Below are 57,671 nucleotides of genomic sequence, written 5' to 3' on the forward strand. Positions count from 1 at the left end.
GCATACAAAAAAGGCCGTGAAAACGGCCTTTTTTGTATGAAAAACTAGCAATTGCGTTTTTTGTACCAGAAGTGATCGAATTTCTTGTTTTTGCAAGATGGGAATTTATGTCCGCCACCTTTGCAATCGTTCCATTTCTTTCCATCGTCACACGAATCGTCGCAAGAGCCACCGTGTCCATTAGGGAAGAATTCGCATTTTTTACAGTAACATCGTTTTGTCCAGTAAAATTTCTTTTCAAAGCGTACACATTTTGTAACGAACGTACAATGCTTTCTGCGAGTGCGTTTTGTAACTAACACACATTCTTTTCTACGTGTTACTTTCGTAACGAACGTCCATTTTTGAACGCGAACACGCGTACATTTCGTAACAAATGTCCATTTTTTAACATGCGTACATTTTGTAACGAACGTACAATGTTTCACGCGAGTGCATTTTGTTGTAGGGCAGTTACAATCTTCGCTACAGTCTATTTTTGTAGTGCAATCATCATCACAATCAAACGTACTTGGATCTTGATGTAAGAAATCTTCCATCCCCGCACTTTTGATTTCCTCAACAGCTTTTCTAATATCACGTTTCATAGAAATCCTCCTTATCATGTATTCAGGTGAAAAGGTATTCTTTTTCATTAACAGGATATGTATATAGGTATCTTTCTGAACAGGACAAGAGTGTAATTTTATATAAATGGTTGATAGCGGATGTATGGACAAGGCAAAGTGCATACATTGAATGAAGAGAACTGAGAAGGGATGTGAAAATATGCTACCTTCATATGATTTTTTTATTCATCCAATGAACCTAGTGGAATTGAAAAAAGACATTTGGTCAGACAGTCCAGTGCCAGCAAAATTAACTTATGGAAAAAAGAAGTATGACATTGATATCGTATATCGGGGTGCTCATATTCGTGAATTTGAGAAGAAATCTTATCATGTTATGTTTTATAAACCGAAAAAATTTCAAGGTGCGAAAGAGTTTCATTTAAATTCTGAGTTTATGGATCCGTCTCTCATACGAAATAAATTATCTTTAGACTTTTTTCATGATATTGGTGTACTTTCACCGAAATCACAACATGTGTTTATAAAAATTAATGGGCAAATTCAAGGTGTATATTTACAGTTAGAATCAGTGGATGAAAATTTTTTGAAAAATAGAGGATTACCGAGTGGTTCTATTTATTATGCGATAGATGATGATGCGAATTTTTCTTTAATGAGTGAGAGAGATAAAGATGTTAAGACCGAGCTTTTTGCAGGTTATGAATTTAAATATTCGAATGAAAATAGTGAAGAACAGCTGAGTGAATTTGTATTTCAAGCGAACGCTTTGTCAAGGGAATCTTATGAAAAAGAAATTGGAAAGTTTTTGCATGTAGACAAATATTTAAGGTGGTTAGCTGGCGTCATTTTTACGCAAAACTTTGATGGTTTTGTTCATAACTATGCACTATATCATAACGATGAAACGAACTTATTTGAAGTGATACCGTGGGATTATGATGCGACTTGGGGGCGAGATGTACAAGGGAGACCACTTAATCATGAGTATATTCGTATTCAAGGTTATAACACATTAAGTGCAAGATTGTTAGATATACCTATATTTAGAAAACAATACCGAAGTATTTTAGAAGAAATATTAGCAGAACAATTTACCGTTTCATTTATGATGCCGAAAGTAGAAAGTTTGTGTGAATCGATCCGTCCTTATTTACTACAAGATCCATATATGAAAGAAAAATTAGAAACATTTGATCAAGAAGCTGATATGATTGAGGAATATATAAATAAAAGAAGAAAGTATATACAAGATCATTTACATGAATTGGATTAATTTTGAAAGAGATTGGAACATTATCAATCTCTTTTTTTGTATAATAAAGATGTATTGGTAGAATTGATGTAATATGTACTTAATACAGAATGGGGATGTGGAAACATGACAGTAAAATGGATTGAGTGGGCAAAACAAATACAATCTATAGCTCAAGCGGGTTTAACGTATTCTAAGGATGTGTATGATATAGAACGTTTCCAACAATTACGGGATATTTCCATTTCGATGATGTCACATTACACTAAGACAGATTGGGAAGTTGTAGAGAAGTTATTTGCAAGCGAGACAGGCTATCAAACACCTAAAGTTGATATAAGAGCAGTCGTTTTTCAAAATGAAAAGTTATTATTTGTGAAAGAAAAAAGTGATGGGAAATGGGCATTGCCAGGTGGATGGGCTGATATCGGTTATACGCCGACAGAAGTAGCAGCAAAAGAGGTTTTAGAGGAGACAGGGTATGAGGTAGATCATTTTAAGTTACTCGCTATATTTGATAAAGAAAAACATCAACCATCGCCTTCAGCAACGCATGTATATAAAATTTTTATTGGCTGTAAAATTATTGGTGGTGAAAAGAAAACTAGTATTGAAACAGATGATGTGGAGTTTTTTGGTGAGGATGAACTGCCTAATTTATCGATTGCTAGAAATACAGAAGAGCAAATTAAACAAATGTTTGCCTACATAAAAGAACCGCAGAAAGAAATAGTAATAGATTAATAATGCTTATGCCGATAATAATGTTGGAATGAAGATATTGGCAGAATGCAACCTTTATGTAATAATGGGATGGTATGTGAAGAAAAAAGGAGATAGAAAATAAAATGTTAGCAAGCATAATAGATCAGTTATTGCAGTTCTTTGCAAGCTTAGGTTATTTTGGGGTAGCGCTCGGTTTAATGATTGAAATTATCCCAAGTGAAATTGTACTTTCATATGCCGGTTTTTTAGTGGCAGAGGAGAAAATTAGTTTTGTTGGTGCAGTTATTGCTGGAACGATCGGTGGTACGCTAGCACAGATTTTTTTATACTGGCTTGGATACTACGGAGGACGTCCAGTTGTAGAGAAATATGGGAAATATCTGCTTATTAATAAACACCATTTAGACATAGCAGAAAATTGGTTTAAGCGTTACGGAGCAGGCGTAATCTTTTCGGCACGTTTTATCCCAGTCGTACGTCATGCAATTTCTATTCCAGCAGGATTAGCTAAGATGCCATTAAAACTATTCACACTGTATACAGTAGTTGCGATTATTCCGTGGTCAATACTATTTATATATTTAGGTGAAAAGCTTGGTGGAAATTGGCGACATATTAAAGAATATGCATCTGATTACACACATTACATAATTATAGGAGCGATTCTCTTTATTGCTCTATACTTCGGTTTAAAGTATTTCAAAAAGAAAAAAGCAGCGCGTTAAAGTCAATGATTTTTCATTGGCTTTTTTTACTTGTTTCGGTTCTAAAAAAAAAGAGTTGTCCATAATGTGTAATAATAAAGTGTAGCGGGGGAATGTGATGAAAGGGTCACCGTTTATACGTGGAACGATATTTTTAACAATGGCAACGATGATATCTAAAATGTTAGGGTTTATATATGTTATACCATTTACAGCTATGGTCGGTACGAGTGGGTATGTTTTATACACGTATGCTTATCGTCCATATACAATTATGCTCAGCATTGCGACGATGGGACTACCACTTGCAGTTTCAAAGATGGTATCAAAATATGATCAACTAAATGATTATCATACGGTTAAGAGAGTGCTGAAAAGTGGAATTGTTTTTATGTTTATAATGGGAATTATTTCGTGTTTTACGTTGTATATGCTAGCTCCGCATTTGGCTAAACTTGTAATCGATGGAAATGATCAAACCGGGAATAGTATAGCGGCGGTCACTACTAATATTCAAATTGTAAGTTTTGCGTTAATACTTGTACCAGTCATGAGTTTATTAAGGGGCTTTTTTCAAGGGTTCCAATCGATGGGGCCTTCTGCTCTAAGTGTAGTTGTAGAGCAATTTTTTCGGGTATTAACCATCTTGATAGGAAGCTTTGTCGTTATATATATTTTAAAAGCTTCTATCTCACTAGCTGTTGGTATTTCAACATTCGGTGCTTTTATGGGAGCGATAGGTGGACTAACTGTTTTAAGTGCGTATTACATAAGGAGGAGAAAGCACTTAAAGAAAAAAGAAATGGCAAGTATACCACAAACAACGAAATCTTTTTTCTCACTCTATAAGGAGCTCTTTACATATTCAATACCATTTGTTGTGGTTGGTTTAGCAATTCCGTTGTATCAGACGATTGACACATTTACAATTAATAAATTGCTTATACAAATGGGATATATGCAAGGAGAAGCAGAGAAGATTAATGCAATAATTGGACTTGTTCAGATGGTTGTACTTATCCCAGTTTCCGTTGCGACTGCTTTTAGTATGTCACTCGTACCTGAGATGACAAAAGCTTATACAGCAGGAAATGTGAAGTTGCTGTACAAACATTTTACGAGGACGAATCTATTAGTAGTAGGTATTACGGTACCAGCGGCGATTGGAATGATGATGTTAGCAAAACCGGTATATACTCTTTTATTCGGCGCCGGAAATGATCCAGAGATGGGAAGTATTATTTTACAGTATTACGCTCCTGCCTGTATACTATTTTCGCTTTTTACAGTAACAGCTGCGATGCTCCAAGGAATCAATCAGCAACAGAAAACGGTGCTAGGGTTAGTGATTGGCATTATTGTAAAGATAGTTTTAAATATTGTATTGCTTCCGTATTTCGATTATGTAAGTTTTATTATTTCAACATACGCTGGTTACACGATTTCAGTTGGCTTTAACTTGTGGATGCTTTCTAAATATGTTATAAAGGCAACATAAGCTTTTTAAGGCAGAGAGCGCTCTGTCTTTTTCTTTGTTTAAAATATTTTTCTTGTAAAAACGTTTTCAAAATAATTTTTCTATTGAAATTTAAACGTATGTTTCATATGCTGAGAATGGCGGTTCCAAAACTGTTATGTAAGAGAGGTAGATTCCTACATGTAAAAAGAATCGGGGTGATAGTATGTTAAATATTTATTTAACAGACCGAAACGGAAAACTACAAGAGATTGAGGAAATGCAAAAGGGTTGCTGGATTAATGTACTTCATCCAACGGAAGAAGAAATTCAATATCTAGTACAAACTTTAAATGTAGACTTAGATTTCATTAAAGACCCTTTAGATGACGAAGAACGTTCTCGTATTGAAAAGGAAGACAGTAATACTTTAATAATCGTGGATATTCCAACAGTTAGACATGATGAAGAAGGAAATTCGATTTATGACACGATTCCAATAGGTATGATTGTTATGCCAGATTGTTTTGTGACAATTTGTTTAGAGGAAAACCCAATATTTGAACGTTTTATTAATCAACGTATTAAAGAATTTTATACGTTTAAAAAGACACGATTTGCACTTCAGCTCTTATATACGATTTCTACTTATTATTTAAGATACTTAAAGCAAATTAACAGAAAAACAATTGATTTAGAGCATCAATTAAATCAGTCGATGAAAAATAAAGAGATTTTCACATTGCTAGGTCTTGAAAAAAGTTTAGTTTACTTTACCACATCATTAAAGGCGAATAAAATCGTAATTCAAAAGTTAATGCGTAACAGTACATTTTTAAAAATGTATGAAGACGATCAAGATTTATTAGAAGATGTATTAATTGAAAATAAACAGGCTATTGAAATGGCGGAAATATATAGTCACATTTTAAGTGGAATGATGAATACTTTTAGTTCCGTTATATCAAATAACTTAAATAGTGTTATGAAACTGTTAACGTCTATTACAATCATTTTATCGTTACCAACGATGGTTTCTAGTTTCTTTGGAATGAACGTAAAAGTTCCGTTTGAAGGGGAAGCGCACGGTTTTGTAATTGTACTTATAATATGTGTAACACTATCTTTCACATTAGCATTTGTTTTTTGGAAGAAACGTTACTTTTAACGATAAGAAAGCTGCTCTAGCATAGTTATATAACTGCGCTAGAGCAGCTTTTTTGCTATGAAATCGAAAGTTTTGAATAGAATATAGCTTATGAAATGTAATGTATATGATAGAGGGGAATTTCGTATAAGTCTTGTTCAATTAATGAAATAGGGTTAAAATTACATATTGTTAATGAAAAGTTGGAGGAAATACATCATGGAATTGTTTCAATTACCGAAAGCATTCCTGCAAATGAATACAATCTTTATCTCCATATTGATCGAAGCACTTCCTTTTGTGCTCATTGGTGTATTTATTTCAGGATTCATTCAAATGTTTGTTACAGAAGATATGGTAGCAAAATGGATGCCGAAAAACCGATTTCTGTCTGTTTTAATGGCTACTTTTTTAGGGATGATGTTTCCAGGCTGTGAATGTGGAATCGTTCCGATTGTAAGGCGATTAATCGGAAAAGGGGTTCCGCCATATGCCGGGATTGCATTTATGTTAACTGGACCAATCATTAATCCAGTCGTATTATTTGCAACATACGTTGCCTTTGGAAGTAGTATGCACATGGTATGGTATCGTTCTATTGTAGCGATTATCGTAGCAATTATCGTTGGAATTATATTATCATTTATGTTTAAAGAACATCAATTACGAGATGATCACTTCCCAGAAGTGAATCATAAGCGTCCATTACGTAAAAAAATGTGGGATGTATGTACGCATGCTGTTGAGGAATTTTTCTCGATGGGGAAATATTTAGTATTAGGTGCGTTAATTGCAGCAGCAGTTCAAACGTTCGTACAAACTTCAACACTTCTTGCTATAGGACAAGGGCCGTTTTCTTCACCAGCTGTTATGATGGGACTTGCTTACATTTTATCACTTTGTTCAGAAGCAGATGCATTTATTGCTTCGTCATTCCAAAGTACATTTTCAACAGCGTCACTTGTCGCGTTCCTCGTATATGGACCGATGGTGGATATTAAAAATATGTTTATGATGCTTGCGACATTTAAAACAAAATTTGTAATTGTCGTTACAGTTACAGTTACACTTGTTGTTTATGCAAGCTCACTACTCATTTATGCGATGGGGTGGTAGGTTATGTTTCGAGCATATATATTATTAGGTTTTACAATCTTAATCGCGCAGCTTCATATTTCAGGTAATATTACGAAGTATATTAATATGAAGTATGCCTACTTATCAAAAACAGCAGCTATTATATTAGGTTTTTTAACTGTTGTTCAAATTATAATCGTTTTCCAAAAAGAACATCAGAAAGAACAAGGAAAACAGGATTGTAGTTGTGATCATAGCCATTGCGGACATGACCATTCAAGAGATGAGAACACATGGTGGAAAAAAGCATTTTCATACACATTGTTTTGTTTTCCAATTGTCTCAGGATTGTTTTTCCCGATTGCAACGTTAGATTCAGATATTGTTAAGGCGAAAGGATTTCATTTTCCTGTTGCGCAAGCGGAAAGTACAGATCCATTTATGAGAAGGCAATTTTTAAGGCCTGACACGAGTATATATTACGGAAAAGAAGGATACCGTGGTGTAATGGAAAAAGGAAAGAAAGAGTTTGTAACGAAAGATAGTGTTACTTTAAATGATGAGAACTTCCTAAAAGGTATGGAAACAATTTATAATTACCCTGGCGAGTTTACTGGGAAGAAATTATCTTTTAAAGGGTTTGTTTTCAAAGATGATTCTTCTAAAAAAGAACAATATTTCTTATTCCGTTTCGGTATTATACATTGTGTAGCGGATTCTGGTGTATATGGTATGTTAGTGAAAAAGCCAGAAGGGGTAGAATGGACCAATGATGATTGGATTCAAGTTGAAGGAGAAATATCAACGGAATTTTATCAGCCATTCCATGCGAATATTCCTGTTTTAGAAGTAACGAAATGGAATAAAGTTGAACAACCGAAAGAGCAATATGTATTTAGAGGAGCCGATTGATAACATCGGTTCTTTTTTATGGACTAAGAGTTCTGAATGTTGTTAATATTAAACGTGTAGTTCATTTAGTATAGTGATTATTGAGATATTAGGGATACATCATTAAAGGGGTGATAACAATGACAGAAGTAAAGGGGAAAACAGCCAATGAATCAAGGGTGTTCAAAACGAGCCGAGTATTTCCAACAGATTTAAATGATCATAATACGTTATTTGGTGGAAAGATATTAGCCGAGATGGATATGGTTGCTTCTATTTCAGCGACGAGGCATGCAAGAAAAGAATGCGTCACAGCATCTATGGATTGGGTAGATTTTTTACATCCTGTTCGTTCTACCGATTGTGTGAGTTATGAATCCTTTGTAATTTGGACGGGTAGAACGTCTATGGAAGTATTTGTGAAGGTAGTAGCAGAAGATTTAATTTCAGGTGAGAAGCGCATCGCAGCAACGTCATTTGTTACTTTTGTTGCACTTAGTAAGGAGAACAATCCAGTTCCAGTTCCTCGAGTAATTCCTGAAACAGAAGAAGAGAAAGAATTACATCGCATTGCTGTATTGCGTGCAGAACAACGTCATATACGTAAGGCGGAGAGTAAGAAAGTAGCCACATTACTAACTTTTTAAGTTGAATATTAAGTCGTTAAAGGTATTATAACGGACTGAAATGTTTTTCATATGAAAAGCGGACACCTAACAATAGGTGTCCGCTTTTATAGTTTTTTCATCCACATATCATATGACTGTAACTACTTAGCAGAAGCAAGCAGCACCGACGATGATTAAGAGGATAAATAATACGACTAATAGCGCGAATCCATTACCATGTGCGAAGCCCATTGTTATTTCCTCCTTTTATTTTAAGATACAACATACAATATGCAAATGAGCTATCGTTTGATATGGACATATATCATGCAATGACATATTTTCTTGAATGATATTGTATTAAAAAAGGGAAGATATAGAAATAACAGTAAGTGGAGAAAGGAAAATATCCATGAAACACTTTTTCGTTGTAATCCTTTGTGTAATAGGTGTATTCATTTGGATGAACATCGATGTGGAAATGGGGAAAAAAATGGCTAGTGAATATGAAGTAGGACAAGTTCGATTAGGTGAATTTCAACTGTATACGAACGGTGAAGAGTTATATACGAATTTATTTGAGGATATACGTAATGCGGAGAAGTACATATATATCCATTTTTATATTGTAGGTAAAGATGAAATAAGCAAAGAGTTTTTACAGTTGCTCGAGAAAAAGGCATCTAGCGGAGTAGAAGTGAAATTGTCAGTCGATCGAATAGGTGGATATAAGCTGAAGAAAAAGACAATTCGTCAACTACAAAGCAACGGTGTCCAGTTTACGTTTAGTAAAAAACCTAAATTGAAACATTTATTCTATTCGTTGCATCAGCGAAACCATAGACGAATTGTTACGATAGACGGAAAAGCATCATATATCGGCGGCTTTAACATCGGAAAGGAATATCTTGGACAAGATCCGAAATTTGGCCCGTGGCGTGATTATCATGTGCGAGTCATTGGGAATGGTGCCACGGATATGGAAAGACAATTTGCTGCTGACTGGAAAGAAGATACAGGAGAAAAAATGCCTGTACATGAAAGTCTACCTGCAATTGGGAATGTAAAATATCAATATTTATTTTCAGATGGAAAAGGGTTATGGGAAAAATATGGAGCGCTTTTAAAGCAGGCTAAAAAGTCTTTAATTATTGCTACACCATATTTTGTACCAAGTAAAGAAATGATGAAAGAGTTAAAAGGTGCATTAAACCGCGGTGTCAATGTGAAAATTCTCGTACCATTTAAAAGTGATGCAGTATTGTTAAAACAAGCTGCCTACCCGTATTTGAGAGAGATGAACCATGCTGGAGCGGAGATTTATCAATATCGGAATGGTTTTTTTCACGGGAAAGTAACAATCATTGATGGAGAAATTGTTGATATAGGTACAGCGAATTTTGATAATAGAAGTTTTTATTTAAATTGTGAATCTAATTGTGTCGTATATGATAAAACAGTTGTTGCTGACGTATGGGATCGACTAAAAGAAGACTTCCATAAATCAAAAAGATTTTCGGAAGAAGATTTTGAGAAAATTAGTAAATGGGATTGGTTTTTAGCAAGAATAGCAAATGTTATAGCATCATATTTATAGCATATAGACAAAAAGTAGGGAGGCACTTTCATGGATTGTATGAAAGAATTGATGAGGTATAGTTATATGCTTATATATAAGGTTGGGGAGTATACAGGACAGGTAAGAGACGAAGAATTAAAGGAGCTATTACAGCATCATTTACCATATATGTTGCAAGCATATAATGAACAAGTGAATTTTCAAGAAGGAGAGAATGTACAGCATATAACTTGTGAACCAATTTCATTTCATTTTCATGAAATGGAAAAGGAAACTGATAGTAAATATACAGGTGATATTTATATTGCAACTTGTTATATTTCGCATTTGAAACGGTTAGCGTTAAAGTTTGCTCAAGTGGCAGTTGAAGTTGCAAATCCAGAATTTCGCTCGTTTTTAGAAAACTGCTTCCTGAAAATGAATCGTTATGCCTATAGTGTATGGCAATATGTCGTGAAGAAAGAGTATAAGATTAAACATGTATATGAAAAGGAGAAGTTTGCATAAGAAACTAAGGCGGAAAGATAGGCGCCTTAGTTTTTTACTTTTTGTGGAGAAAAAATGACTATATATATTATCAGAAAATTTACAAATATTTACCGTTTATTTACTATTTTTCAATCTTTCCTTTAAAAATAGAGAGTAATATGGGATTGTACATATTCTATCAAAAGGAGGAAACGCAAATGAAAAAATGGGTTAAATCATTAACTGCTATGGCACTTGCAAGTTCTTTATTAATGGTAGGTTGTAGTAAAGGTGAGGACAAGAAGAAAGAAGACGATACAACAACACAACAAGAGGATAAAAAGGATAAAGAAACAAGTGGAACTGAGAAGTCTACGGATTCTAAAGAAAAGAAATAATGTAATAATAGAGCTTCCTCTTTTATGTGAGGAAGCTTTTTTGTTGTAAATTGATTGAGATTATTGAAAAATAGAGAAAGAATGAAAGAGGGGGAAAACAAATGAAAGTGTGCATATTGGGAGCAACAGGGCGAGTAGGTTCAAACATAATGAAATTAGCATTAAAAGATTCAGCAGAAGTGACTGCATTAGCGCGTGATTCAAGTAGAGTAGAAATAAACCATGAAAGATTACGAGTTATAGAAGGTAATGTATTAAATGAAAATGATATAAAGAAAGCGATAGAAGGAAGCGATATAGTAATTAGTGCACTTGGAACGGATCAAAATGGGACGTTAGCGAAGAGTATGCCACAAATTATAAAGAAAATGGAAGAAGAAGGAGTTCGTAAAATCATTACAATAGGAACAGCCGGTATTTTACAAGCAAGAACAAATCTAAATTTATATCGTTTTCAATCAACGGAATCAAAGAGAAAGTCGACAACAGCAGCAGAAGATCATTTAGCTGCATATAAGATACTTAGTAGTAGTAATTTATGCTGGACGGTCGTTTGTCCGACGCATTTAATTGACGGTGATGTGACAGGTATATATCGAACTGAAAAAGATGTATTACCAGAAGGAGGAGCAAAAATAACAGTTGGTGATACAGCGCAATTTACGTGGAATCTATGTAGTAAAAACAAATATGAGAATAGCCGAGTAGGTATTTCCTATTAAAAAACCATCCCGCAATTGGGATGGTTAAAAGACGATATAACATACAAATATGATAATCATAATGATTTGGAGAATGGCTTTCGCTACTGTACTGCTTAAAAAACCAACTACAGTAGCAACTCCTACTAGAAAGGCGTCTTTTGGCGCTTTTTTATGCATGAGTTCTGTAATAAATACCGATAAGAACGGTATGATAATTAAACCGAATGGTGGGAAAAAGAAAGAGCCGACAATGATAGAAATCATACCGACACGTTCTCCCCATTTAGAACTTCCGTATTTTTTTAAGAAATATCCATTTGCAATAAAATCAGCAACGAAAATGAATAGTGTGAAAATGACTTGAATAATCCAAAAGGAAGTTGTTAGTTCTCCACCATTTATACTGAAATGGTAAATGAAATATCCAGCCCAGACAGCGAGTATGCCTGGAATGATAGGGTAAATAAAGGCAAGAAATGAAACAATAAAACAGGCAATGATACAGATTGTTAATAATACTGTCACTTTATAGCTCCTTCTTCGTGTCTAATTTATGTACCGCAATTTTTTTCACTTGATGTCCATCAAGTTCTAGTGCTTTAAACTGAAAACCGGCAAATTCAATGGAATAACCAGCCTCAATATTTAAGTCCACTGCTTGAGAGAGGAGCCAACCTCCAATTGTATCTAAATCACTATCATCAATATGTAGGCCAAACATATCATTCACTTCAGAAATGAGCACCTTACCGTCTAAAACAGTAAGCTTCGGCGTACGCTTTTCAATCATAGGTGATTCATCCACATCAAACTCATCTTGAATTTCTCCAATAATTTCTTCGAGAATATCTTCCATTGTTAAAAGTCCAGCCGTACCACCATATTCATCCATAACGATTGCCATCTGAACGCGATTCTTTTGTAGATGAACTAACGTTTTGCGAATTGGAACAGTTTCAAAGACAGTTAGTACTGGATGTATGTAAGATTCAAGTGGCTTATGAATGCCTTTCGTTTGATCATGAAATACTTCTTTCGTATTGATCATACCGATAATATCATCTTTATCTTTTTCGATGATAGGGTAGCGTGTATACTTTTCAGTTGCGACGATATCCATATTTTCTTCTAACGTATTTTCAGTAGATAAGCAAATCATTTCTGTACGAGGGACCATAATTTCTTTCGCAACTCGATCATCAAATTCAAAAATATTATTTACATATTTATATTCGGCTTGATTTATTTCGCCGCTTTTGAAACTTTCACCTAAAATGAGTCGTAGTTCCTCTTCAGAATGGGCCAGTTCATTTTCTTTCGCAGGTTCTAAACCGAGTAGTTTTGTGAAAAAGATAGCCGTACTATTAAGTAACCAAATGAACGGGTACATAATTTTATCAAATAAAATAAGTGGTCGTGCAAACTTAAGTGTGATTGCCTCTGCTTTTTGAATTGCAAAAGACTTTGGAACTAATTCACCTAATACAACATGGAAAAATGTAATCACGCTAAAAGCGATAATAAAGGATAAAGTATTTGCCATTGCTCCAGTAATATTAATCTTTTCAAAGAGCGGTCGTAGTAAATGTTCCACAGTCGGTTCACCAAGCCAACCAAGCCCTAAAGAAGTGATTGTAATCCCGAGCTGACAAGCTGATAAATAAACATCTAAATTAGATATGACACTTCTTGCAGCTAAAGCTTGTTTATTGCCTTCATTTGCAAGCTGGTCAATTCGACTTTTTCGTACTTTTACAACAGCGAATTCTGATGCAACGAAAAAGCCGGAAATAAGGATAAGTACAATGATGAGAAAAATATTTAATATGTCCAAGTGTATTCTCTATTCCGTCGCTTGGAATAAAGATGTCACCTCCTGCAATTATGTTATACTTTTATAATAAATCCAAATGAAAAGAATAGTCAAAGAAAAAGGGTAAATATTGGTATGTTTCTGCAATGGTTTTTGAATTTGCTGTTATTTTGTCCGCTATACAAAAGGAATAACCCTCTACTTTCAGATTCTAGAGGGTTATTTCAAATTAAGGTTTTGGAATACTTCTCGTTAAAGCGTATGATTGTTGTTTAAAGTGGTTTGTCGTCCATAGCGTTTGAAGGAATGAGAGTATACAATACGGGATATACAAAAGTAATAAGCTAATTGTAACAATAATAGGTGCATTTCCGCCGAATTGAACGATAAATTGCAATAGTCCACTTGCGTGAAAAACGCATTCCATAAAAACGAATGAAAGAATAATGGAACCTAAAATAGATTTATGATTCGAAGTAAGCGCTAAAAACAATGTATCTACAAGGAAAGAAGCTTGTTTTATTTCATATTCATTTGTATTACTTAAGAAAGGAATCCATTTTTTTATTGCTTGCATAACGATAATCATGGAAGTACTACAAACGATGATAAAAGATGAGTAGTAAGGAATCTTTATAAATTTTGTGATGTATAGGAGTAGTAATAAGACTGCGCATTGTAATAATACAGTACATAAAGAATAAGGAATCCATCTTAATAAAGAAGTGAACTTTTTAACCGATTGAGGTGCTTTAAAAAATAAATGGCCAATCCCTAAGCTGATGAAGAATCCGATTGCAAGAGTAAAGGTAAAACGAACAATCGATAAAAAATATATTTCCCACATGTAAGGGAATAACGGTGTTGATTGATTAGCAGTATGTACTATCTGATTTGCTGAGAAAAAGATAGATTCGTGCATCCAATCAATCTTTGGAATTGTCATCGAAGAAAGTTGTGCGAAGTTATGGAAAATGCTTATAAAGCCGGTGATGTATGAGTATTTATGTGTAATGAATAAAGCTGGAATAGGACTAATGATAAATATAATGAGAACACCAACGATAAATTTATATATGTGTGAGCGCAATAAAGACATGTAACCACCTACTCTTTGAATATTCAGAAAATTCTTATTATTATTTTAGCTTTTTTCGGAGTAAGTTACAATATATTTTTCTTAAAGAAGTTTAGTATTGTAGTGGATAGAATTGAATGAAAGGTGAATAAATTATGACAAGAAAATGAATAATTTTCAGAAAAATAAAATAAATTATTTATTTTTTTCTGAAAATATAATATAGTTATGGCACAGAAAGTATTTTAACATAAGGAGGCTGTTTATGAGGATTAAAGGGAATTATGTGCCGAAAAGGGAAGTTTTATTTTGCTCAAGTTCAATTACGATAGGGGAAGCACTAGAACATTTAAATAAAACTGGTTATCGTTGTGTACCAGTTTTAGATGAAAAAAAAGAGAAATATTTAGGGAATATATATAAAGTAGATATTTTAGAATATAAAGGTTCTCTGGAAGAAAATGTATTACGATTATTAAACGATAAAGAAGGATATGTCAGAGAAGACTCTTCGTTCTTTAAAGTATTTTTTACAATAAAGAAATTACCTTATTTATCAGTAGTTGATGAAAAAGGAGTCTTTCTTGGGATTTTAACGCATAAAAAGGTTTTTGAGCTATTAGAAGATGCCTGGGGCGTTCATTCTAGTAAATATTCTGTCATGATTGGGACACAAGATTATAATGGGGCTATTCAAAAATTATCGACAGTATTAAAAAAATATACAGGTATCCAAAGTTTAATGACTTTTGATAACGATGCCTTATTAGTTCGTAGAATTATGTTTACATTAGGAGAAGAGTTTAACGATGGTGAATTAGAGACGTTATTGAAAGATTTAGAAGATCACGGATTTAGAGTGGTGTATGTGGAAGAGATGAAAAATCCACGTGAAGTTGAAACGATAGAATAATATGCAAAAGCCGTCTAATTATGTTGGATGGCTTTTGTTATGTTACGTGTATAAAATTATTTGAAAATAACGATAGGATAATAAGTGAGTCTGAAACAATATTTGTGCAAAAGAATAAAAAATGTAGATAATTTTGATTTTCAAAAAAGTCAATTTGAAAATATGTTTTTATTTTTCAACTAAATATGTTACTATATGTGTGATAAAAACAAAGAGGTCTGACAACTATACTCCACGCAATACCACTCTAATGATTTAAAAATTCAAAAAAATCAAAAATTAATAATTAGAGTAAAAATAAGGGGATTGGAGAAATTATGGAGAAAGACACTGCTTTGTAAGGGGCATATTTTATCAGCTTGAACAGAGAGGAGGATGCATAGCATATTGTGAAAATAGAGATAAACAATGAAAAAGTGCTATGCAAATGAAAAGCATGAAGGGACGTTTAAGGCCAGGTGATACGGTAGCAATTGGTTTAATGTTATTTGCACTATTTTTAGGAGCAGGAAATTTAATTTTCCCACCAGTTTTAGGGCAACAAGCTGGAGAGAATGTTTGGGTTGCTACAATTGGATTCCTCGTAACGGGAGTCGGATTACCCCTATTAGCTGTAACAGCTGTCGCGTTTGTAGAGGGGGACTTGAAAGCGCTATCTTCTAGAGTTCACCCTATATTTGCGTTTGTTTTCCCATTGATTAGTTATTTAGCGATTGGACCTTTTTTCGCGATTCCGCGTACGGGAGCCGTTTCATTTGAAATGGGTATGAAGCCATTTTTATCAGAGGCATTAGTTTCCGAATGGTACATGCTATTTCTTTTCACTATAATTTTCTTCGGAATAACTTGGTATTTATCTTTAAATCCATCAAAATTAGTGGATTGGTTCGGGAAATTTCTTACACCATTGTTAGTATTAATTGTTGCTGTAATTGTCGGAAAGGCAATTGTTGATCCGATTGGAGAACCAGCTGCACCGCTAGAAGCATACAAGGAAAATGCTTTCTTTGGTGGATTTATTCAAGGATATTTAACGATGGATGCAATTAGTGCGCTTGTATTTGGAATTGTAGTTGTACAAGTTATCCGCTCTAAAGGAATAAAAGAGAGTAATCAAATTGCAAAAATAACAGTAGTATCAGGTATTATCGCGGTACTTGGTTTAACGTTAATCTATTTATCACTTGCTTATCTTGGTTCAACAAGTACATCACTTGGGGTATCAGAGAATGGTGGACTTATTTTAACGAATGTTGTAAATGAGTTATATGGAACAAGTGGTAAAATTTTATTAGGACTTGTTATTGTACTTGCTTGTTTAACAACTTCTGTTGGATTAACATCAGCTTGTGCTGGCTTCTTTACAAACTTATTCCCAAAACTTTCGCATAAAACGATTGTAACAATGGTATGTGTATTTAGTTTAATTGTATCTAACCTAGGTTTAACGCAATTAATCGCAGTTACTTTACCAGTGTTAATGATCATTTATCCAGTTGCAATCGTATTAATCGTACTTTCTTACTTCCATAAATGGATTGGGAAGCGCAATACCATTTATATTGGAGCTATTTTAGGTGCATTATTAATTAGTTTCTTTAACGGTTTAGAAAGTGCGAAGATTAAAATTGACGCGATTTCTAACGTACTACAAATGTTACCATTATATAATGAAGGAATAGGATGGCTAATCCCATCATGTATTGGCGGGATCCTCGGTTTCTTCTTCTATAAATCAAATGAATCAAGTGAACTACAAAAGAAAGGTGCTTAGGCGCCTTTCTTTTTTTAAAGGGGATTTTTTTGTTTTGTCTAAGTAATAAATGAAAGGAGTGATAAAATGGCTAATTTTGAAGATTTTTTAACTTTGGATTTACGGATTGGGACTGTAACACATGCAGAGGAATTTAAAGAAGCGAGAGTTCCAGCGATTAAACTAGAAATTGATTTTGGAGAGCTTGGAATGAAGCAGTCAAGTGCTCAAATTACGAAGAGATATAACCCAGAAGATTTAATCGGTCAGCAAATCGTTGCTGTTGTAAATTTTCCGCCAAAGCGTGTAGCGGGATTTAAATCAGAAGTACTTGTTTTAGGAGGAGTACCTGAAGCGGGTGATGTTGTATTACTGCAGCCTAATATGGAATTACCAAATGGAACAAAAATTAGTTAATGTAAAGGCTGGGGAACATGGATATTGGACGCGAATACGTACAGTGTGCTATTTCGAATTTTGAAGCAACAAAGAAACAAGGGGAACGGGTGCTTTCACAATTATCATATGAACAGATTGAATGGTCTTCTCATGAAGCAACAAATAGCATAGCAATTATAATTAAGCATCTGCACGGTAATATGCGTTCTAGATGGACGGATTTTTTAACATCTGACGGTGAAAAAATAGATCGTAACCGAGATGCTGAATTTGAAGGTGGTTATTCTTCTAAGAAAGAGGTACTCGCAGCATGGAATGAAGGTTGGGAATATGTTTTTAAAACGATGAATGCACTAACGTCAGAACATTTATTGCAGACAGTATATATTCGCGGGGAAGCACATACTGTCATGCAAGCAATTGAAAGACAAATTTCTCATTATGCTTTGCATATTGGACAAATGATTTACATCGGTAAAATGTTAAAAGAAAATGAGTGGGAATGTTTAAGTATTCCTAGAGGAAAGTCTAACTTTCATTTAGAGAAAAAGCGTTCAACATAATAATAGGAAAGAAACCGATATAAAATTGGAAGTAAGAAAACAAGCCAAATGATAGATGGCTCTGTAGTCATAAGAATGCTACCAACAATCAGCCCATATATAATAAGAAAGAAATTAATAAGTGTATTCACAGGGATAAATCGTGAGATAAAAACTTGCTGTCGTTTAAAACAATCACTATGAAATACATAAAAGCGGAAGTACCATGTGGTAGTAATAAGATCTTTCTTTCGCGTAATTCTTTTTTTGCATGTATGACAGATGAACGGTGGTTGCATTTCATTACGCTCCATTTTTTATATTTGTAATAATGTAGGACAAAAGTAGGTACAAAGTGTATATCCCTATATACGCTCCTGATATAAGAAAAAATGGATTTAGTAAAATCCCATGAATACTTGTCATAAAAACTAAGTCTTGTATTAAAACATCATATATATGAATAGAAATGATTGTACCGAGTACATAAAGTGCTAGATATGCTGAAATATGTAACGCAACACGGATGGTAGGATGCTTAGCAAGCCAATAAAAAATAAATGATAGTACAACGGGTAGTGTTCCTATTAGTAGTTTCAATTCATTTCACCTCATTAACAATATAGCCGGAATTTAGACGGTCTATTCTCTAGAGCTTGTACATAACTTGAAATAGAGAGGTGATAGTATGAATCGAGGCTTTTTTTATGTGAAATTCACGAGTGTACGTAAGTTAGTATTATTTATTATTGCTACAGTACTAGCGACTTTTTTTCTTATTAGTATGATGGTAACCTCTATGAAAGAGACGAAGTCAACGTATTTATATAATTGGTTAAATGAGTTATCAATGAATGGTTACATGTACGTTCTTGGGAAAGAGAATCATTATTTTACACAGGAATATCGAAATTTAAATCAAGATTTTTCAATATCTTCGTTTCTCTTTTCTATGGCTACGAATATTCGTTTTAACGATGTACGCAGTTTTGTCGGCAAAGAGCTACCTGGTTTCGGTAAGTACGATACAGAAATTGTTATTGCGGGGGAAGGAACAAATTATTCTAACTTGCCTATAGAGTCGAGCGTTCCACTTGAAGAAGTAGTAAAAGAACGGACTGGAGAAGGTGGACAGGCTCAAAAGCCGGATACGAATAAAGAGAAAAAGCAACCAGCTCAAACGACAGGAAAACGACAAGTTGCATTTATTTATCATTCGCATAGCTGGGAATCTTATTTGCCATTATTGAATTTAACAAATGATCCAAATCCGAATAAAGCCACAAGTTCCGTAACGAATATTTCAATAGTCGGCGACCGATTTCGTGAACAATTAGCAAATGAAGGAATCGGAGCAACTAACGACAAGACTGATGTTGGTCAAAAGTTGATTAGTAAAGGGTTAAATAGTAATAGTTCTTATAAAATGTCACGGGAAATTGTACAAGAAGCAATGGCCGGCAATAAAGAATTACAATACTTCTTTGATTTACATCGTGATAGTGCTCGGAAAAATGTCACGACAAAAATAATCGGTGATAAATCATATGCGAAGCTTGCGTTTGTAGTAGGGAAAGGTAACAAAAACTATGAAAAAAACTTGCAATTAGCAACGGCTTTACATGAGACGATTAGTAAGAAATATCCAGGCGTTAGTCGTGGTGTCATTCAAAAAGGATTCCAAACAGGAAATGGTGTCTACAATCAAGATTTGTCAGGACAAGCGATATTAATTGAAGTTGGTGGCGTAGATAATACAGAGGAAGAACTAAATCGATCGATTGATGCGCTAGCTAAAGCGTTTGGTGAATATTTCTGGCAGGCAGAAAAAGTGAATGGATAAAGTGAAACAGAAATGAATGCGAGAGTCTGAAAAAACGTGAGTGTAATGCTTGCGTTTTTTTGTAATTAATGATGTGTCACAGAATAGACATAATTTGTCCATGTTATAGTAATATCGAAATTTGTCAAATTATACTGGGAGATTTACAAAGGGATTTTCGGGAAAGTAGAGAAAATCTTTTTACAAGGAAAGCTTTTTATTATGAAATTGGTAGGGTGATTGAAATGATTAGGGAAATCAAAGTAGAAGATGCAGCATCATTTTTGCAATTAAGTAAGCAATTAGATGAAGAAACAAAATTTATGTTGTATGAACCAGGAGAAAGGAAATTCACAGCCGAGCAACAAGAGCAAATGATTCAGCGCTTTGTAGAAAATAAATATGCAACAATATTGGTAGCAGTTGAAGAAGAGAGAATAGTAGGGTTTATTTTAGTGAATGGAAATCATATTCAAAGAAAGAGACATGTAGCAAGTATTGTAATTGGGATTTTGCAAGAGTATAGTGGGCGAGGTATTGGGACTAAATTGTTTAAAGAGGTCGAGAAGTGGGCAAGATTACATGGTGTATGGCGTTTAGAATTAACGGTAATGGCCCACAATACAAGAGCTCAGGCACTATATAAAAAAGCTGGATTTGAGAAGGAAGGTGTCAAAAGAGCTGCTCTTATTATCGATGGAGAGAACATCGATGAGTATGAAATGGCCAAATTATTAAAATAAGAGGTCGTTATATGAAAAAAAGATGGATACTACTTGGTATCGTAGCGGCGATACTCATTGTTGGAGTAGCGGGAATCAATTATAAAATGTATAAGGATAAGCAAGCACGCGAGGTGAATGTAAATAACATATTTCCGAAGGCAAAAGAAACGATTGCGAATATGGATGGGGATATTGCGGTAATTAGTAATCCGAATTCGATGCTTGTGCTTGTGAATAAAAGTAGGCGTTTACCAGACGGGTATAGACCGCCAGATTTAGTTATTCCGAAAGTGCGCTACTCTAGTGAAGGTGATCAAGAAAAGAAAAAAATGAGGAAAGAGGCAGCCGGTGCGCTTGAGGAAATGTTTCAGCAAGCGGATAAGGAGCGTGTTTTCTTATTTGCAGTCTCTGGATTTAGATCTTTTGATCGGCAAAAAGCGTTAAATACAATGTATAAAAAACAAGATGGAGAAGCAAAAACAGCAATGTCGAGTGCAGTTCCTGGAACGAGTGAACATCAAACTGGACTAGCTATGGATATCACATCACAATCTGCTAAGTTTCAGTTAGAGACAATTTTTGGTGAAACGAAAGAAGGGCAGTGGCTTTCTGAAAATGCCCATAAATTTGGTTTTGTCATTCGATATACAAAAGAGAAAGAATCGATTACGGGCTATCGATTTGAACCATGGCACGTGAGGTATGTGGGAAATCCACAAGCTACATATTTATATGAAAATCAACTGACACTTGAAGAAGTAGCGCAGTGAACAATTGAGGGGAGAGAAGGATTATGACGGTGTTATATAAGAAAAAAGTACACGCATATGTGACAAGAGAAAAAGAAGGAGTTATGCAACTGCTTGTTTTTAAACATCGTGATATACCTGAAGCTGGTATACAAGTGCCAGGGGGAACAGTTGACGAAGGGGAAACGCTAGAAGCAGCGATTTTACGTGAAGTACAAGAAGAGTCTGGGTTACGTCATTTATGCATAGAACGATTCCTAGCTGATTACATCATACATGTGAAAGAAAAAAAGGAATATCAAAAACGTCATTTCTTCCACGTAACATTACTAACAGATGTAAAAAATCGTTGGGAACATATTGTCAGTGCCGGTGAGGAAGATGAAGGCCTAGTATTTTGCTACGAATGGATTGATATTGCAAAATGCCCTGAATTAGAGGGGAAACAAGGTGAGTTTTTACATTTGTTAGATGAGGTATATGTAAAATAATAAAAGAGTCTGAAGCGGAAGTTAATTCGTTTCAGACTTTTTTTATTTTTCAGGAAATAAAAGGTTTTTACAGTGGTGAGTTGAATTCTTTTAATTGGATTGTATTTGTATATGCGAGGAGCGGAGAAAATGAACAAGTAATAGATACATGTTATCAATAAAAGGCTTTATAGAAGGAGAATGACGATGGAGATTCAGTTCAATACACTACTACAAAAAGAATTAACAATTCATGATATACAAAAAGCAATGGTAGCTGGGCAATTAACTTCAAAAGAATTAGTTATGTATTACCTTCATAGAATCGCAAAGTATGATCAAGACGGACCGAAAATCAATTCTATTTTAGAAATCAATCCGGAGGCTATCTTTATTGCAGAAGCGCTAGATCATGAAAGAAAAACAAAAGGTGTAAGAGGTCCACTACACGGTATACCTGTTGTACTTAAGGACAATATTGAAACGAATGACTCTATGCATACAAGTGCAGGTACGATTGCGTTAGAACAAAATATAAGTAGTGAAGATGCATTTCTCGTTACGAAGCTGCGAGAAGCAGGAGCAGTGATAATAGGGAAAACAAATATGACAGAATTAGCAAATGCAATGTCATTTGAAATGTGGGCTGGATATAGTGCGAGAGGTGGGCAAACAATAAACCCTTACGGTACGGGTGAGGATGATATGTTTGTTGGTGGCTCAAGTACAGGATCTGCCATAGCAGTTGCTGCTAACTTTACAGTAGTATCGGTTGGAACAGAAACAGATGGTTCTATTTTGAGTCCAGCTGTTCAAAACTCTGTAGTCGGTATTAAACCGACTGTTGGTTTAATTAGTCGTAGAGGTATTATTCCGTTCACATATTCGCAAGATACAGCCGGCCCATTTGCTAGAACAGTAACAGATGCCGCTATTTTACTAGGGGGGCTAACTGGGGTAGATGAGAAAGACGTAGCTACTTATAAAAGTGAAGGGATAGCAGAGCATGATTATACAAAATACCTTGATGTTAATGGTTTAAATGGAGCGAAAATTGGTGTATATAGCAATGCACCAAAAGATTATTATGAATCTGGTGAGTATGATGAGAAATTGTTTAAGGAAACAATTGAAGTATTACGTAGTAAGGGTGCGACAGTAGTAGAGGATATTAATATTCCGTCTTTTCATAGAGAATGGAGCTGGGGTGTATCACTCTATGAATTAAAGCATAGTTTAGATAACTATCTTTCCAAATTGCCTTCTACTATACCAGTACATTCTATTTCAGAGTTAATGGAGTTTAATGAAAACATAGCAGAAAGAGCTCTGAGATATGGACAAACTAAGTTAGAAAGAAGAAAAGATTTTCCTAATACGTTAAGAAATCCACAATATTTAAATGCAAGATTAGAAGATATATATTTTTCACAAGAACAAGGCATTGATTTTGCACTGAAAAAATATAATCTTGATGCGATTCTGTTCCCTTCTTATATAGGCTCCACTATATGTGCGAAAGCAGGTTATCCGTCTATAGCAATACCTGCGGGATATATGGATAACGGGAGACCATTTGGAATTACGCTTGCAAGCACTGCTTTTCGTGAGGGGACTTTAATTAAACTCGCATACGCTTTTGAACAAGCGACAAAGCATCGGAAATCTCCTAACTTATCATAAATAAAATAAATAGGGCAGGAAATCCTGTCCTATTTATTTTGTTCATTAAAGTGACATGTTTTTTTGCTTTGTCTTATCATATTTTAATAAGTTAAATGATAAACAAGCAGAGCACAATATAAGGATTGAAGCGAGAATATAAATCGTACGAACACCGAACAAATCGGTAATAATGCCAACACTCAGCATAGAAAGACCAGAAGCTGTCGAAAGAAGAGCACCATGAGCTGTATACATTTTTGATAGTAAAGAAGGAGCGACACTTGATTGTAGAACTGTTGTTTGAGAAATATCTCTAATTTGATAACATGGTCCCATTAGAACGCACAGAAAAAGCGCAATAAAGCCGCTACTTGTCATACCATATAAAAATGTAAGAATACTAAACAGAAGAGAGCCTACCGCCATAGAGCGTATTAAATTGTTTTGAATGTATGTACTCATTTTCCACGCTAATAGACCGCCAATTAACGTCCCAACATAATAACTTGTATTAATAAATCCCCACCATTCTTCTCCTTTATGAAGGACAGTTGTTACATAAGCCATCGTAATAGCACCCATCCATATCGTCCCTGCAAAAGTTTCAATTAAGTCCATACATGTAACAGTACGGAGAGAAGGGTTTTGAAATAAGAGCTTCCAACCTTCCAATAAAGTATCACCTTTTGAAGAAGAAGGCTCTATTACTCGTTCAGTATGTATGGAACGTAATGAAAAGTGTAGTGCAACACATCCGAAAATCATCAAAATATTATTCATCATGAGTGTAGAAGAAGCACCGATAAGAAGCACAATAACACTTGTAAATGAATAAGCAGCGGCTTGTGCAATTTGTGTGGAAAAGGAAAAAATGCTATTTACTTTTACTAATTTTTCTTTCGGTGTAAGGCGCGGAAGAATACCGTATAGTAATGGAGCGCTCCAGCCACTACATAATGAAATGAAAAAAATGAAAATGAATAGTACTACAATGTTTGTGGAAAGGATCGGGAATAATATCATTAATAAAAATAATAGAGCAGTTTTTATCCACTGCAGTGTAAAAAGTAATGAATAAGATGGAAAACGATTCATTATAAGTGGTGCAGATGTATTTGCTATAAGATTAGTTATGACTTGTAATAATGGAAAAAGAGCAGTTAATGTAGCTGATTTCGTTGTGATATACATATGAGTTGTAATAATCATTACGTATACGATGTCAGCGAGAGTAATGCATATTTTCGATCCTAGATAGTAAGTCAATGAACGTTTTTGCAATAAGCACACAACCTTTCTGGGGAAAATGTGACAGTAGTTATAATAATTATAATTTAAAAAATAAATTTTGAAAGAATTAAATTTTTTGTCATTTTTTGAAAGGGATTTTCATGTATAATGAAGAATATATTAATATAGTATTTTAATAATACTCATTGTAACAGTGAAAATGTACAATAGCTTGTAGTAAGCGCCCACGTATGAGAAAGGGCGGATAAACCATTCTTTTCTTCATATACATATAGAAAATGAGAAAGAAAGTGAGGGTTGCATATGGCTGCTTGGGTAATTTGGTTTATAATAGCTGGTATTTTATTTATTGCGGAAATGCTGTCGATTACATTTTACATGCTTTGGCTTGGAATTGGAGCTGTTGTCGGAGGTCTTATTGCTTTGTTTGTTCCTGAAGCACTACTGTTACAAGTTGTTGCTGGTGCGATTGTAAGTTTAACATTGACTTTCTTTACGAAAAGAATATCAAAAAACTTTCGGGAAGCAAAAGGTTTTACTGATACAGTAGATATGCTTGCAGGTAAAAAAGGGATTGTTATGCAAGCGATTACAAATGAGGCGAACGGCATTGTGAAAGTGGATGGAGATACTTGGACAGCTATTGCAGATGATCCAATTGATGCCGGAGAAAAAGTTATTGTTATAAAGAGGCATAGTACTATATTACAAGTAAAAAAGGAGAGTGAATAAATATGGTAGCATTAACGTTAACGATTATTTTCGCACTAATTGTTGTTACATTTATCGCATTAACAATCAAAATTATTCCACAGCAAAAAGTTGGAGTCGTTGAAAGATTTGGTAAGTTTCAGCGTGTTATGCAGCCGGGATTAAATTTATTAATTCCGATTGTGGATCGCGTTCGCGTATATCACGACTTGCGTATTCAACAAACGAATGTACCACCGCAGAAGGTAATTACGAAAGATAATGTACAAGTGGAAATTGATACAATTATTTTCTATCAAGTCGTTGAACCGGAACTTGCGACATATGGTATTTCGAACTATGAATACGGTGTACGTAACATTACTTCAGCAACGATGCGTCAAATCATTGGTAAAATGGAACTGGATGAAACGTTATCTGGTCGTGAAAAAATTTCAACAGAAATTCGCTTAGCACTTGATGAAGCTACAGAAAAATGGGGCGTTCGCATTGAACGTGTTGAAGTTGTCGATATTAATCCGCCGAAAGATGTGCAAGCATCAATGGATTATGCGGACAGGTTTTGGGGAAATAAGAAAATTGATAGATTAATTGCCTAAATTTGTTGATATAAGAAGGATTTTGTAATTTCCTAAAGAATAATAGAATTAGTGATATGATAAGTAACCCTATGAAGAGGAGTTGCTTTTTTTCGTTTTATGGGGAGGAAGAAAATGAGATATAAAGTTCAAGAAGATAATATACCTTCTATTAATGGAGAAGGGGGATATGAAAGAGTCATTACTATAGTGGTGGAAAATGAAGAAACTGGAAGGAAATATCCTAGTCCTGTAACAGATTTTATTAAAACCATGTATGAGTATAGGGGGAAGTCTTTTAACTATCAAAAGGATGTAGCAATTACCATATGTATGTTTTTAAACTTTATAGGAGATAAAGTAAAAGAGAAGGATAAAACATTTCTTTCTTTAAGCGGCGGCCAGGGATTATATGGATTAAAGTACATCCATGGAAGTAGATTTATAACAAGTCTTTCTGTAGAGAGGAAAAATAGAAGAGAGACAGTGGAGAAGAGAGAACTTATTTTAACTTCTTTTTATGAATATCTAATAAAGCAAGACATAATTAAACCTGAATTTGAATTAGAGCGAAAACTCATAAAAGGTTCAAATAAGCAAACATTAGAATCGCCTTTCCGCCATCCTGCATTTAGTACTGTGTATCCGCCAAAAAATAAAAAACCAAGTAATACTTTAACACATTTAAATGATAGATTGATAAATGAGTTTCTGCAATTAGCTAAAGTAATGTATCCATCTATGGTACTAGGCATCTATATGCAAATGTTTGGCGGTTTGAGAAGGGGAGAAGTAGTTAATCTAACGATTGATGCTGTGCATCGGGAAAGTAAATCGGTGACATTGGATGTGTTTGATAGACAAGAATTGTTATTTGGGAATGTAAATGCTGCACATTCACAGGTAAAGAAAGAGCGTAAGCAACCACTATTTTATAACCCTTTATTTGAATTACTATTTGAAGATCATATGAAACAATTGTTAAAGATAAAGAATAGACATAAAACGGCCCTGTTTATTAATAAAGAAGGAGCTCCAATGACAGGCGAAGTGTATTCAAAATGGTTTAATGACATTAAAAAGAAGTTTATAGCATTACTTAAACAAAATCCTAGTCGATATGGTGATTACCTCTTACTTAAAGATTCAAGTTGGTCTACACATATAGGTAGAGGAGTGTTCACTAATTTATTATTCACAAAAACAAAATTGTCACCAGCTCAAGTAGCTGCGGCCCGTGGTGATAGCACATTGGATGCAGTAATGTCATATGTAGACCAAATAACAATCAAAGAACAATTATCAGACGCAATTAATAATTTATCTCTAGTTGAAATCTATGTAGGGGATTGAAAAGGAGTGGAATAATGGAGAGGGGCTACATCGAATTAAAAGAATTGCTAACGAACCCAAAGTATAAACATATTCAAAGTAAAAAGTCTAGAAAGCAACTTCAACGTTTAATTATAAAAGACTTAGTGAAACATAAAGATAATAAAATAGAATTGAGTAGTTTAGAAGCATTTATAGAAGAAGAAGAGGACATCATTCAAAATCATTATATTCTTAAAGAAGCAACAAAGCTGTTAGGAGTAAGAAGCGCGACTGGAGATAAAATAGATGAAATTTTCAGTAGATTAAGATTACCGATGAAAATTATTAATTATACGATTGTATCTGTAATGAATCATAGAAAGTTTATAAAAAAAGAAGTTCTTGATCATTTCTTAAAACAGCATACAGCAAGATCAAGATTAATAGAACTGTTTCCTAATGTAACTTCAAGCGAATTAATTTATATTGAAAAAAAATACGATATTCATCCAATCAAAGTTAATATAAAACTCTTTTATTATCAAAATGTAGATTTTAACCAAATTAAAGAAGAATTAATTAGAAAACAAAAAGAAAAGGAATTATCAAATTCAAAAGATTTTATAACAAAAAAACAGGCGTTATCCTTATTAAATATGACAGAAAGGCAGTTTAGAAGCATGTTGTTAGAAAATCCAGCACATTCGGTAAATCCAACTAGTCAAGGTGTTTCTTATCCCAAAGAAGAAATACAACAATATGTTCAAAAACGAGAGGAATTTTGGGACAACCATTATACTTACCCAGAAGCCTTGGATTATCTTGGTTCAAGAAATGCTTTAGACTATCCTTGTTCATTAGAACGTCATAAAGTTCCAACATATGCCCGTTATAAGGAATTATCAACTATTGAACATGCCTTCTTAAGAAAAGACATCGAAAATCGAAAAAAGCAACGTCAATTAGAACAACAGGTAGATAACACTTGGTTAGAGAGTCCCTTTGCAACCTTTAAGTATAAACTAGAACTGTTAGAAGTTTCTTTTCATAAGGAGACAACATATACAAAAGAAAAATGGCTTACACATGTTTCTGAAATACTCCATACTTCTCATGCGGCCGAATATACAATGAATCGGAAAATTAAGGAATTCGTAAAAGTAACGCAACTTATTATTGAACTTCTAAACGAAAATGAAGTGAAAGAAATTTATGCTCTTACTTCTAATGATATTAATTTATTTATGAATCGTAGTATGAGTGATTCAACTCCAAGAAGAATTATTTTATGTAAGTTTTTAGAAAAGGTGAGTTATGATTTAGGTAGAAATGAGAATACAAAAAAAGTGTTCAATATAAATAAAATCAATATACCAAAACAGAAGAAAAAAGCCCCCTTGAGTGAAGGGGATCAAGAAATATACAAATACAAGATATATAAGGAATTAAAGAAATATGTAAATAAAATTAATTTGCATGTAGAAGAAAGTGTTCGTAAGTTGGTTGAAGAAAATGATATTACATATGCTTCAACATGGCTGTATGTAATTATTCATTTAAATAACGCTTGGAGACATGGAGACGTAACATCCTTTAAACGAATAGATTTGACAAATGTACATATTCCAAGTATTCAAGACATGATTAATTATAAAATTGATTTCCAAACAGCCCGTTTAATTGTAAATCGAGTACGACAACAAGAATTACTTATTTCTAAGACGCAAGTAAAAGGATATTTTATTTGTTCTGACGATTTAGCAGAAGCATTTGCTACAGTTGTTTTATTATTGGAATCTTATTATCAAGAACAGGGATCAGATTATCCATTTTTAATAAACTTTAATACGAAAAATAATGTGTTTACTGATCGACATCATAAAGCGTTCTTTTCGAATTTTAAATATAAAGCTAATTTCTCTTTTTCATCAAGAAAAATGAATGAAACACTAATGACCATCATTTATATTCTCCTTGCACAACAAGAGCGAGGAGAAAAATCTGCAACATTGGTGAAATTGATGAGAAGACATAAGGATATAGAGTCTATTAAACATTATGTTCATATTCCAAAGGAAGAATTTCATCTTTTAACTAAACAATTGTTTCAAAGAGGAGAGTTTGGATTTATTCCTGACCTTTTTCTTGAGAAAGTATTAGGAAAATCATCAGGTAGAGAAAAAAGAACTAACGAAATTATAGAATTAACCCAAAATTTTGGTGACATATTTAAACTCGAAGCAACTGCAGGGTTTATGAATAAGTTTGATGAGAAGCAACGATCAGTAGCGGATTATATTAGAGGGAAAACATTAGAAGAAGCAACAAGAGAATTACATTTATTGTATACAGAACAATTACCAAGTCGAAATGAGAATGTACACTGTTTATTTGGAGAGTCTGGTTGTAAAAATACACATCTAGAAAGTTGCTTTCATTGTCCTTATGCTATTCCAACCTTTTATGCATTAAGTTCACTTGGGGAAAGTATTGTTGCAAGATTGAAAGATTATATGAATGAAACGAAAAAAGGAATGAAATTAAAAAAATCAAATCTTATTCATTTGGAATTAAAGATATTATCACAAGCGATAAAAGAATTCGGAAAAGAAGTAGTTTATGATTTTATAAAATCAGATGCAAAAGAATTTCGTGCACTTGTCAATCAAGTACCTTATCCAAAAGAAATTGACTCTCGTTTTATTATTTCATCAAGTGAAAGGAAGTAAAAAATATGCAGAATGCAGAGTTTGATTTTTTTGATTATGAGATAGACTTTGATAGTTTCTCAGATGAACGTTTTGATTTGAAGGAAAGCACAGAAGAAGCAAAAACTATTTATAAAAGTTTAGTTGAAGAAGGGGTTGTTTTACAAGGGGATTTTGAGGGGAGATATTGGATTTGGCTAATAGAGGAAAGAGCGGGAAGAGCTCATTTTGACTTTGGAAAATTACAGGATATGATTAAATTTCAAAGTCATATTTCAGAGGATTTTGTACTTATTGCTAAATGTTGGATTCTTAATTTGAGTCAACAATTTTCAATTAATTACATTCGTAGTATATATACAACTCTTTTGGAACTTTTGCAGATTACAAATTATTTTAATGATGCACCTGACGAGGTGGAAGAAAGAATTCGCGATTTAGCTGAAAGTTCTAGTTCTAAGAGAAGCAAAGTAACCAAGTGGTTGTATTTTCTTGATTTTTGTGAAATAGAACAATTACAGAAATATAAAGAGCTATTTATCTCTTTAAAAAACAGTCTTTCCCCTAAAACTGGAGTTAGAGAACTTCCTAAAGCAATAGACGTTTTTACGCTGGCTAGTTGTGTAGAGAAATATTTTAAAGAGGATTTATCCAAAGAAGAACTTTTATTTTTTCTGCCAGTAAAACTGTGGTGGAAAATAACAAACATTATACCTATGCGCCCCCTAGAGTTCTGCAATATAAAACGTGATTGTATCAATCATGAAGAGAATCGCTTTTTTTTACGACTACCTCGTAAAAAAAGAAATCCTAATCTTGAAAAAAAGAGGTTAGGTGTATCTGATACTTTAGAAATAGATAAGGAAATGTACGAACTAATTCATGATTACATTCAAATAACAGAAGGTTTTGGGAAAACAAAAACACTAGTTTCTTATCCTTCAATTGTATTTGCTGCTAAAAAATTGAAATTACCAGGCAGAGAAAAGAAATTATACAATGAAATTTTTAATGCGGGAGCCTTACTAACATTACTTGAAAGATTTTATGAAGATGTGGTGTTTAAAAAATATAAATTATCAGTAGAAAGAAAAATAAATTTAAACGATACTCGGCATATTACGTTTACGTCGTTGCTTCTTCAAGGAATATCGCCAATTGAAATTGCACGGTTAGGTGGACATACAACATTAGAAGCACAATACCATTATCAACAAAACGTTGGGTTTTATGTGAATACAGAAATTTATAAATTGGCGAAAGACGGTATAAAAGGATTAGATTTTGAAGATATAGTAATAAGAGAAAAGATAAGCAATATGCCTATTTCTCCCCCAGTTCCTTTAAATGAATGTGTTGAAATGAATTTAGGTTATTGTACAGATTTATCAATGCCTTGTGAACATTCTACACACTGTGTATTTTGCTCCAAATGGTGGGTGGAACCAAATGGAGCAAATATTGAAAAACAAAAAGAAATAATACGTCAAGAAACTATTAAACCTTCTATAGAAAAAATTAAAGAAAAGGCAACATTCATTTCTCAAATGCATCGAGAACTTAAATTAGAGAGCTTTGGTAAAGAAGTTGATACAAGACCACATACAGAAAGACAAATAAATGAACAAGCAAATGAATTAAATGCTTTAATACAGCAGTTATTTGTAGCATTAAAGTCAAATGAAGACTTATTAAAAGTAAATAATTTAATTGAGAAAGAGGAAGAAAAATGGCTGGAAGACCAATAGTATTCGATGAACAAGAGTTACATGAAATTATTCAATTACGATTAAAGGAGTTAAATGGTAACCATTTAAAGCTAACATATAACAGTGTATTTCAATTAAACAAACAATTGGTAAAAGAGAAAAAAGTACGGGCCAATGGTGTCCCTTTTAAAGCGTATTCTCAGGATTTTTGGTCGAAGGAATATCGGGGTTCGCCATATAAAGGGAAAGAGCTAATCGACGAAATGAAAAATAAAACATTAATTGAAGTGGCTGATGGTAGTTTTGGAAAGGATTTTGTTGATATCGCAAAATTAGTAGATGATTATCATACTAACCCACAACAATTAGCTAAACAAATTATGCGTATAATGGAGAAAGATAGAAAATCAATCAAAGAATTAAGCAAAGAAAATGTAGAACTTTCAAAAGAAAAACATAAACTTCAAGAGGAAATCGAGCAACTCCAAAAGGGGATAATAACACTTTTTCATCATAGCAAATCGCATAAAAACTCTCTTGTCAATGTTATGAATATGGGGAAAACGGCTGATCCTGTTGTGAAGGATGTATTAATGTCTATGTTTGCTGGTGATATGACTCTTCTTTATGATTTTAATGATAATGAAGCAAAAAAAGAAGAAATGAAGGTAGTTCCTTTAAAAGAAAGTGGTACTATTGCAGACGATTATGGTTTTTAAAAAGGAAGAGGGTATTAGCGAAATACCAAATGACAAAAGAGCTTGGAAACTTCCAGGCTCTTTTGTCATTTGTGTAATGTTGATAAGTCCTATTAACAAAATAAAATTATAATCTAATTATACATTTAATCTTGCATTCCATCTGTAATCCATTTATCAAAATTTGATTGAACTACTGTGCCATGATAGTACGTTCCATAAGAAGTGTCGTATTTTTTTGTCCACCATTTCTCTACATCGTCATCAGGTTGTAATCCTTTTTGAACATCTATGTAATTTGAATAGAACAAACTAGACATTACAATTGGCTCAATACCATTTTTATTGCCTAAATCAGATAATTTAGCTGCTTTAGCTACAGATTCACCGATCCAAACTAAGTTATTAATTCCAGAGGATTTTCGACCTGCTTTAACAGCTAATGTTTTGTTTGTTGCTAAACCAATTCCAGCTTTGATAGTAGGGAGATTCCTTTCCTCTAACAGCTTATTTAACATTTTCATATAAGTGTTTATATGAAAAGCTCTATCTGCCACATCGAAAATATCTTTTTTAAATTGAGTAGAATATATAGCAAAAACACAGTCTCCGCGTATTCCAATCTCTTTTAAATCATTATCTGTAGCAGTTCTTAAAATCTCTATTATTTCAGAAGTAAAGCCTCGTATTACTTTCGCTATATCTACATCGTTCTCTCCCGAAAATAAAGTTGTTGAGTCTCTTAAGTCTACAAAGATAGCACTGGCCCAAGCTTTATAACCATTAGTATAGGTGAAATCTTCATCTCGTGGGAATTTATCTACTTCATTAACTTTATCTGTATTATCAAGAATTTCTTCTACTTTTTTCTTACGTTCCTTATAGTCATAATCTTTGAACTTCATTACTTAAATCCCCCTAGCATCACTAAAATCATTCCAATTACATATAAAATTAGTACACCCCCAATTCCAAGAGCAGCACATTTAATCCCCTTACTGTAATAAGAATACTTAATTGTACAAATTTTTGCGTTTACATAGATTTGTGACAAAATATCGGTTATTTCGTCATCGTCTTGAGAGTTATTCATTTTATCTTTAAATTCTCTAAAATTATTTTTAGCTATACTTTCGAAAAAATAAAGTGAATCATTATAAATGCCTTCATATGCTAGTGTATCTTTACTTAATCGAGGAACGAGTACTCTAACTAAGCAATAAACACCATATATAAAAATAACCCACGAAATAACAAATAATAATAGATATAAAAGATTTGCAAAATTAATGTGTTGAAGGGGCTGTGAAAGAATCTGTTTTAACATTTTAATAGAGTTCTCTGATGTAAATATTGTAAGAAATACACCAAGTACTGCAATTACAATAGATGCTTTAGTATCACAACTTTTAATCCAGTCGAGATGTCGATCTAAACGTTCAGTCAGATTGCTTTTATCTAAAGAATTATTTCCTGCCATAAACATTCACCTCCTAATAGCTTATTATTTGTATTATATAATATTTTTAAGAAGATTTAACAACATTTAACAACATTTAACAGCATTTACAGTGACTTCATTTAAGTTTTATTGATTCTATAAAAATTTGTCTCTTAATTTTAAAGCTACGTTAACAAGCGCGATTAAAACTGGTACTTCTACTAATGGGCCGATTACAGCTGCAAAAGCCACACCTGAGTGAATTCAAAATACTCCAACTGCGACAGCGATAGCTAATTCAAAATTATTACTTGCTGCTGTGAATGATAAGGAAGTCGCAACGGGGTAACTTGTTCACATTTTCTTAGATAAGAAGAACGAAACAAAGAACATTAAGATAAAGTAAATAAGTAATGGGATTGCAATTCAGACAACATCCATTGATAGCTGAACAATCATTTCGCCTTTAATAGAGACATTACAACAATCGTAAATAGTAAAGCGATTAAAGTTAATGGACTAATACGCGGGACGACAGTTGATTCATACCATTCACGTCCTTTTGTTTTTATAAAAACAAATCGTGTCAACATATCTGCAACAAATGGAATCCCTAAATAAATACCAACACTTTTTGGGATTTCTCCAAAGGGTAAAGTTAACTTTACCCTTTGTTTTATAGGACGTTTTAAGAATAGGAATAAAACACTACATACAGTTTTGTATTTGTTGTTTTATTTCTATATACAGTTTACAATATTTTTAGGTATTTAATGGGAAGATTATAAGTTTAATAGAGAGAATTTATCGTAAAGGGGAAAACGGTTTGGAGAATATTGAGTGGTTAATAAAATATGAACGTGAAAGCACAAGACTAGATTTTAAAAGAGAACAATATAAAAAAGAAAAAAACAAAGATTTAATTAAGGATATTATGTCGATGGCTAATGCGCCGATTGACGGTAAAAAATACATTGTTGTTGGTGTTAAAGATAAAACAGATGGAGAGAAAGAATATCATGCAATTCAAAAAGAGGAATTTATAGATCAAGCAACTTATGAACAGGTTATTCGAGAAAACATCGAACTTTCTATTGAATTTTCATATTCTCCACTTGAAGTAGGGGGGAACTTATTAGGTATATTTGAAATTGGTCCTTGTAATAATCCTCCTTATATGATGAAAAAAGATTTCCAAAGTTTAAAAAAAGGAGATTGTTACATCAGAAGAGGTAGCCAACAAGATCGATTAACAAGAAGAGATTTAGATGAATTATTAACGTTTCGATCAAATCAGTATTTTAATGGGAAAATTTCAGTTGGTTTCAATGAAGCATTTGAGGATAAAATAATTATAGAAGGAACCAAAGAAGTTAAATTTCCGTCTGAATTAGCTAAACAAAGAATTGAGGCTGAATTAAATAGGAGAGAAAAAGAAGGTGAAATGGAAATACATCGTTTTAATAGTATGATATTTTCGCCTTTTCAACCCACACCTTACGAGGAAAGAAGTACGGAAAAGCTAAGAGAAAATTTAAAAGAGGTAAAAAAAGATTATTATCAGCACGACTGTTATTATGTAGGTGAAGAAATTTCAAAAAAGATAAATATTATTCTTCGGAATAATGGTGAGCGATATTTAGAAGACGTATCTATTCGAGTAACAATTCCAAGAGAAGAGGGAATAATTGTAATGGACGAGATTCCTTCAGAACCGCCTAAGGGTAGGGATATATTTCATGCTGCTATTTCTAATGTAGCAATTAATACTGTTTTGCATTATCCGAATGTGCAAAAGGAAGAAAAGTATTTTGTCGTTGAAGCAGATGTTGGAGCTCTTAAACATCAACAGAACACAGAAGTTTTTGCAGAAGAATTAAGAGTTGCTTTTGGGCCAAGAGCCTGCGGGAAAAATTTAAATTGGGAGTATACAATATATGCTAAAAATCTCCCTAAGCCAATTACTGGTGAACTAAGAATAGAAGTTGTATAAAGGTTTTGTGTAGAATATGTTAAAAAAGAAGAAGTACAAGAAGGGCCGAAAGATCTGATAAGAAACCAGCAAAGGCAAAGTCTACGTCTGCAAGTAAGTTTCGTAAATAGTCTTATAATTTCTGTATATTTGTTATGATTAATCTATAAGAACAAAGGGAAAAATTTTGTGAATGGAGAATTATTATGTCAATTAATCATGAATCTCTTGCCAAATTTCTAGTAGAAGCCAAAAGAAGGACATATGCATCCCAGAGAGATGATGCATCGGTCGAGCCGTTATTAAATGGTTCAAAACAACTTGAATACTCTAGTGGTAATTATTCTTATCGAGATATTTATTATGGTTCGGCTTTTTTTATCGGACAAGAAACAGTAGAGTTTGAGAATCGTCCAATTTGGTCAATGGTCTATTCAGGGGGTGTCACCATTCCAAACGCAGATTGGGATATCATGGGTCCAATTTATAACTTCCTTCGCCAAGCATTAAGGTTAGTTGATGCAAATTCTATCTATCGTGGTCCAAATTACTACGAGTCAGGTGCATATATTTTCAAGAATGAGTATGAAGGAACTCTTGATTGTTTTCACGGTAAAGAAATCATTCTCATAGGTGATGAAAAGGTGTATGAGTTGAGATACAATGGTGGAATAGTACGATAAGTGTTCCAATAAAACAACAATGTGAAAAAAGTTAAATAAAAAAGAATCAAAAAAACTTCGAATCGTTTCATTCGGAGTTTTTTTGATTTCAATCTTTGTAGCCTAATTCTCTTTTTAATCTAGCTGTTTTTTCTTTGAGGACTTTTAGTTTGTCTTCAAATGCTTGTTTTCGTTGTTTACTTTGTTCTCTTCGTATTTTTACATATTCTTCAATGGTAACGGTTTTTAATTCTTCTAGTTCGTCTTGTTCTTCATCCTCTTCTTCAAATAAATACATAAAAGTCCCTCCCAATAATGAAGATAGCACCCACCATAGTGTAAGTGCTACCAGTAAAAAATGTCCCAGTGTTAATGCAGGACCTCCACCCAGTAATAGTATATGCGTTACCAGTAAAGAGTTTCCTAACAAAATGCAGGATGCACCCATAACAGTATATTTGGGGTATCCCAACGAAATGCAGGACGCCGAGTCCAATTAGTATATGTGTATTTGTACTTAAAAGTGAGTTGAAAATAGAGGTTTTAGGAGGAATTAGAGAGTTATTTCGAACAAGAGAATTGAGTGGGATATAATTTACCTGTGGTACACAAAGGGAAATAAATAATTTTATTGTGGGTATAACCTAATCTATTGATTTACTCATTCTAAAGATATTTTTAAAAATTTGAATGAAAGTATATATTGATGCAATATTTTCTTTTTAAAACCATACATTTATGAGATAATCAATGTGTAATTTATGGGAATATTGGAGGAATCAAATTGAATCAACAAATAGAATTACCAATTGAAAGTCCAAAAAAAAATGGGAAAATAATCTCCTTTATTAATATGAAAGGTGGAGTAGGTAAAACAACTTTAAGTATAGGTGTTGCTGATTTTTTAGCCCATTACAGAGCGGAAGAAGAATCAAACCTAAAGATTTTATTAATAGATGCAGACCCACAATTTAATGCTACACAAGCTTTATTAGATAGTTATTATGAGGGAGATTATTTTAAAGATATTTTACCAGAAGAAAAGACCATTAATAAGTTATTTAAGCCGCGGGTACAATTTTCACAACAGTATAAATCGCCTTCTCCTAATGAAATGATTGTGGAATTAACAGAGAATTTACATATTGTTTGTGGAGATTTAAATTTAGTTTTAGCGAATAAATCTAGTGATTATACACATGTAAAGCGCTTAAAAAGATTTATAAATGATAATAAGCTTAGAGAGGTCTATGATCTAATTATTATTGATTGTCCGCCTACTCTAACAATTTATACTGATAGTGCGCTAATTGCATCTGACTACTATTTAATTCCAAATCGAATTGATAGATATTCTATCATTGGTATATCGTCACTTCAAAAGGCTATAAATAATTTAACAGGTGAAGAAGATATAAATCTAGAATGTTTAGGTCTAATTTATACTATTCTTGACGATGAGTTAACTTTAAAGCAAGAAGAAATGAAAAGTAACTTTGAAGCAAAAGAAGATGTTCAACAAATAAATATATTTACAGCTTATACTAGTAATGTGAAGGATATCCAAGTTGGTAAACAAGGACCAATTCCAACAAGATACAAGAAATCTAGAGAGGATTTACGAGATATTTGTACAGAAATTTTGGATAACATTCAACAAGGAGCTTGTAATGTATGAGTAATAAACTAAATTATTATAGAAGTGAGCTTAAATCAAAAAACGTTGCCAAGTATAAGTTAATAGGCATTACTACAGAACTTATTCTCAATACGTCTATATTTACAAAAAATGAAGATATAGTCCCTTTTTTAAAAAAAATCTACGGACTTAGTTATAAAGAATATATTATTAAGACTAGAACAATGATATTAGCTAGGACTGCTAGGGATATTTATAAAATGGATGATAAGAAATATGAAATCATAAGGAAAAATTTATTTAATTTTGTAAACGAGTATTTGGAACTGTCAATTCAAAATAAGGAATTTAAAGCTACGAATAACGATTTTAGCAAATGGATGGATGGTATAACAGATGCAGGCCGCTGAATTATCAATCAAGGAATTAAAAGATATAAAGTCTGAAGTAAATAATTTTATTGAGCTTGAATTTAACACGCTTGAAGAACTAGACAGGAATAACTTAAGGTTTGTTTTAAAAAGGGTTGTTTTTCTAAAATATTTAATTAGGCAATCTGGTGATTTTAGATTTCAAGCGTTAACTTCAGATATTATTTATTTAATTAGCTCTATAAAAAAGGGAGAAGCAAGGTATTACTATTTCAATTTAAGATCAATAATTGAACAAGCACTTCGCATTGTTAATAATATTGATTCTACTAATACTATATACTAGTCTTATGGAAATGACAAAGGGGTTAGTAAGCACAAGTCAAGAAACTATTAATTTGGATGTAATACAAGATGAATACAATACATCATGTCTTTATGTACATGGAAATGAAAATGCAGATATGAACTTGGCAGAATATTATCAAAACTGTATTGATAATAATGAACAAATTCAGCATTTACCTCGAAAATTAAGGGTTCTTGTGAAGCTTTTAAATGAATTAATTGATTTAATAATAATAAGTCAAAATGCTATAGTGGATGCAGCTTATCATAGAAGGAAATCAATTTTAAAGTTTTTAATTGGAAATCTATCATATTCAAGATTCGAGCGATTCAGAATAGATTGATAAGTTCGATATTGTGAATCTTATGCTGTATATAATTCACAATCAGTATTTGCTTGGGTAATAAACATTCTTTAGATTCACAACCAAGAATAGCAGTAATATTGGAAAACATTATATAAATAAAAAAAACAGATTACTTGTCCGAGAATAATTTGAATAAGTGATTTGTTTTTTTATTGAAACGTTTAATGTGAATAAGGATATTAACTCTAATTTGATTAGCAGTCTACGGGTGTAAATAAAATGTTTCAGAGGTATTTGTATGTAGAAATATCTTTATTACTCGTAAACAATTGTTAGAATTTAATATAGGTTAATTTTAAAATTTATGAATAAACAAATTATGGTGTCCGTTGAAAGTACGGTTGCCGAGAATTTGATGTTCCATTTCCCTAACATTATTATTGAGATATTAGGGAAATGGAACATCATTGTTGATATAACAGCCTCCATACTATTTTCCTAATTATTTACGTTCGCATAAAATGGAAAAACAAATGAAAGCAGAGCGTAATAAACGTGCGATCATATTAGAAGCTGAAGCTGCAAAACAAGATAAAGTCCTTCGTGCTGAAGGGGAGAAGCAAAGTAAAATCTTAATGGCTGAAGGGGATAAAGAAGCACGTATTCGAGAAGCGGAAGGTATTAAAGAAGCAAAAGAATTAGAAGCGCAAGGGGAAGCAAGAGCGATTGAGGAAATTGCAAAAGCAGAACAAAATCGAATTGAATTACTTCGCGAGGCGAATTTAGATGAACGTATACTTGCCTACAAATCATTTGAATCATTAGCTGAAGTTGCGAAAGGGCCAGCAAATAAAGTCTTTATTCCATCTAATGCAATTGAAACACTTGGTACTCTTGGGGCGATTGGTGAAATTTTTAAAGAAAAACAGGCGAAGAGATTACCTTCTTCAGATACACCAAAAGAATAATAGGAGTGAAAAGAGAAATGGGGTGTGGCATTTCTCTTTTTATTTTTGGATAGGATAAAAATATTAGTCCTTTGTCATTATGGATAGGAATTTGTTGTTTGTCATTTTTGACAGAATAATAAGTTTAGAGTGCTTGGGATTGTTAAGTGGATTAACACGTTTACTAGATGGGTTAAAAAACTGTCAAAGTAATATATTTTTGTTAAAGAAAATTTAAAATATGATATAATGGGATTTTGTGGATATTAAATAGGGGAGTGGGAAACCAGTGCAAATATTATTAATACGTCACGGAGAATCAGAAGCTGATATCTTAAACGTACATGAAGGACGAGCTGATTTTGAATTAACAGAAAAGGGAAGACAGCAAGTGCAAAGACTTGTACAGAAAGTGAAAGCAGATTTCCCGCCAGATTTCATTTGGGCAAGTACATTAAAACGGGCTCGCGAAACAGGTGAAATGTTAGCAGAAGGAATTGGATGCCCAATTCAATTAGAAGAGGAATTAATGGAGTTTAATAATGGAGTGCAAGCAGGTCTTTCCTTTGAAGAAGCAAAGAAATACCCAGAGCCAAAGTTCCTTCATGATCGTTTTGAAAACGGGGAATCATTTATTGAATTTAGAATGAGAATAGAAGGCATCTTTTCTAAAATCGTGACAGAGAATACATATGACCGAATTGCAATTGTTGCACATGGTGGTGTAATAAATAGTCTATTACGTGCGTTTTTCAAAATGCCCATTTCAATGGACTATTATTTTAAAATGGGAGATACGGGAATAAGCTTAATTGAAATGGATGGCGAACAAAAAACAGTACATTTCATTAATGATACGAATCATTTGGACGGGATGTAAAGATCTATGTACAAAGTAGTATTTTTTGATGTTGACGGTACGCTTTTAAGCGAAATTGATAGAAGTATGCATGAGAGCACAAAAGAAGCAATACAAAGATTAATAGAAAAAGGGATTCACGTAGTTGTTACTACAGGGAGACCATATAGCTTATGTTCGCAATTTAAAGAGCTGGGCATACATACAATTATTTCTGCAAATGGTGCACATATTAAGTGTGAGGAAACGGTTCTACATAAATCAGTACTTTCAAGTGAAATCGTTCATGATATCTCAGAGTTTGCAGAATTACATGGTCACGGTATTTCTTATTTTACCGAGGATTTTGCAATGAACGGAATAGCTTCGGATAATGAGCGTGTAATGCAAGCGCTTAGCGAGACGTTGAATTTAGAGAAGTATCCAGAAAAAAGCAGGGATTTGTCAGAAGAAATCTATTGTTTATGTCTGTATGCAGATGAAATAGAAGCTCAAAAATTTCTTGAAAGATATCCAGCACTTACGTTTGAACGTTTTCACGGTTATGTTATGAATGTGTTGGAAGATAATAAAGTATCGAAGGTAACTGCAATTCAAAAGGTATTAGAGCACCTAAACATTTGCAAATCAGAAGCCATTGCTTTTGGTGACGGTAGCAATGATATTGAGATGTTAGAGTATGTAGGATTAGGTATTGCGATGGGGAATGGCGGAGAAGAGTTAAAAACAAGAGCTGATTTCGTTACAAAGAAGGCGAGTGAAGGTGGTATTTTATTTGCCTTAGAAAAGCATTATGTCGTCTAACGTACCTTTATTGAAATAAAGGTACGTTAGGATCTTTAATGTGCTCGCATAATAAAATATGTATTTGTCCACGATGATGATAAAAGTGTGCAACAATTTCAAGTAACCATTCAAACCGAGAATAAGAAACACCCCAATAGGCAGTCATAACTGCCGCTAATTCTTCATGGGAATAGGAAAGAAATGTTTTAGAGAGAAGGTTGTATCCTTCAAGCATTATTTGTTGCATGTACGCAATTGTTTCTGGTGTATGTTCTAAATAAAAGGTACGTAACTCTTTTTCCGTACTACCATTTAAAATGAGTAAATCAGCATGGCAAATAAGAGAAAGATGTGCACACATTTCAAATAATGATCGCTTCGAGTGAATGGGTTGTATTTTTAATTCGTCTTCTTTATATCGGTTAAGCATTTGAATAGAAGTATCAACAGCAACTTGTAGTTGGTGTAATGCAGATTGTACAAACATTGTAATTCTCCTCTTCTACGTATATAATAGTTTCTTGAGGGTATTATATCATACTCAAAATTCCGAAAATTCTAGTAGTTTGACTAGCATATTGAAAAGTATTATATTGTAAAAGGTCATATGAAACGTGAAATAGAATGGAATGCAATTATTGAGTTAGGAGTTAGACCAATGAGTTTGAAATATGGAAGAGATACAATTGTTGAAGTTGACTTAAATGCAGTAAAACATAATGTAAAAGAATTTAAAAAACGAGTGAATGATGAAAATATTGCAATGATGGCTGCTGTAAAAGCGAATGGGTATGGTCATGGGGCAGTTGAAGTTGCAAAAGCTGCTATTGAAGCAGGAATAAATCAGCTTGCAGTTGCATTTGTAGATGAAGCGATAGAGTTAAGAGAAGCAGGAATTAACGTGCCGATTTTAATTTTAGGCTATACGTCAGTAGCATCTGCGGAAGAAGCAATTCAATATGACGCTATGATGACTGTTTATAGAAGTGAAGATTTACAAGGTATAAATGAAATCGCAAACCGTCTACAAAAGAAGGCGCAAATTCAGGTGAAAATTGATACAGGAATGAGTCGCATTGGTTTACAGGAAGAAGAGGTTAAACCATTTTTAGAGGAATTAAAACGTATGGAGTATGTAGAGGTAGTAGGAATGTTTACACATTACTCTACGGCAGATGAAATCGATAAATCATATACGAATATGCAAACAAGTTTATTTGAAAAAGCTGTCAATACAGCAAAAGAATTAAGAATTCATATTCCATATATTCATAGTTCAAATAGTGCAGGATCAATGGAACTTAGCAATACATTTCAAAATATGGTTCGTGTCGGGATCGGAATTTATGGAATGTATCCTTCAAAAGAGGTAGATCATTCAGTTGTTTCTCTGCAGCCTGCGTTGTCGTTAAAATCAAAAGTAGCTCATATTAAGCATGCAAAGAAAAATCGCGGTGTAAGTTATGGGAATACGTATGTAACGACTGGTGAAGAATGGATTGCCACTATACCGATTGGTTATGCGGATGGCTATAACCGTCAGTTATCTAATAAAGGGCATGCATTAATAAATGGGGTTCGAGTACCTGTTATTGGTCGTGTTTGTATGGATCAGCTCATGTTAGACGTTTCAAAAGCAATGCCAGTACAAGTGGGAGACGAAGTAGTATTCTACGGTAAACAAGGCGAAGAAAATATTGCAGTAGAAGAAATAGCGGATATGTTAGGTACAATTAACTATGAAGTTACATGTATGTTAGACAGAAGAATTCCACGTGTATATAAAGAAAATAATGAAACGACTGCTATTGTAAATATACTAAGAAAAAACTGAATCGTTATGATTCAGTTTTTTTTATTTTTGACAAATGAAAAATGCTCTGTTTGTACCGTGTGATTGAATGTCCTTAAAACCTACGGATTCTAGCGAAGAAATTATTTCTTCATTGGAATAACAAGCTTCTTCAAAAGAAAAGTCACTTCTTGTCCAATTATTATCTATATCATGTTGAAATAGTATAAAGTTCATGACTGCTTTTTTATTTTCATTATCATATGTAGAATCAATCGTACAAACATATTCATCCGCTGAAATATGAAATGAAGCACTCCAATTTTCAAGAAATCCTTTTTCCATATTCATATCAAATACGAATGTACCTTCGCTATGCAATACGGAGTAGACATTATGAAAAACACTTTTTAATTCATCTAATTTCAAAATATGGTTTAAGCTATCGCCAGTAGAGATAACATATTGAAATTGCTCATTTATATTGAAATAGCGAGCATCATCGACGATAAAGGCTGCGTCTGGAGCGTTTTGACGTGCGTATTCAATCATTTGAGCAGAACCATCTATACCAGTTACTACAAAATGATTCTCAATTAATTTCTTAGTAAGGTGACCAGTCCCGCAGCAAAGATCTAAAATATGAGAATGTGGTGGTGCATATTGTAAAATGAGTTTTTCCAAAAGTAGATAGGAGTGTTCAGCATAATGCCCCCAATGTTTATTATAAATGGATGCGAAAATATCATAATCAGAATAAATTAGTTTTTTAGACACATGCATTCACCTCGAAATTCATTACATTATAATAATCATACTTCGTTTTCATTTCAAAACCACATTGTGTATACAATTTTAAAGCATGGTTATTTTTCGTTTCGACGTCTAATTTAATTGTTGAAGCTCCTTTTGTAATAAGGGCATGTACCATGGACATAAGAATACTTTTTCCGTATCCTTTACCTTGATAGAAAGGGTGAACGGCGAATCCTGATAGTGTAGTAGATTGGTCTTCTTTAGAAACTGTAATTGTTCCTATCACTTTTTCATCGATAAGAGCACTGTAAACTTGATGGGAAGATGAATCCATCATCTTTTGTAACCATGTAGCGGTGTTTTCTACTGAATCTCCAAACGCTTTACTAGAAATTTCAATCAGATCAAGCAGTGATTTTGAAGATGCAAGAGTAAGTTGTATAGCATTCTTCGTTCTTTTTTGCGCTTCATTTGCTTTGAACTCCATACTATATTCACTATATAAATAAGGCAGCTTCATATGTATTGCAAATGCTTTCCCAGAAGCAGACTCCCCATTCATAATAAGAAGAGCTTCGTCTGCCTCTCTTAATCGTATTTCTTTCATTGCGGTTTGTAAAAGAGTAGTACCTATATATTGTTTCCTATAGTTCGGATGAACAAAGCCTATTAACTCAAGTTTGGTAGGTCTTTCAAAGTCATACATACTTAATGCACCGACTAATTGAGTATCGTCATAGAGTAAAAAGTCATGTATCTCTTCTTTATTACGAGCAGTTAAAGAGTTTACATGTAAATCTGACGAGTAATCAATTTGATCGTGTTGCCCGCAAATATGAGCTAAATCTTTCATTTGTTGTATTTCACATTCTGTTAAAGAACACTTTTTCTGAATTTCCATTTCATAACCCCTCACCTTCGTATTTAAAAATAGGATGGATGACTTAGCCACTTCTCTAACTCCACACTGCCCTGAATAGATAATAACCGGTACAAATATCGATAGGGATGTCTACATTCTACAAGATTAGGAATAGGCATAATGGTTTCGTAACCTTGTTTAAAAGCATGAGCTTCCTTTTCTGTAAATACATATTCTAAGCTGATAAAATCAAGTTCTCGGGGAGCAACTGCGTAAGCTTCTGTATCTACTAAACCTGTAATAGTTGCGCCATCTGATAAAAACTGAGTAGGGTCCATATCAATTAAAACGAGCGTTGCTTCCTTTGGTACCGGTAAGGAAGAAAGTTGTTGTTCAAAAGTAGGAAATGCGTTACGGATGCTCGTATTATCGGAATAAAACCTATTTACAAGTTCTTTACTGACTTTTAATATGTGAGACTTAAATTCTTCTAGTGGAACTTGGAAAGTACCTGATGGATTTCCTATAAACTCTGCTTGAAACGAATGAATTTCTGCTAGTCCTTTTCCAAGGCTGAATAAAATTGAATCAGATTGTCCGACAAAGGATTGCAGCGTACTTCCTGTTAGTTTTTCGACACTAACATACTTTCGGCCATTTAAAATATGTTTTTGCAAAATAGTGGGGATGGGCAAGTTAGTATGCTTTTTCAATAATTCGTGTATATATTCTAAATGATGTACGTTCCTTGGATCGATTCCAAAAAGGTTTTTGCATCCCCACCAAAAATCATTGTTTGGTTCTTCAGTCATTTTTGAGGAACGAACGATGACTTCTTCATCTTTTGTTTGGACGAGAAACACATCGCTTGCATGGTCTTCATAACTTGGATGTAAAGTTTGAACAGATAAAATAGGTGAAGCGAAGAGTTGTTGTAGCATGAAGGTGCTCCTTTTCTGTAAATTCGATAAATTCATTATATAACAGAATGTGTACGAAGTGGATAATGATAGGGACAACATAGAACTTAAATAAATTTACGGTGAGAAATCAGTGTGAAAATTATATTTTTCTACTTTTGTATGAATTGTCAAAATAATTTTTGATGATAAATCTGTAAAAATACAAAATATAAATCTCATATTTTTCAGTAAATGAAGAGCTAAGCACACTTTCAATAGGGGTATAAAGTAGGGTATGAAAAATATTTCTCAATAATAAAATGAAGAGAAAAATGTGAAGAAATAGAATAGATTCCTTTATAATAGTTTTAAATTGATTAATATAATTAATTATTAATAATATTAGATAGGAGAGAATATGATGGCAAACGTACTCGTAATAAATTTCCCTGGAGAAGGTCATATAAATCCGACTTTAGCTATTGTAAGTGAGTTAATTCGGCGAGGGGAGACAGTTGTTTCGTATTGTATTGAAGATTATAGAAAGAAGATTGAAGCAACGGGTGCACAATTCCGAGTGTTTGAGAATTTCCTCTCTCAAATTAATATTATGGAACGAGTAAATGAAGGTGGGAGTCCTTTGACGATGCTGTCTCATATGATGGAAGCATCAGAACGTATTGTTACTCAAATTGTAGAAGAAACAAAAGGGGAAAAGTACGATTATTTGATATATGATAATCACTTTCCAGTAGGACGTATTATAGCCAATGTTTTAAAGTTACCTAGTGTTTCTTCTTGTACAACGTTTGCTTTTAATCAGTACATTACTTTTAACGATGAACATGAATCAAGAGAAGTAGATGAAACGAATCCATTGTATCAATCGTGTTTAGCGGGAATGGAAAAATGGAACAAACAGTATGGAATGAAATGTAATAGTATGTATGATATTATGAACCATCCTGGTGATATTACAATTGTGTATACTTCAAAGGAATATCAGCCGCGTTCAGATGTATTCGATGAATCGTATAAGTTTGTTGGCCCATCAATTGCTACTCGAAAAGAAGTAGGTAGCTTTCCTATGGAAGATTTAAAAGATGAAAAATTGATTTTCATTTCTATGGGAACAGTTTTTAATGAACAACCTGAGTTATATGAAAAATGTTTTGAAGCGTTTAAAGATGTAGAAGCGACAGTCGTATTAGTTGTTGGTAAGAAGATAAATATAAGTCAATTTGAAAACATTCCGAATAACTTTAAGTTGTATAATTATGTGCCGCAATTAGAACTATTACAGTATGCTGATGTATTCGTAACACACGGCGGTATGAATAGTTCGAGTGAAGCACTATATTACGGTGTCCCGTTAGTTGTAATTCCGGTAACAGGAGATCAGCCTTTAGTTGCGAAACGAGTAAATGAAGTAGGGGCTGGAATAAGGCTTAATCGCAAAGAATTAACTTCTGAAATGTTACGTGAGTCTGTAAAGAAAGTGATGGATGATGTAACGTTTAAGGAAAAAAGTCGTAAAGTTGGAGAGTCACTTCGAAATGCTGGTGGTTATAATAGGGCAGTTGATGAAATATTAAAAATGAAAATGAATTCATACTCAAAACTTAAATAAATGTTTGGAGCACACTTACTGTAATATGTAAGTGTGTTTCTATAAATAAATTACATAAAAAATCATTGTAAAGGTGAAACTTTTGTGTATATAAACTGATATCTTTGAATTAGCATTGAAATTACGTTAAAATAATACTAAGAAAATATATAAGTTTTGGGGGTAATGAATGAAGAAAGTATTTGAATACATATTATTAACAATTGGCTCGATTATTGTAGCGGGTTCATTGGAGCTTATTTTAGCACCTAACGGATTAGTAGATGGCGGGGTAACGGCTATTGCTATTATGGCGAATAAAGTTGCTGGGTTACCGCTTTATGGGGTGTTCTTAGGAATTAATATCCCGATTTTATTATTTACTGCAAAAGTAATGGGAAAGAAGTTCTTTATCCGTACGTCCTATGCAAACGTTGTGACAACACTCGGATTGATTTATTTAAAACCATTTCCAGCAATTACAACTTCTGAATTGTTAATTGTTCTTTATGGAGGAGTTCTATTTGGTGTTGGTGTAGGGATTGTAGTAAAAATGGGCGGAGCAATTGATGGATCAGAAATGTTAGCTGTTTGGATGAATAAACATTTTAAAGTGCCAATTAGTACATTTTTACTTGCTGTAAATGCAGTTATTTTCATCTTTGTTGCCATTTTGTTTTCAATTGAACAAGCGATGTTCTCATTAGCAATTTTCTATATTGTTACGAAGATGATTGATTTCATATTAGATGGTATTAATCAAGGAAAGAGCGTTATGATTATTTCTGGTAAAAATAAAGAAATAGGCGATCTACTTATGAAAGAACTGCAATTATCCGTTACATATCTACATGGAGAAGGTGGTTTTTTAGGAGAACATAAGAGAATCATCTACTGTATTACAAACCGTTTCATTTATCCGAAAATGAAAGATCTCGTTCTCTCTGTAGATCCAACTGCTATAATTGAAGCGTCTTATTCAACAGAAACAACTGGTGTCAAACGTCCGGGAAGGGCAGCGAGATCAGAAAAATAGTGAATGAAATAGCTCCACGTAAGTTATACTTACGTGGAGCTATTCTTATTTGGGGAACCAGGCCTCTTTCAATAATTGGACAACGGTTTCGATACGATTCTCTGGAATACTACCAAAACCAAGTAATACATATGACTCATCCCTCACATTATGAACAGAATCGTATGTCGAGAGAGGGTATAACTTAATACGTTGTTTTGCAGCTGCATGAATAAGTTCTTGTTCGTTCATACTATTATGAACGTGAAGTACAATATGAAGTCCAGATTGTTCACCGAGTATATGCACGTTATTCCCCATTTCGTTTGTAATAGATTTAATTAAAGAAATATGCTTTCTTTTATATAACGTACGACTTCGGTTAATATGACGTTCCCAATCCCCACTTTGAATAAAGGTAGCAAAGGTAAGTTGTTGCATTGTAGAAACTGTTTGTTTATACATACCACCAAGTTCTTTATAGGTTTTTAGCAGATGAGGTGGTAAAACGATATATCCCATTCGTAAAGAAGGTAAAAAAGATTTCGAAAAAGTTCCCATATAAATAACACGTTCATTTGAATCTAGTCCTTGTAAAGAAGGAATAGGTTTTCCAATATAGCGAAATTCTCCATCATAATCATCTTCAACAATATACCCTTTACAATCATTCGCCCATTTTAATAACTCGAGTCTTCTAGATAACGGCATAATGATTCCGAGTGGAAATTGGTGAGATGGAGTGACATATGCCACATTGGAACCCGATTCACGTAAAGCAGAAATATGAATTCCTTTATCATCTAAAGGGATAGGGTGAACAGGAAGTCCAGAACTTTGAATCATAGCAGGTATACGGTGAAATCCAGGGTTTTCGATTCCGTATTCTTTTTTTGAACCAAGTAGTTGAAGTAGTAGCCAAAGAAGAGGCTGCGTACCTGCTCCAATAATAATTTGATCAGGTGAAGAATGTACCCTGCGAGCATGATATAAATATTTTGAAATATGTTCTCGTAGAACGAGCTCACCTTGTGGATCTTCTTTAGCAAATAATTCATCTTCATACTGAAATAAAGTTTCGTGTAATGCTCTTTTCCAGTTTGTTATCGGAAAAGCTTTTTGATCAATAAGTCCTTGACTACAATCATAATCATATTGTTCTTTTTCTTTATTGTTAGCACTGTTTGATGCAATTTGCTGTTTCTTTTGAATGACATCAATATCAACTTCCGCAACAAAAATTCCGCGTTTCGGTTTGCTTTCTACGTAACCTTCAGCTAGTAATTGTTGATAAGCGGATTCAACTGTAATACGGCTTACATTAAGTTGTATAGCTAAATTTCTGTGAGAAGGAAGGCGTGTACCAGCACGTAGTGATCCATGAGAGATTTCTCGTTTCATATATTCGTAAATTTGTAAATAAATAGGTGTTTTACTTTGTAACACTAATGGGATAGTCAGATCCATTTGTAGACGCTCCTTTTAATACTGGCCTTATAAAAAAGAATAAAACTGTCACTTAAACTAAGGGCAGTTGCTTTCTATAATGATGATATAACATTTAGAAAATTTTATAAATAGTAAGGGGCGAATCATAATGAATGTTAAAGCAGTAGTAACAGAAGCGGATTTACACGATGTATTTCCCGTATTACAACAATTAAGAACGAAAATTTCAAGAGAAGAGGCAAGTTCTTTATTTCAAAAAATGAAAGAAGAAAATTACAAACTATTTTCGCTACGTAACGAAGAGAATGAAGTTGTTAGTCTAGCTGGTGTAGCGATTTGTACGAATTTTTATAATGAGAAACATGTTTTTGTGTATGACCTTGTAACTGCGGAAGCTCACAGATCAAAAGGGTATGGTAAGGTTCTGCTGTCATATGTAGAAAAATGGGGGGAAGAAAAAGGATGCAGTTCTATCGTTCTTACATCTGCGTTTCCAAGAATTGATGCACATCGTTTTTATGAAAGAGAGGGCTTTAATAAGGTAAGCTATTCTTTTTATAAAGCGTTATAATATTAAGTAGGTTCCATATGTACAAATATATGGAACCTATTTTCTTTTTCAGATTTGAGCTAGGAACAGGTCTAGCAATATAATTTGTCGAATATTAGAAATTAAAAATGGAATCTTGAATTTAGAGAATGTTAGGAGCGTTTAAACTTGGAAAAAATAAAGAAATTATCTATACCAAATGATGTAAGAGTTATCATTATTTCTGATATTCATGGAGAATTAGATCTTTTTAAGGAACTATTATATAAAGTTAATTTTAACGATGAGGATTATTTAATTATTAATGGTGATCTTTGTGAGAAAGGAAGAGATAGCATTGGCGTCGTAAACTATGTCATGAATATTGTAAAGAACAATTCAAATGTTCATGTTGTTGAAGGGAATTGTGAAATTATAGTTGAAGCGCTTGTAAATGAAAATCCTGCTTTAATAAATTATTTGTGTACGCGAAAAAATACAATTTTCAATGAATGGCTAGCACAATTGAATGTTACCGTTCATGAAGAAAGTGATATTTGTGAAGTGAAAACATATTGATGGGTCATTTCTCAAAAGAAATAAAGTGGCTAACAGAATTACCAACAGCGATTGAAACGGAAGATTATATCTTTGTACATGCTGGCCTTGAAGATAGAGAGGATTGGAAAGAAACAGAACGAAAAAATGCAACAGCAATGCCGGAGTTTTTCAATCAATCACATAAAGCAAATAAGTATGTAGTTGTTGGTCATTGGCCTGTTGTAAACTACTCAGAGAAGGCACCGTCTAACAATCCAGTTATTGATAAGGAGAAAAAGATTATAGCAATTGACGGCGGAAATGCGATTAAAGAGGCAGGACAATTAAATGCATTTATTATTCAGAGGACAAGCGCAAGTGATAAGTTTTCTTATACATATGTTGATTATTTTCCAGAGTATGAAGTAATAGCAGATTTTCATGCCGATGCAACAATGCAGGGCGGGGTTACCTATCCACATTATTACATAGAGCCTATTGAGAAGAAGCAAGATTACACAATATGTAGGCAAAAGGAAACGAATACATTACTTTCTGTGAAAGATGAATACATTAGGCAACTTGATTCAGGTGAATACACAGTGAAAACGGATATATCTTGTGCGCAAATAAGCGTAAAAAAAGGGGATATTGTTTCTCTCATTGATGGTAGCTGCTCAGGATATGATTTAATTAAAAAAGATGGAGTAGAAGGCTGGATAGAGAAAGGAATTTTAGTTGAGATAGAAAAGACGAAAAAGAAAATATTTAGCTGAAATAGGAGGGATGTAACCTCCTATTTTTTTAAGAAGTAGATTGCTTGCTATCTTTAATAAGTAAATAAATCGTACTCGGTAAAATGACAAGCGTCATTCCTAAAATAATTGCTAGTATAGCATAACCTCTATATGGAGCAGAGACGATAAATGGAAGCCCCGCTAGGAAAATACCTGCTATCATCATTGAAATACTACAAATATTTGAAGCTCTTTTTTCAAGGTGCTTATCATTCCATTCCAATGAAACGGTTGATTTAGTCGTATCAATTTTGGAACTGAAATAACCTATTAATATAAATAAAAGCCCTAATGCTAAAAATATGAAATAATCAAGAGGAAGTGAAAAGCCAAGGGCGATAAGGGCAATGACAATATCAACAAAAAATAAGAATAGTAACATTGTGTTGCCGATCCAATGGAGAAATTTCTCGTTACTCGCTGCTTTAGATAAAGCTAAAAATAAAAATAAAAAGAATAAGAAGGAACATATAATTATATTTACGATCACAAAAGTACTTTTATCCATCATTGACGTAGGTGTTCCATTGAAGTCCCATTTCGTAACAATACGTAATGGTAAGAAGAAATAGAGAATAATATTTGTCGTAATAATAGTGAGAAACAAAGTGATACTAAATCGATTATTCATTGAATCACCAGCTTTCTACATGAATAATTGGTATCTTATAACAAAATTATACAGTATAATAAACGATATTTGTTTTGATTTTTCAGAAAAATATTATAATTATATATGAAATAAAGAGGAACGTAGGAGGAAATTATGAAAAGCGTAATCGTAAAAGGGGATAGAGTAACAATTCGTACAATTGAAGAATCAGATATAAAAACATTATGGAATCTCGTGTTTAAAGAAGAAAATCCAGAATGGAAAAAATGGGATGCACCGTATTTTCCGTTTTCAATGCAAGAATACTCATCCTATAAGGAGAAGATGCAAACTCGTTTAAAAGAAGAACCTCTATCCAATTTAATTATAGAAAATAACGGTCAAGTTATAGGGACGGTCGGATTTTATTGGGAGTATAAACCGACGCGTTGGTTGGAGATGGGAATTGTCATTTATAATCCGGCTTACTGGAATGGCGGCTACGGTACAGAAGCGTTAACGTTATATCGGGATTTACTATTTGAAAAGATGGAGATTGGTAGAGTAGGGCTCACGACTTGGTCTGGTAATGAACGAATGATGAAAGTAGCGGAGAAAATAGGAATGACTTTAGAAGGTAGAATGCGCAAATGTCGTTATTATAACGGAACGTACTATGATTCTATTCGAATGGGGATGATTCGTGAAGAATGGGAAGCACTATGTGTAACAAAGAGGTGAAGGGATATGTGGAATATATTTATGAAAAATTTGATCATGCAACAGCTTCAATTGAGAAATTAAAATTAATAAAGGTGGATTATGAAAATGGTTCTGCCATTTCTTCTCGTATATTAGCAGAATATAATTTAAAGAGAATGGAGACATCGAGATGACATATGTAATTAGAGAAATGAAGCAAGAAGATATTCATGCTGTACAATCAGTAGCGAAAATAGCTTGGCATGATACATACGAAGGCATTATTCCGAGAGAGATTCAAGACAGTTTTTTAGACGAGGTTTATTCTGACGAAAAAATGAAATATCGTCTTGAGAATACACATTTATTCGTTGCAGAAGAGGAGGGAGAAGTAATTGGCTTTGCAAATTTTTCACCTGTTAGACTGCAAAACGAAGCAGAATTAGGCGCGATTTATTTGTTACCAGATCAACAAGGGAAAGGGATAGGAAGTGCTTTATTACAAAAAGGGTTAACGGTATTAAAAGGAATTCGGAAACTATACATTCATGTAGAAGCAGCGAATGAAAAAGGAAAACGTTTTTATGAAGCGAAAGGTTTTGCGCAATTAGAGGAATTTGAAGAAGATTTTGAAGGACATATGATGCAGACAGTAAGGATGGTTTTATACATATAAGGAGGACTAGAAGTGAAGATTTTTGATTTTAGTGAAAAAGTAGGAAAGCAAATCACAGCATTTCAATCTAATTTCATAATGTCGAAAATAGTAAATCATCAAGGGAATATACATATCGGTGCTATGCATTTAAAAGAGAATGGAATAATTGGATATCATGAAGCAGTTGTATCGCAACTGCTTCTTATTGTGGACGGCGAAGGATATGTATGTGGGGCAGATAAAGAAAAAGTGAAGGTGGAAGCGGGACAAGCTGTGTTTTGGGAGAAGGGCGAATTTCATGAAACGAGTACGGAAAAGGGATTGATGGCAATTGTGGTTGAGTCGGAGGAACTTGAACAAGCAATATTAATGCCTATTAAAGAGGAGAGTTGTGAAAAATGATAGAAAAGGCAAACCGAGAAGACACGAACGAAATAATACAATATGCAGCTCAATCGCTTTTTGAAGGCACGAGGGGAAATTGTCAGTTAAGTACAGAGAAAGCAATTGAAATTACAAGGCCGATTGTAGAAAAGGGAGCATATTATTTAGTCGTTAAAGAAGAAAACAATGTAATGGGATGGATATTAATAGGAGAAAATACGGACTATTTTTCTCATGAAAAACTAGGTTTTATATATGAATTGTATGTTTTTCCAGAGTACCGCGGGAAAGGGTTGTCAAGAAAGTTAATGGAGGCTGGTATTAAGGAATTACAAAAGAATTATTCAGAAATTCGTTTGAATGTATTTGCTGGAAATTTTGCGAAAGAGATGTACGAAGAGTTTGGTTTTGTTGAAAGACAGGTAATTATGACTTTGAAGTGAGAAAAATATTGTGAGTGGGAGGAGGGAAAGAATGAGAAAAGAAAATGAGTATATTTCGTATTTACAAAGAGTATATCCTGAATTAAAAATAAGATCCGCTTATATAAATGAAATAGGCCAAAATAATGATGTATTAATTGTAAATAAAAATATAGTATTCCGTTTCCCGAAATATGAAAAAGGTATTCAGCAACTGCGAATAGAAACGCAGTTGCTAGAGAAAATAAGACCCTTCATTACGCTTCAAATTCCCAACCCGAGTTATCAAGGGTTTCAAGATGAAGTACCAGGGAAAGTATTTGCAGGATATGAAATGATTGAAGGAGACCCATTTTGGAAAAATATCTTTAAGGGAATAAAGGAAGAGAAAAAATTACAGAAACTTGCGTGCACATTGGCGGGATTTTTAAAAGAGTTGCACGAAATTCCTTTATCTACATTTGAAGGTATTATGCAATATGATAGTGCTGATACGTATTCAGAAATAAATAGTTTATATAGTCAATTGAAAGATTATGTTTATCCACACATGAGAGAAGAGGCAAAAAAAGAAGTTTCATTATCTTTTGAAACGTATTTAAATGAAGAGAGTCATTTTAATTTTACACCCAGTCTTATTCATGGGGATTTTGGTATGACAAATATTTTATATAGTGCAACAAAACAGGATATTTCTGGAGTCATAGATTTTGGTGGTGCAAGTATTGGAGATCCTGCTTATGATTTTGCTGGGATATTAGCTGGCTATGGAGAGGGATTTTTACAATTCTTTTCAGCTTATTATCCCAATTTGGAAGAAGTAAAGGAAAGAATATATTTTTATAAAAGTACATTTGCGCTTCAGGAAGCGTTATTTGGGGTGATTAATAATGACAAGGAAGCTTTTGAAGCTGGAATAGCACAATTTGTTTAAAAATTTGATTGGTGAGAAAGAACAGTCAGTGGAGATGGGAAAATCATGATTTAGTAAACAATTTATTGTTGAAATTAAAAATGGATAAGTTCTTAAAGATATATAAAATAAAAGATTTTCTTTAAATTTATAGTCGCTTTATAGAGTATGCCTCAAAAATTACAAATTAGAATTATATAATATAATGTTATTATAATAAAAGAGAAAATTTGGAAAAAAATCATTTTTTTGTTTAGAAATTTTTAAATTATTGATATAATCAATTTGTAGAATTGATTATTGGTTAATTTTACTATTTTTAAATTTTAAGGGGGATTTAATAATGGCAGGACAAATTCGCATGTCACCAGAGGAGCTTAAATCGAAAGCGACTCGATATGGACAAAGTGCAAATCAAATTGAGGACATTTTACGTCAATTACAAAACTTACAAAATGAATTAAGAGGAGAATGGGAAGGTCGTGCTTTCGAAGGCTTTGATCAACAGTTCAATCAATTAAAGCCAAAAGTACAAAACTTCGCACAGCTATTACAAGAAATTAATATGCAGCTTAATAAAACTGCAGAAGCTGTTGCAAGACATGACGAAGATCTTTCTCGTAATTTCGGTCTACAATAAGACAGATAAAAAAGAAATATATAATTTAGCCATGCAACTATAGGTTGTATGGCTAAATTACTTTAAAACTAGAGTAAGATACGAAGTCTTTAACTTAATAGACTCGCAGTTGCAGGAGTGATAAGTAGTGAAAAAGTTCAAGTGGAGCATCTTGTTGTTTATTATTTTAGCTCTTGTGTTATCAACAGGGATCTCCTATTTAGCGTTAAACCAAAATGTTAAAAAAGCAAATGAGAACACCACGCCCAAAATGACAGTTGCATTGGTAAATGAAGATCAAGGTACTGTATTTGAAGGGAATAAAATAGCGTTTGGAGATCAATTTGTAAAAAATGTAAATAAAAACACGAAACAAGAATGGTACGTAGTGAGTCGTGGTGTAGCAGAAAGTGGTTTGAAAAATAATAATTACAATATGATGATTGTAATACCTAACGATTTTTCAAGAAAAGCTGTTGCGATTGATTCAGAACTTCCAGAGAAATTAACATTAAATTACAAAGTAAATGCAACTGGAAATAAAGATTTGAAAGCTGAGGCAGAAAATACAGCCTCTGCTATTTTAGAAGATTTTAATAAGCAAATCATCGATGTTTATTTTGCAAGTGTTATCGGTAAGTTGCAAGGTGCACAAGATAATATAGGTAAAATAATTGAAAAAGGGATCAATCAAACGACTATGTATAAAAAAGATGTACATAGCCCGCTGGCAAATTACACAAACCAATTTAAAACGGTACAAGATTACACTGGTATTTCTGTTAATAGTTTTAAAGGATTCCAAGATGTTTTAAAAGGGTTTGGTCAAGCATTAGAAGAAGGGAATAAATCTAATAATACGTATTTAGAAGGATTTAATAACTTTCAAAAAATGCAAACTGATAATAATCTGTTAGCGAATAATTTTACAAATCAATTTAATCAGTATATGAGCGATATGAATTCAGGGGATACTTTAAAGCAGTTAAGCGCATTGGAATCTGCAAATAAAATTATCGCAAATCAATTTACGCTTTCAGAGAAAGATCCTAATATTTTAGCAGATGCTTCAGCGATACAAAAATATTTAACAGATGTAAAAAAACAAGTGTCAGAATATGATACAGAACTTGCAGGGAAATTAGAGAGTGACATACAAGCGACAATTCTTAAACGATTACAAAAGTCTATATCAAATGATGGACAACATGAAGTAGTTATAAATTCGTTAATGAAACAACCAGATCTTCGTATTAAACAACAAATTGAAAATTTAATTGCGAAGTTGCCTAGTTTGAACATGGAAGAAATCGTTCA

Annotated in this window: 62 protein-coding genes and 5 pseudogenes (1 of these 67 cut by a window edge); 49 read left to right on the top strand and 18 right to left on the bottom strand. The window is 33.3% G+C overall.

What is annotated here, in order from left to right; all coding sequences use genetic code 11:
- Positions 1-44 precede the first annotated feature (44 nt).
- Positions 45-587, bottom strand: coding sequence for an exosporium protein ExsB (gene exsB / locus PDQ68_RS00570; RefSeq protein WP_061182986.1), 543 nt, complete (start codon positions 585-587; stop codon positions 45-47).
- 181 nt (positions 588-768) lie between these two features.
- Here exsB and cotH point away from each other — a divergent pair, with 181 nt between their 5' ends.
- The 8 genes from cotH (at position 769) to PDQ68_RS00610 (ending at position 8,472) form a co-directional block, all read left to right on the top strand.
- Entirely contained in the window at positions 769-1,845 is a 1,077-nt protein-coding gene (gene cotH / locus PDQ68_RS00575) for a spore coat protein CotH (protein ID WP_016717275.1), read from the top strand.
- A 105-nt stretch (positions 1,846-1,950) separates the two neighbouring features.
- Complete coding sequence (locus tag PDQ68_RS00580) at positions 1,951-2,568, top strand: NUDIX hydrolase N-terminal domain-containing protein (protein WP_061182985.1); 618 nt, start codon at positions 1,951-1,953, stop codon at positions 2,566-2,568.
- Between the two features lie 104 nt (positions 2,569-2,672).
- A complete protein-coding gene (gene uptA / locus PDQ68_RS00585) occupies positions 2,673-3,275 on the top strand; it encodes an undecaprenyl phosphate transporter UptA (RefSeq protein ID WP_000881210.1) in 603 nt (200 codons plus the stop codon).
- 97 nt (positions 3,276-3,372) lie between these two features.
- The gene (locus PDQ68_RS00590) at positions 3,373-4,752 is read left to right on the top strand and encodes a putative polysaccharide biosynthesis protein (RefSeq protein ID WP_011040245.1); all 1,380 of its coding nucleotides are present in this window, start codon (positions 3,373-3,375) and stop codon (positions 4,750-4,752) included.
- A gap of 184 nt (positions 4,753-4,936) precedes the next feature.
- Complete coding sequence (locus PDQ68_RS00595; protein WP_000932390.1) at positions 4,937-5,878, top strand: magnesium transporter CorA family protein; 942 nt, start codon at positions 4,937-4,939, stop codon at positions 5,876-5,878.
- Positions 5,879-6,076: 198 nt separating this feature from the next.
- Positions 6,077-6,973: a permease gene (locus PDQ68_RS00600; RefSeq protein ID WP_000418724.1), complete on the top strand. Its 897-nt coding sequence runs from the start codon at positions 6,077-6,079 to the stop codon at positions 6,971-6,973.
- A 3-nt stretch (positions 6,974-6,976) separates the two neighbouring features.
- A complete protein-coding gene (locus tag PDQ68_RS00605) occupies positions 6,977-7,846 on the top strand; it encodes a TIGR03943 family putative permease subunit (RefSeq protein WP_061182984.1) in 870 nt (289 codons plus the stop codon).
- 119 nt (positions 7,847-7,965) lie between these two features.
- A complete protein-coding gene (locus PDQ68_RS00610) occupies positions 7,966-8,472 on the top strand; it encodes an acyl-CoA thioesterase (protein WP_000141171.1) in 507 nt (168 codons plus the stop codon).
- A gap of 126 nt (positions 8,473-8,598) precedes the next feature.
- Here the strand turns inward: PDQ68_RS00610 and PDQ68_RS00615 are convergent, their stop codons facing one another.
- Complete coding sequence (locus tag PDQ68_RS00615; RefSeq protein ID WP_000505094.1) at positions 8,599-8,685, bottom strand: YjcZ family sporulation protein; 87 nt, start codon at positions 8,683-8,685, stop codon at positions 8,599-8,601.
- A gap of 160 nt (positions 8,686-8,845) precedes the next feature.
- Here PDQ68_RS00615 and cls point away from each other — a divergent pair, with 160 nt between their 5' ends.
- From cls to PDQ68_RS00635, 4 genes are all read left to right on the top strand, one after another.
- Positions 8,846-10,030, top strand: coding sequence for a cardiolipin synthase (gene cls, locus PDQ68_RS00620; RefSeq protein WP_061182983.1), 1,185 nt, complete (start codon positions 8,846-8,848; stop codon positions 10,028-10,030).
- A gap of 30 nt (positions 10,031-10,060) precedes the next feature.
- The gene (locus PDQ68_RS00625) at positions 10,061-10,519 is read left to right on the top strand and encodes a spore coat protein (RefSeq protein WP_000340557.1); all 459 of its coding nucleotides are present in this window, start codon (positions 10,061-10,063) and stop codon (positions 10,517-10,519) included.
- Between the two features lie 179 nt (positions 10,520-10,698).
- Entirely contained in the window at positions 10,699-10,878 is a 180-nt protein-coding gene (locus PDQ68_RS00630; protein ID WP_061182982.1) for a hypothetical protein, read from the top strand.
- Positions 10,879-10,979: 101 nt separating this feature from the next.
- Complete coding sequence (locus PDQ68_RS00635) at positions 10,980-11,600, top strand: NAD(P)-dependent oxidoreductase (RefSeq protein ID WP_061182981.1); 621 nt, start codon at positions 10,980-10,982, stop codon at positions 11,598-11,600.
- Between the two features lie 24 nt (positions 11,601-11,624).
- Here PDQ68_RS00635 and PDQ68_RS00640 read toward each other — a convergent pair whose 3' ends face one another.
- From PDQ68_RS00640 to PDQ68_RS00650, 3 genes are all read right to left on the bottom strand, one after another.
- On the bottom strand, positions 11,625-12,107 hold the full coding sequence (locus tag PDQ68_RS00640; protein WP_061182980.1) for a DUF456 domain-containing protein: 483 nt from the start codon (positions 12,105-12,107) through the stop codon (positions 11,625-11,627).
- A 1-nt stretch (position 12,108) separates the two neighbouring features.
- Complete coding sequence (locus PDQ68_RS00645; protein WP_061182979.1) at positions 12,109-13,416, bottom strand: hemolysin family protein; 1,308 nt, start codon at positions 13,414-13,416, stop codon at positions 12,109-12,111.
- 208 nt (positions 13,417-13,624) lie between these two features.
- Complete coding sequence (locus PDQ68_RS00650; RefSeq protein ID WP_016717281.1) at positions 13,625-14,494, bottom strand: hypothetical protein; 870 nt, start codon at positions 14,492-14,494, stop codon at positions 13,625-13,627.
- A 244-nt stretch (positions 14,495-14,738) separates the two neighbouring features.
- Here PDQ68_RS00650 and cbpA point away from each other — a divergent pair, with 244 nt between their 5' ends.
- From cbpA to PDQ68_RS00670, 4 genes are all read left to right on the top strand, one after another.
- The gene (cbpA, locus tag PDQ68_RS00655) at positions 14,739-15,386 is read left to right on the top strand and encodes a cyclic di-AMP binding protein CbpA (protein ID WP_049113683.1); all 648 of its coding nucleotides are present in this window, start codon (positions 14,739-14,741) and stop codon (positions 15,384-15,386) included.
- Between the two features lie 436 nt (positions 15,387-15,822).
- The gene (gene brnQ4 / locus PDQ68_RS00660; protein ID WP_073531294.1) at positions 15,823-17,160 is read left to right on the top strand and encodes a branched-chain amino acid transport system II carrier protein BrnQ4; all 1,338 of its coding nucleotides are present in this window, start codon (positions 15,823-15,825) and stop codon (positions 17,158-17,160) included.
- A gap of 66 nt (positions 17,161-17,226) precedes the next feature.
- Positions 17,227-17,556, top strand: coding sequence for a chaperone CsaA (csaA, locus tag PDQ68_RS00665; protein ID WP_001263033.1), 330 nt, complete (start codon positions 17,227-17,229; stop codon positions 17,554-17,556).
- A 17-nt stretch (positions 17,557-17,573) separates the two neighbouring features.
- Positions 17,574-18,101 carry a DUF1572 domain-containing protein gene (locus PDQ68_RS00670; protein WP_016717285.1) on the top strand — a complete coding sequence of 176 codons (528 nt, stop codon included), beginning with the start codon at positions 17,574-17,576 and terminating at the stop codon, positions 18,099-18,101.
- On the opposite strand, the gene PDQ68_RS00675 is transcribed toward PDQ68_RS00670, so the two are convergent.
- Both PDQ68_RS00675 and PDQ68_RS00680 read right to left on the bottom strand, forming a co-directional pair.
- Positions 18,074-18,379, bottom strand: coding sequence for a hypothetical protein (locus PDQ68_RS00675; RefSeq protein WP_061182705.1), 306 nt, complete (start codon positions 18,377-18,379; stop codon positions 18,074-18,076). The genes PDQ68_RS00670 and PDQ68_RS00675 overlap by 28 nt on opposite strands.
- 4 nt (positions 18,380-18,383) lie before the next feature.
- Positions 18,384-18,680 (bottom strand): hypothetical protein, encoded by a 297-nt coding sequence (locus tag PDQ68_RS00680; RefSeq protein WP_016717286.1) that lies wholly within the window; start codon positions 18,678-18,680, stop codon positions 18,384-18,386.
- Positions 18,681-18,768: 88 nt separating this feature from the next.
- Here PDQ68_RS00680 and spoIIP point away from each other — a divergent pair, with 88 nt between their 5' ends.
- The 5 genes from spoIIP (at position 18,769) to PDQ68_RS00705 (ending at position 23,529) form a co-directional block, all read left to right on the top strand.
- The gene (gene spoIIP / locus PDQ68_RS00685; protein WP_001079296.1) at positions 18,769-19,923 is read left to right on the top strand and encodes a stage II sporulation protein SpoIIP; all 1,155 of its coding nucleotides are present in this window, start codon (positions 18,769-18,771) and stop codon (positions 19,921-19,923) included.
- Between the two features lie 224 nt (positions 19,924-20,147).
- On the top strand, positions 20,148-20,645 hold the full coding sequence (locus tag PDQ68_RS00690; protein WP_016717288.1) for a GNAT family N-acetyltransferase: 498 nt from the start codon (positions 20,148-20,150) through the stop codon (positions 20,643-20,645).
- An 11-nt stretch (positions 20,646-20,656) separates the two neighbouring features.
- Entirely contained in the window at positions 20,657-21,397 is a 741-nt protein-coding gene (locus PDQ68_RS00695) for a M15 family metallopeptidase (RefSeq protein WP_000747655.1), read from the top strand.
- A gap of 23 nt (positions 21,398-21,420) precedes the next feature.
- A complete protein-coding gene (locus tag PDQ68_RS00700; protein ID WP_016717289.1) occupies positions 21,421-21,867 on the top strand; it encodes an NUDIX hydrolase in 447 nt (148 codons plus the stop codon).
- A 186-nt stretch (positions 21,868-22,053) separates the two neighbouring features.
- Positions 22,054-23,529: an amidase family protein gene (locus PDQ68_RS00705; RefSeq protein WP_016717290.1), complete on the top strand. Its 1,476-nt coding sequence runs from the start codon at positions 22,054-22,056 to the stop codon at positions 23,527-23,529.
- Between the two features lie 45 nt (positions 23,530-23,574).
- On the opposite strand, the gene PDQ68_RS00710 is transcribed toward PDQ68_RS00705, so the two are convergent.
- Entirely contained in the window at positions 23,575-24,801 is a 1,227-nt protein-coding gene (locus tag PDQ68_RS00710) for an MFS transporter (protein ID WP_073531288.1), read from the bottom strand.
- A 264-nt stretch (positions 24,802-25,065) separates the two neighbouring features.
- Here PDQ68_RS00710 and PDQ68_RS00715 point away from each other — a divergent pair, with 264 nt between their 5' ends.
- The 6 genes and pseudogenes from PDQ68_RS00715 (at position 25,066) to PDQ68_RS00740 (ending at position 32,501) form a co-directional block, all read left to right on the top strand.
- Complete coding sequence (locus PDQ68_RS00715; RefSeq protein ID WP_000741991.1) at positions 25,066-25,494, top strand: NfeD family protein; 429 nt, start codon at positions 25,066-25,068, stop codon at positions 25,492-25,494.
- Positions 25,495-25,496: 2 nt separating this feature from the next.
- A pseudogene (locus PDQ68_RS00720) lies at positions 25,497-26,051 on the top strand (SPFH domain-containing protein); the annotation flags it as partial.
- 135 nt (positions 26,052-26,186) lie between these two features.
- Complete coding sequence (locus PDQ68_RS00725; RefSeq protein WP_061182707.1) at positions 26,187-27,404, top strand: site-specific integrase; 1,218 nt, start codon at positions 26,187-26,189, stop codon at positions 27,402-27,404.
- Between the two features lie 14 nt (positions 27,405-27,418).
- The gene (locus tag PDQ68_RS00730) at positions 27,419-30,094 is read left to right on the top strand and encodes a hypothetical protein (RefSeq protein WP_270786558.1); all 2,676 of its coding nucleotides are present in this window, start codon (positions 27,419-27,421) and stop codon (positions 30,092-30,094) included.
- 5 nt (positions 30,095-30,099) lie between these two features.
- Positions 30,100-31,821 carry a site-specific integrase gene (locus PDQ68_RS00735; RefSeq protein ID WP_061182709.1) on the top strand — a complete coding sequence of 574 codons (1,722 nt, stop codon included), beginning with the start codon at positions 30,100-30,102 and terminating at the stop codon, positions 31,819-31,821.
- Complete coding sequence (locus PDQ68_RS00740; protein ID WP_061182710.1) at positions 31,803-32,501, top strand: hypothetical protein; 699 nt, start codon at positions 31,803-31,805, stop codon at positions 32,499-32,501. Before PDQ68_RS00735 ends, PDQ68_RS00740 begins: the two co-directional genes overlap by 19 nt.
- Before the next feature lie 125 nt (positions 32,502-32,626).
- On the opposite strand, the gene PDQ68_RS00745 is transcribed toward PDQ68_RS00740, so the two are convergent.
- The 3 genes and pseudogenes from PDQ68_RS00745 to PDQ68_RS00755 all read right to left on the bottom strand — a co-directional run.
- A complete protein-coding gene (locus tag PDQ68_RS00745; RefSeq protein ID WP_061182711.1) occupies positions 32,627-33,385 on the bottom strand; it encodes an adenylate/guanylate cyclase domain-containing protein in 759 nt (252 codons plus the stop codon).
- Positions 33,385-33,960: a Pycsar system effector family protein gene (locus PDQ68_RS00750; protein WP_229154896.1), complete on the bottom strand. Its 576-nt coding sequence runs from the start codon at positions 33,958-33,960 to the stop codon at positions 33,385-33,387. The genes PDQ68_RS00745 and PDQ68_RS00750 overlap by 1 nt, the downstream gene beginning before the upstream one ends.
- Positions 33,961-34,077: 117 nt before the next feature.
- Positions 34,078-34,577 (bottom strand): annotated as a pseudogene (locus tag PDQ68_RS00755) (arsenic resistance protein); the annotation flags it as partial.
- A gap of 170 nt (positions 34,578-34,747) precedes the next feature.
- Between PDQ68_RS00755 and PDQ68_RS00760 the strand changes: the two are divergent.
- Together PDQ68_RS00760 and PDQ68_RS00765 are read left to right on the top strand one after the other, a co-directional pair.
- Entirely contained in the window at positions 34,748-35,914 is a 1,167-nt protein-coding gene (locus PDQ68_RS00760; protein WP_065107679.1) for an ATP-binding protein, read from the top strand.
- 185 nt (positions 35,915-36,099) lie between these two features.
- Positions 36,100-36,576, top strand: coding sequence for a DUF5680 domain-containing protein (locus PDQ68_RS00765; protein ID WP_061183062.1), 477 nt, complete (start codon positions 36,100-36,102; stop codon positions 36,574-36,576).
- Between the two features lie 88 nt (positions 36,577-36,664).
- On the opposite strand, the gene PDQ68_RS00770 is transcribed toward PDQ68_RS00765, so the two are convergent.
- Positions 36,665-36,853 carry a hypothetical protein gene (locus PDQ68_RS00770; RefSeq protein WP_061183063.1) on the bottom strand — a complete coding sequence of 63 codons (189 nt, stop codon included), beginning with the start codon at positions 36,851-36,853 and terminating at the stop codon, positions 36,665-36,667.
- Positions 36,854-37,339: 486 nt separating this feature from the next.
- On the opposite strand from PDQ68_RS00770, the gene PDQ68_RS00775 reads away from it, so the two are divergent.
- The 7 genes and pseudogenes from PDQ68_RS00775 (at position 37,340) to PDQ68_RS00805 (ending at position 41,831) form a co-directional block, all read left to right on the top strand.
- Positions 37,340-38,233 carry a ParA family protein gene (locus tag PDQ68_RS00775; RefSeq protein WP_201027246.1) on the top strand — a complete coding sequence of 298 codons (894 nt, stop codon included), beginning with the start codon at positions 37,340-37,342 and terminating at the stop codon, positions 38,231-38,233.
- Positions 38,230-38,604, top strand: coding sequence for a hypothetical protein (locus tag PDQ68_RS00780; RefSeq protein WP_061183064.1), 375 nt, complete (start codon positions 38,230-38,232; stop codon positions 38,602-38,604). Before PDQ68_RS00775 ends, PDQ68_RS00780 begins: the two co-directional genes overlap by 4 nt.
- Entirely contained in the window at positions 38,591-38,911 is a 321-nt protein-coding gene (locus PDQ68_RS00785) for a hypothetical protein (protein WP_061183065.1), read from the top strand. Before PDQ68_RS00780 ends, PDQ68_RS00785 begins: the two co-directional genes overlap by 14 nt.
- A 52-nt stretch (positions 38,912-38,963) precedes the next feature.
- Positions 38,964-39,257, top strand: a complete 294-nt coding sequence (locus PDQ68_RS00790; RefSeq protein ID WP_061183066.1) for a hypothetical protein — start codon at positions 38,964-38,966, stop codon at positions 39,255-39,257.
- A 485-nt stretch (positions 39,258-39,742) separates the two neighbouring features.
- A pseudogene (locus tag PDQ68_RS00795) lies at positions 39,743-40,189 on the top strand (SPFH domain-containing protein); the annotation flags it as partial.
- Positions 40,190-40,457: 268 nt separating this feature from the next.
- The gene (locus PDQ68_RS00800; RefSeq protein ID WP_001166461.1) at positions 40,458-41,048 is read left to right on the top strand and encodes a histidine phosphatase family protein; all 591 of its coding nucleotides are present in this window, start codon (positions 40,458-40,460) and stop codon (positions 41,046-41,048) included.
- Positions 41,049-41,054: 6 nt separating this feature from the next.
- The gene (locus tag PDQ68_RS00805; RefSeq protein ID WP_061183067.1) at positions 41,055-41,831 is read left to right on the top strand and encodes a Cof-type HAD-IIB family hydrolase; all 777 of its coding nucleotides are present in this window, start codon (positions 41,055-41,057) and stop codon (positions 41,829-41,831) included.
- A 7-nt stretch (positions 41,832-41,838) separates the two neighbouring features.
- Here the strand turns inward: PDQ68_RS00805 and PDQ68_RS00810 are convergent, their stop codons facing one another.
- A complete protein-coding gene (locus PDQ68_RS00810; protein WP_061183068.1) occupies positions 41,839-42,300 on the bottom strand; it encodes a DinB family protein in 462 nt (153 codons plus the stop codon).
- Positions 42,301-42,471: 171 nt separating this feature from the next.
- Between PDQ68_RS00810 and alr the strand changes: the two genes are divergently transcribed.
- Positions 42,472-43,647: an alanine racemase gene (gene alr, locus PDQ68_RS00815; protein ID WP_061183085.1), complete on the top strand. Its 1,176-nt coding sequence runs from the start codon at positions 42,472-42,474 to the stop codon at positions 43,645-43,647.
- Between the two features lie 21 nt (positions 43,648-43,668).
- Here alr and PDQ68_RS00820 read toward each other — a convergent pair whose 3' ends face one another.
- The 3 genes from PDQ68_RS00820 to PDQ68_RS00830 are packed head-to-tail and all read right to left on the bottom strand — an operon-like array spanning position 43,669 to position 46,164.
- Entirely contained in the window at positions 43,669-44,382 is a 714-nt protein-coding gene (locus tag PDQ68_RS00820; RefSeq protein WP_061183069.1) for a class I SAM-dependent DNA methyltransferase, read from the bottom strand.
- On the bottom strand, positions 44,375-45,262 hold the full coding sequence (locus tag PDQ68_RS00825; protein ID WP_061183070.1) for a GNAT family N-acetyltransferase: 888 nt from the start codon (positions 45,260-45,262) through the stop codon (positions 44,375-44,377). Before PDQ68_RS00825 ends, PDQ68_RS00820 begins: the two co-directional genes overlap by 8 nt.
- 23 nt (positions 45,263-45,285) lie before the next feature.
- Complete coding sequence (locus PDQ68_RS00830) at positions 45,286-46,164, bottom strand: nitrate reductase (RefSeq protein WP_061183071.1); 879 nt, start codon at positions 46,162-46,164, stop codon at positions 45,286-45,288.
- A 382-nt stretch (positions 46,165-46,546) separates the two neighbouring features.
- Between PDQ68_RS00830 and PDQ68_RS00835 the strand changes: the two genes are divergently transcribed.
- Both PDQ68_RS00835 and PDQ68_RS00840 read left to right on the top strand, forming a co-directional pair.
- On the top strand, positions 46,547-47,755 hold the full coding sequence (locus PDQ68_RS00835; RefSeq protein WP_016717298.1) for a macrolide family glycosyltransferase: 1,209 nt from the start codon (positions 46,547-46,549) through the stop codon (positions 47,753-47,755).
- A gap of 169 nt (positions 47,756-47,924) precedes the next feature.
- Complete coding sequence (locus PDQ68_RS00840) at positions 47,925-48,770, top strand: YitT family protein (protein WP_000755119.1); 846 nt, start codon at positions 47,925-47,927, stop codon at positions 48,768-48,770.
- A gap of 45 nt (positions 48,771-48,815) precedes the next feature.
- Here the strand turns inward: PDQ68_RS00840 and pdxR are convergent, their stop codons facing one another.
- Positions 48,816-50,216, bottom strand: coding sequence for a MocR-like pyridoxine biosynthesis transcription factor PdxR (gene pdxR / locus PDQ68_RS00845; protein ID WP_270786559.1), 1,401 nt, complete (start codon positions 50,214-50,216; stop codon positions 48,816-48,818).
- A 130-nt stretch (positions 50,217-50,346) separates the two neighbouring features.
- On the opposite strand from pdxR, the gene PDQ68_RS00850 reads away from it, so the two are divergent.
- Together PDQ68_RS00850 and PDQ68_RS00855 are read left to right on the top strand one after the other, a co-directional pair.
- Positions 50,347-50,769: a GNAT family N-acetyltransferase gene (locus PDQ68_RS00850; RefSeq protein ID WP_016717300.1), complete on the top strand. Its 423-nt coding sequence runs from the start codon at positions 50,347-50,349 to the stop codon at positions 50,767-50,769.
- Positions 50,770-50,916: 147 nt separating this feature from the next.
- Positions 50,917-52,043 (top strand): annotated as a pseudogene (locus PDQ68_RS00855) (metallophosphoesterase).
- A 28-nt stretch (positions 52,044-52,071) separates the two neighbouring features.
- On the opposite strand, the gene PDQ68_RS00860 reads toward PDQ68_RS00855, so the two are convergent.
- Positions 52,072-52,695 (bottom strand): DUF1648 domain-containing protein, encoded by a 624-nt coding sequence (locus PDQ68_RS00860; RefSeq protein WP_270786560.1) that lies wholly within the window; start codon positions 52,693-52,695, stop codon positions 52,072-52,074.
- 135 nt (positions 52,696-52,830) lie between these two features.
- Here PDQ68_RS00860 and PDQ68_RS00865 point away from each other — a divergent pair, with 135 nt between their 5' ends.
- The 8 genes and pseudogenes from PDQ68_RS00865 to esaA all read left to right on the top strand — a co-directional run.
- Positions 52,831-53,397 (top strand): GNAT family N-acetyltransferase, encoded by a 567-nt coding sequence (locus PDQ68_RS00865; RefSeq protein ID WP_016717303.1) that lies wholly within the window; start codon positions 52,831-52,833, stop codon positions 53,395-53,397.
- 8 nt (positions 53,398-53,405) lie between these two features.
- Positions 53,406-53,552: pseudogene (locus tag PDQ68_RS00870) on the top strand (2'-5' RNA ligase family protein); the annotation flags it as partial.
- A complete protein-coding gene (locus tag PDQ68_RS00875; RefSeq protein WP_061183073.1) occupies positions 53,549-54,034 on the top strand; it encodes a GNAT family N-acetyltransferase in 486 nt (161 codons plus the stop codon). The pseudogene PDQ68_RS00870 and the gene PDQ68_RS00875, both read left to right, overlap by 4 nt.
- Before the next feature lie 12 nt (positions 54,035-54,046).
- Positions 54,047-54,418, top strand: coding sequence for a cupin domain-containing protein (locus PDQ68_RS00880; RefSeq protein ID WP_016717305.1), 372 nt, complete (start codon positions 54,047-54,049; stop codon positions 54,416-54,418).
- Entirely contained in the window at positions 54,415-54,843 is a 429-nt protein-coding gene (locus PDQ68_RS00885; protein WP_016717306.1) for a GNAT family N-acetyltransferase, read from the top strand. Before PDQ68_RS00880 ends, PDQ68_RS00885 begins: the two co-directional genes overlap by 4 nt.
- A 31-nt stretch (positions 54,844-54,874) precedes the next feature.
- A complete protein-coding gene (locus PDQ68_RS00890) occupies positions 54,875-55,756 on the top strand; it encodes a phosphotransferase family protein (RefSeq protein ID WP_061183074.1) in 882 nt (293 codons plus the stop codon).
- 322 nt (positions 55,757-56,078) lie between these two features.
- Positions 56,079-56,375: a WXG100 family type VII secretion target gene (locus PDQ68_RS00895; protein WP_000918605.1), complete on the top strand. Its 297-nt coding sequence runs from the start codon at positions 56,079-56,081 to the stop codon at positions 56,373-56,375.
- Between the two features lie 127 nt (positions 56,376-56,502).
- Positions 56,503-57,671, top strand: the 5' portion of a protein-coding gene (esaA, locus tag PDQ68_RS00900) for a type VII secretion protein EsaA (RefSeq protein WP_270786561.1). 2,227 nt of this gene lie beyond the right edge of the window; 1,169 of the gene's 3,396 nt are visible here — the first part of the coding sequence; its start codon is at positions 56,503-56,505; its stop codon lies beyond the right edge, outside the window.

The organism is Bacillus cereus group sp. Bc010 (genome assembly GCF_027716745.1).
In the GTDB taxonomy this organism is placed as follows: Bacteria; Bacillota; Bacilli; order Bacillales; family Bacillaceae_G; genus Bacillus_A; species Bacillus_A pacificus.

What these genes read in the sequence shown, in the direction of transcription:
- PDQ68_RS00605 (WP_061182984.1), top strand. Translation starts at nt 6,977, where the DNA reads ATGTTTCGAGCATATATATTATTAGGTTTTACAATCTTAATCGCGCAG.
- spoIIP (WP_001079296.1), top strand. Translation starts at nt 18,769, where the DNA reads ATGAATCGAGGCTTTTTTTATGTGAAATTCACGAGTGTACGTAAGTTA.
- PDQ68_RS00780 (WP_061183064.1), top strand. Translation starts at nt 38,230, where the DNA reads ATGAGTAATAAACTAAATTATTATAGAAGTGAGCTTAAATCAAAAAAC.
- PDQ68_RS00840 (WP_000755119.1), top strand. Translation starts at nt 47,925, where the DNA reads ATGAAGAAAGTATTTGAATACATATTATTAACAATTGGCTCGATTATT.
- PDQ68_RS00675 (WP_061182705.1), bottom strand. Translation starts at nt 18,379, where the DNA reads ATGCAACCACCGTTCATCTGTCATACATGCAAAAAAAGAATTACGCGA.
- PDQ68_RS00725 (WP_061182707.1), top strand. Translation starts at nt 26,187, where the DNA reads ATGAGATATAAAGTTCAAGAAGATAATATACCTTCTATTAATGGAGAA.
- cbpA (WP_049113683.1), top strand. Translation starts at nt 14,739, where the DNA reads ATGAGGATTAAAGGGAATTATGTGCCGAAAAGGGAAGTTTTATTTTGC.
- PDQ68_RS00735 (WP_061182709.1), top strand. Translation starts at nt 30,100, where the DNA reads ATGCAGAATGCAGAGTTTGATTTTTTTGATTATGAGATAGACTTTGAT.
- PDQ68_RS00650 (WP_016717281.1), bottom strand. Translation starts at nt 14,494, where the DNA reads ATGTCTTTATTGCGCTCACACATATATAAATTTATCGTTGGTGTTCTC.
- PDQ68_RS00765 (WP_061183062.1), top strand. Translation starts at nt 36,100, where the DNA reads ATGTCAATTAATCATGAATCTCTTGCCAAATTTCTAGTAGAAGCCAAA.
- PDQ68_RS00695 (WP_000747655.1), top strand. Translation starts at nt 20,657, where the DNA reads ATGAAAAAAAGATGGATACTACTTGGTATCGTAGCGGCGATACTCATT.
- PDQ68_RS00835 (WP_016717298.1), top strand. Translation starts at nt 46,547, where the DNA reads ATGGCAAACGTACTCGTAATAAATTTCCCTGGAGAAGGTCATATAAAT.
- PDQ68_RS00700 (WP_016717289.1), top strand. Translation starts at nt 21,421, where the DNA reads ATGACGGTGTTATATAAGAAAAAAGTACACGCATATGTGACAAGAGAA.
- csaA (WP_001263033.1), top strand. Translation starts at nt 17,227, where the DNA reads ATGGCTAATTTTGAAGATTTTTTAACTTTGGATTTACGGATTGGGACT.
- PDQ68_RS00625 (WP_000340557.1), top strand. Translation starts at nt 10,061, where the DNA reads ATGGATTGTATGAAAGAATTGATGAGGTATAGTTATATGCTTATATAT.
- PDQ68_RS00895 (WP_000918605.1), top strand. Translation starts at nt 56,079, where the DNA reads ATGGCAGGACAAATTCGCATGTCACCAGAGGAGCTTAAATCGAAAGCG.
- PDQ68_RS00730 (WP_270786558.1), top strand. Translation starts at nt 27,419, where the DNA reads ATGGAGAGGGGCTACATCGAATTAAAAGAATTGCTAACGAACCCAAAG.
- PDQ68_RS00740 (WP_061182710.1), top strand. Translation starts at nt 31,803, where the DNA reads ATGGCTGGAAGACCAATAGTATTCGATGAACAAGAGTTACATGAAATT.
- PDQ68_RS00885 (WP_016717306.1), top strand. Translation starts at nt 54,415, where the DNA reads ATGATAGAAAAGGCAAACCGAGAAGACACGAACGAAATAATACAATAT.
- PDQ68_RS00805 (WP_061183067.1), top strand. Translation starts at nt 41,055, where the DNA reads ATGTACAAAGTAGTATTTTTTGATGTTGACGGTACGCTTTTAAGCGAA.
- brnQ4 (WP_073531294.1), top strand. Translation starts at nt 15,823, where the DNA reads ATGAAGGGACGTTTAAGGCCAGGTGATACGGTAGCAATTGGTTTAATG.
- PDQ68_RS00615 (WP_000505094.1), bottom strand. Translation starts at nt 8,685, where the DNA reads ATGGGCTTCGCACATGGTAATGGATTCGCGCTATTAGTCGTATTATTT.
- PDQ68_RS00850 (WP_016717300.1), top strand. Translation starts at nt 50,347, where the DNA reads ATGAATGTTAAAGCAGTAGTAACAGAAGCGGATTTACACGATGTATTT.
- PDQ68_RS00825 (WP_061183070.1), bottom strand. Translation starts at nt 45,262, where the DNA reads ATGGAAATTCAGAAAAAGTGTTCTTTAACAGAATGTGAAATACAACAA.
- PDQ68_RS00810 (WP_061183068.1), bottom strand. Translation starts at nt 42,300, where the DNA reads ATGTTTGTACAATCTGCATTACACCAACTACAAGTTGCTGTTGATACT.
- exsB (WP_061182986.1), bottom strand. Translation starts at nt 587, where the DNA reads ATGAAACGTGATATTAGAAAAGCTGTTGAGGAAATCAAAAGTGCGGGG.
- PDQ68_RS00860 (WP_270786560.1), bottom strand. Translation starts at nt 52,695, where the DNA reads ATGAATAATCGATTTAGTATCACTTTGTTTCTCACTATTATTACGACA.
- PDQ68_RS00590 (WP_011040245.1), top strand. Translation starts at nt 3,373, where the DNA reads ATGAAAGGGTCACCGTTTATACGTGGAACGATATTTTTAACAATGGCA.
- PDQ68_RS00630 (WP_061182982.1), top strand. Translation starts at nt 10,699, where the DNA reads ATGAAAAAATGGGTTAAATCATTAACTGCTATGGCACTTGCAAGTTCT.
- PDQ68_RS00580 (WP_061182985.1), top strand. Translation starts at nt 1,951, where the DNA reads ATGACAGTAAAATGGATTGAGTGGGCAAAACAAATACAATCTATAGCT.
- PDQ68_RS00830 (WP_061183071.1), bottom strand. Translation starts at nt 46,164, where the DNA reads ATGCTACAACAACTCTTCGCTTCACCTATTTTATCTGTTCAAACTTTA.
- cotH (WP_016717275.1), top strand. Translation starts at nt 769, where the DNA reads ATGCTACCTTCATATGATTTTTTTATTCATCCAATGAACCTAGTGGAA.
- PDQ68_RS00770 (WP_061183063.1), bottom strand. Translation starts at nt 36,853, where the DNA reads ATGTATTTATTTGAAGAAGAGGATGAAGAACAAGACGAACTAGAAGAA.
- PDQ68_RS00715 (WP_000741991.1), top strand. Translation starts at nt 25,066, where the DNA reads ATGGCTGCTTGGGTAATTTGGTTTATAATAGCTGGTATTTTATTTATT.
- PDQ68_RS00690 (WP_016717288.1), top strand. Translation starts at nt 20,148, where the DNA reads ATGATTAGGGAAATCAAAGTAGAAGATGCAGCATCATTTTTGCAATTA.
- PDQ68_RS00890 (WP_061183074.1), top strand. Translation starts at nt 54,875, where the DNA reads ATGAGAAAAGAAAATGAGTATATTTCGTATTTACAAAGAGTATATCCT.
- PDQ68_RS00670 (WP_016717285.1), top strand. Translation starts at nt 17,574, where the DNA reads ATGGATATTGGACGCGAATACGTACAGTGTGCTATTTCGAATTTTGAA.
- PDQ68_RS00705 (WP_016717290.1), top strand. Translation starts at nt 22,054, where the DNA reads ATGGAGATTCAGTTCAATACACTACTACAAAAAGAATTAACAATTCAT.
- pdxR (WP_270786559.1), bottom strand. Translation starts at nt 50,216, where the DNA reads ATGGATCTGACTATCCCATTAGTGTTACAAAGTAAAACACCTATTTAT.
- PDQ68_RS00865 (WP_016717303.1), top strand. Translation starts at nt 52,831, where the DNA reads ATGAAAAGCGTAATCGTAAAAGGGGATAGAGTAACAATTCGTACAATT.
- PDQ68_RS00785 (WP_061183065.1), top strand. Translation starts at nt 38,591, where the DNA reads ATGCAGGCCGCTGAATTATCAATCAAGGAATTAAAAGATATAAAGTCT.
- PDQ68_RS00745 (WP_061182711.1), bottom strand. Translation starts at nt 33,385, where the DNA reads ATGAAGTTCAAAGATTATGACTATAAGGAACGTAAGAAAAAAGTAGAA.
- PDQ68_RS00635 (WP_061182981.1), top strand. Translation starts at nt 10,980, where the DNA reads ATGAAAGTGTGCATATTGGGAGCAACAGGGCGAGTAGGTTCAAACATA.
- cls (WP_061182983.1), top strand. Translation starts at nt 8,846, where the DNA reads ATGAAACACTTTTTCGTTGTAATCCTTTGTGTAATAGGTGTATTCATT.
- PDQ68_RS00595 (WP_000932390.1), top strand. Translation starts at nt 4,937, where the DNA reads ATGTTAAATATTTATTTAACAGACCGAAACGGAAAACTACAAGAGATT.
- uptA (WP_000881210.1), top strand. Translation starts at nt 2,673, where the DNA reads ATGTTAGCAAGCATAATAGATCAGTTATTGCAGTTCTTTGCAAGCTTA.
- PDQ68_RS00875 (WP_061183073.1), top strand. Translation starts at nt 53,549, where the DNA reads ATGACATATGTAATTAGAGAAATGAAGCAAGAAGATATTCATGCTGTA.
- alr (WP_061183085.1), top strand. Translation starts at nt 42,472, where the DNA reads ATGAGTTTGAAATATGGAAGAGATACAATTGTTGAAGTTGACTTAAAT.
- PDQ68_RS00610 (WP_000141171.1), top strand. Translation starts at nt 7,966, where the DNA reads ATGACAGAAGTAAAGGGGAAAACAGCCAATGAATCAAGGGTGTTCAAA.
- PDQ68_RS00600 (WP_000418724.1), top strand. Translation starts at nt 6,077, where the DNA reads ATGGAATTGTTTCAATTACCGAAAGCATTCCTGCAAATGAATACAATC.
- PDQ68_RS00750 (WP_229154896.1), bottom strand. Translation starts at nt 33,960, where the DNA reads ATGGCAGGAAATAATTCTTTAGATAAAAGCAATCTGACTGAACGTTTA.